This window comes from Nocardiopsis sp. SBT366, assembly GCF_001083815.1.
GTDB classification, from domain to species: Bacteria; Actinomycetota; Actinomycetes; order Streptosporangiales; family Streptosporangiaceae; genus Nocardiopsis; species Nocardiopsis prasina.
The window spans coordinates 1-42,833 of sequence record NZ_LAVM01000052.1 but is presented as its reverse complement, the minus strand read 5'-3'; the positions used below and the strand labels follow the sequence as shown (position 1 = coordinate 42,833).

The window sequence follows — 42,833 nt, the reverse complement described above, 5'->3', positions numbered from 1 at the left end:
CGTCCTCCTGGACGTCGTCTACAACCACCTCGGTCCCTCCGGCGCCTACGTGCCGCGCTTTGGCCCCTACTTCTCCGGGAAGAACGCCTGGGGTCCCGCCCTCAACCTGGACGGCCCCGACTCCGACCCGGTCCGGCGGCTGATCGTCGACGGCGCTCTGGACTGGCTTCGCCACTACCACCTGGACGGGCTCCGTCTGGACGCCGTGCACGCGCTGCGCGACGACCGCGCCGTCCCCCTGCTCGCCGAACTCTCCAGCGAGGTCGATGCCCTGGCCGCCGGTCTGGGCCGCCCGCTGTCCCTGATCGCCGAGTCCGACCGCAACGACCCGCGCACGGTCCTGGCCCGGGAGGCCGGCGGCCTCGGCATGACGGCGCAGTGGTCGGATGACCTCCACCACGCGCTGCACGTCGCCCTCACGGGTGAGAACCACGGCTACTACGCCGACTTCGAGGGGCCGGAGGTGCTCGCCCGGACGCTCCGCCGTGTCTTCTGGCATGACGGGACCCACTCCACGTTCCGAGGGCGCGACCACGGGGCCAGGGTCGACACCGTACGCGTCCCCGGCAGCAGGTTCCTCGGCTACCTCAGCACCCACGACCAGATCGGCAACCGGGCCCGGGGTGACCGGATGGGCGAGCACGTCCCACCGGACCTGCTCGCCTGCGGCGCCGCCATCGTCCTCTGCTCCCCCTACACGCCGATGATCTTCATGGGGGAGGAGTGGGGGGCCACAACCCCCTGGCCGTTCTTCGCCTCCTTCACCGACCCCGCCCTGGCGGAGGGGGTGCGCAGGGGGCGGCGGCGCGAGTTCGCCGACCTCGGCTGGGCGGAGGAGGACGTGCCCGACCCGATGGATCCCGCCACCCGGGACAGCGCCGTGCTGGACTGGTCCGAGGCCGAACACGGGCCACACGCGCGCGTCCTGGAGACCTATCGGGCCCTGATCTCCCTGCGCCGGGCCGAACCCGAACTCGCCGATCCGCGTCTGGACCGGTTCGGCGTCGACGCGAGCGAGGACGGCCGCACGCTGACCCTGACCCGGGGTTCGCTGCGACTGGTCTGCAACCTCGGAGCCGAGGAGACCAAGGTGGAGCTGACGGTGGAGCCCCGGGATGTGCTGCTGGAGCAGGGACGGCCGAGGGTCAGCGGGAGCACGGTCGCCCTCCCGGGCGCGTCCTTCGCGGTGCTGCGCGTCTGAACCGGATCGGCTCACGGGCGCGGCGGCGGTGCTCAGCAGCCGCCGCCCCCGCCGTCACCGCCGCCTCCACCACCCCCGCCACCACCGTCACTGACGCCGCCTCCACCGAAGTCACCGCCCGAGGCGGAGTGGCCTCCCGCACCGCTGCGGTGCTCTCCCCGCTGACCACCTCTGTCGGACGGCGCGATCAGGAAGGTGACGAAGAGGAAGAGGAGCGTCGAGCCGAGGACGAGGAGGAGGGCGATGGTCTGGCCGGGAGTCTCTCCCAGGGAGCTGGTCACGGGGGAGGACGAACCGAGGTACGCGACGAAGGTGTCCATGCTCGTCGGACACCTTCGATCCCCGGTCGGGTTGCCAAGGAGCGTGGCCGTATGCGGCCACGCTCCTTGACCGAGCGCACCGCTCACCCCACGGGACCACGGAAGTCCGCCTCGTCCTCCCCGTTCACCACCGAGATCAGCACGGAGGACGGGGAGTCCGGCGCCTCGCACTCCATGTCCACCGCGTGAGTCCCGGTCTCCAGCTCCCCGAGCATCGCCTCGGAGGTGGCGGGCCCCTCCAGTTCCTCGTAGGAACACCGCACGTCCAGCAGGCCCGTGCCGAAGACGCGGCCCAGCTCCGGAACCTCCACCGTCAGCGTGAACCCCACCCGCCCGGACGGGGCGAGGACGACGTCGTCCACCGTGTAGACAACGTCCTCCTCGACGCCCTCCTGGAACTCCTCCTCGTAGGCGCCGACCGGGTGGGGGAGGACCGCGCCCTCACCGAAGCGGTACTCCGATCCGTCCCCGTGGCTCCCGACGGGGGCGTCGCCTCCCTCCTCGGGCTCCTCCGTCTCGTTGGTCGGGTCCTCGGGCACGGATTCGTCGTCGGTGGCGGTCTCCGTCACGGTCGACGGGTCCGGTGACACCTCCTGTTCGGGGGTGCCGCAACCGGTGAGCAGGAGGATCGGAAGAGTCAGGACACAGGGGAGGAATCGTCGCATGCCTCCACGCTAAGTGAGGGGCTCTCACCCTCGCCTGTCGCGCCGAGGCCCCGGCCGACCGGGACCGCGCAGCGCGCGGAAGACCTCCAGCCACTGGTCGGGGCGCACGAGCCCCACCGGTGTGCCCGTGTCCACCCCCGCCGACCGCAGCGCGTCTCCCACGCGCCCGGCCGGAAACTCCCGGGACAGGGACGCCGACAACGAACCGCCCACGCCGCTGAAACCGAGTTCGACCATGCGCCGGTACTGTGCCCGGCGCCCCACGGGCACCAGGGGTTCGGTGCGCCTGCCCAGCACCAGCACTCCGGCGTCCACCCGGGGCGCGGGACGGAAGCGGTTCCGGTCGATCCGCCCCGCCAGCCGCCACGACCACCACGGCCAACTGAGCACGGTGACCAGGCTCCATCTTCCGTAGGCCCCGGTGCGTTTGCGGGCGTACTCCAGCTGGGTGACGAGTACGGCCGAGGTCAGCATCGGCGCCTCCAGGCACCATCGGACGATGTCGGAGGTTCGGGAGTAGGGGATGTTGCCCACCACCGAGAACGGTTCGCGCGGTGGCCGCGACCGTGTGAAGTCGCCGTGCACCACCCGCACCCCCTTGTCGGGGTCCCGGTAGCGGTCGGCCAGCCGCTCGGCCAGCCGGGGGTCGAGTTCGTGGGCGATCACCCGACGGGCGGTCGGTGCCAGGAACCGGGTGATGGCTCCCTCGCCGGGACCGACCTCGACCACCAGGTCGTCGGCGCTCACCCCGGAGAGCCGCACGAACCAGCGCGCGGTGTCGGGGTCGGCGAGGAAGTTCTGTGAGAGGCACCGCCGGTTGTTCGGTCGGCCCCCGTCCCGGCCCGGATCGCGCTCGCGGTGGGTGGGGTCACGGTGGGCGGGGGTTCCGCGGGAGTGGCGTGCCACGTGTGGTCCGTTCTGCCGCCTTGGAGGCGGGCTGACGTGGACGGGCAGCACGAGGGAACGCCTCACCCCGCAAGGGGGTGGGCGCGCGCAGAAGGAACCGGAGAGGTCCGCGGCTGCCCGTCCGAAGGAAGGAGGACGTCGGCGGGGCCTGGACCGATACGTGGCTGAGCGAACACCCGTCACGGCGAAGGCACGTCACAGGCAGGACGTGCCCGAGCGTGAACGCGATCCCCCCTGGCACCGCCGACGTCGCCCCCGGGGAAAACGGGGCGCGGAAACGGCGGTGCGCTCGGAGGGGGTTCGGCTACCGGTCCAGAGGAACGGACCGGAGACGGGTGAGGGCGTGGGCGACCACGGGCCAGGCGTGCTGGCCGCGGAAGATCGCGTGGAAGGCTGCCATGGACAGCACGGTAGGGGAGCGGATGAGGACGCCGCAACGGGTTTTTCGGCGAGGAGTTCCGTCCACGCCACCCGGGCAGCCCGGACCACCGAGCGGTGAGCTCAGGCCCCGCGAAACTCACTCGCGCTGACGGCTCCGGCCGAGCCATACTCGGCCCCATGCCCGACTTCTCCGACTTCGACACCCGCCACTACCGGACGGTCGACGTGGCCACCGGCTACGACGGGTGGTCCAGCACCTACGAGGACTCCGTGCTCGACGCCATGGACCTGGCGCTGCTGGACGGGCTCACCGCACCCGACTGGTCACGTGTCCGACGCGCCGCCGACCTCGGCTGCGGCACCGGCCGCACCGGAGCCTGGCTGCGCCGCAGGGACGTGGCACACGTGGACGGGGTGGACCTCAGCGCCGGCATGCTCGGCCTGGCGCGGAGCCGGGGCGCCCACGACACCCTCACCCAGGGCGACGTCCGGGCGAGCGGTCTGCCGGGCGCCACCTACGACCTCGTCATCGCCTCGCTCATCGACGAACACCTGCCCGACCTCGCACCCCTCTACGCCGAGGCGTGGCGGCTGAGCAGGCCGGGTGGGCACTGCGTGCTGGTCGCCTACCACCCGCAGTTCATCATGGCCTCGGGCATGCCCACGCACTTCACGGACGCCTCCGGGGAGGAGGTCGCCATCACCACCCACGTGCACCTGCTCGGCGACCACGTGAGCGCCGCCCTGGCCAGTGGCTGGCGTCTGGAGGAGCTGAACGAGGCTGTCGTGGACGACGGTTGGGTGGCGGCCAAACCCAGGTGGGAGAGGTTCCGGGGCTTGCCGATCTCGGCCGCGTTCGTGTGGGTCCGGCCGGACTGACCGGACCCGGGGCCCCGCGCGCACCCTGCCCCTGCGGGGCGGGGCTCACGGTTCGGTCAACGCCTCGATCCAACGCTCCTGGTGCCGTTCGACGTAGTCGGCGGCCGGACCCCAGTGGTCGGCGTGCCCCTCGGCGTGCAGGCGAGCCCAGGGCTGCTGACCGGTCCGCGAGCCCTCCTCAAGGACGTGGAACATCCCGCGCACCCGCCGCAGCGCGGCGCCGGGCAGGGCACGGCGCTGCTCGGTGTCACAGCCGTAGCCGTCCGCCAGGGCCCGCAGCCTGACGCCGTCGGCCCCGGGGTCGCCCCCGGCGTGCAGGGGGACGAACCCGTGCGCGGCGTAGCCGAGGTCACCCATGCGGCTGGCCGGACCGGCGCCGTCCCAGTCGATGAGGCACCAGGACCCGGCCCGTGGGCCGCCTCCGTCGAACGCCTCCTGGATGCCCTCCGGATTCCGGACCAGGTTCCACGGAGCGAGGTCGTTGTGGCAGATCACCTCGGGTTCCTCGGGTGGGAAGAGGTGGTCCCACTCCGCGCCCTCGGGAGGTCGAAAGTCAGCGGTGAGGTCGTGCAGCCGCCGGGCCATCGCGCCCAGTTCGCGGAGTTCACCCGTGGTCAGGGGCGGCATCCGGTCGGCCAGGGTGCCGGGGACGTACACCAGCCGCTGGTAGCCCTCGGGGACTTCGCCGTGGCTGACCGGGGCGCCGGTGAACCCGTGCCGGTGGAGGTGGTGCAGCAGGGCGGTCACGGCCGGGGAGGAACGAAGCCAGGGCTTGCGCACGGTCGCGCCGATCCGCAGGACCTGGTCCGAGACGTTGCCGCCCTCCAGGATCTCGACGTCGTCGGAGTCGTCCGCGGGGAGAGGGACGGGGCCGGAGGGGTGGTCGCTTGTCACAGTGCCATCCTCACCGCGGGCACGGACGGTGTCCACCGGGTTTCGCCGTGCCGTGGAACCGCTCCGGGACCCGCCCCCTGGCCCCGTTCCTCAGACCGTGCCGCGTTCTTCGACCGCGCTCTCCCCGGCGGCCAGGGTCGCCTCGTCCATGCGCGCCAAGGGGACCAACAGGGTGAGCATGAGTACCCCCATGCTCAGGAAGACCGCCCTGAGCCCGAGGAACTCGGCGATCAGACCGCCGGCCACCGCGCCCAACGGCATGGTGCCCCAGGCCAGCAGACGGTAGACGCTGTTGACCCGACCCATCAGCGCCGCAGGGGTCACACGCTGGCGCAGGGACACGGTGATGACGTTCCACACAGTGATCCCGACCCCGCCGAGGAGGAAGCCTGCCCCCACCAACCAGGCGCTGGAGGTCAGACCGGGTACCAGGACCAGCAGGGCGAACAGGGGCACGCACAGCCACAGCGAACGGGCCCGGCCCAACGACCGCTCGCACCCCTCCGCCACGAACGAACCCAGGAGGCTGCCCACGGCGGTGGCCGTCAGCAGCACGCCGAAGGCGGGTTCGGACAGGCCCATGGGGGAGTCCGGGCCCACCGCGTACAGCACCATGATCGCGAACGCGGCACTGGTCGCGAAGTTTGAGACGCCGACCATCACGGCGAACGAACGCAGGAGGCGGTGGGACCACAGGAACCGCAGCCCCTCGGCGATGTCGGCGCGCATGCCGGTGGGCGGACCGGTACGGTCCACCCGGAACCGGCCGCGGACCAGGAGCAGGACGCCCACGGCGGCCACCCACAGCGCGGCCGGGGTCACGAAGGCCAGGGCCACGCTCACCGCCACCAGCGCGCCGCCCAGGGGCGGGCCGACGAACTGATTGGTGGTCAGCTCCACGGCGTACAGCCGCCCGTTGGCACGGGAGAGCCGGTCCCGGTGGACCATCTGCGGCAGGATCGACTGCGCCGAGGTGTCGTAGAGGGTCTCGGTCGTCCCGATCAGGAACGCGGCCGCGTACAGCAGCCAGATCGAGCCCACGTCCAGAGCCAGACCCAGGGCCACTACGAGCACCAGGGCACCGCGCACGACGTTGGCCCCGACCATCGCCCACCGCCGGTCGACGCGGTCGGCCAGGGCCCCCGCGGGCAGGGCGCACAGGAGCCAGGGCAGGCCCAGGGCCACGGCGACCCCGGCGACGAGTACGGGGGAGTCGGTGAAGCGCAGGGCCGCCAGGGGCAGGGCGACCTTCAGTACACCGTCGGCCAGGTTGGAGAGGCCGGAGGAGACCCACACCCGCCAGAAGGCGTGGCCCAGGGAGTCGGGCACGCTCGCGGAGTCGGACGCGTCCACGGTGCCGGGCGGGGGTTCGGGTGTGGCGGAGTCGGGGGGATCGATGGGCGTCGGCCCTTGGGGATCGGACATGCACGGAGCCTGCCATGTCGATTGAGAAAACTCAATCGATTGGGGTTGTTCAATCAATCGACTAGGCTGCACCCATGGCAGAACCGGACCCCGAACAGCCCACCCGGCGCCGACGGCGCCCGGCCACAGCTCGTGAGGCCAAGGCGCTCGGGCACCCGTTGCGCCTGCGCATCCTGCGTCTGTGCCTGATCAGGGACCGCACCAACCGGGAGCTCGCCGACCGGCTCGACACCAACCCGGGCACGGTGCTCCACCACGTGCGCACCCTGGTGGACGTCGGATTCCTCGTCGCGGGTCCTGCACGCAAGGGCGCCGCCGGAGCGTTGGAGAAGCCCTACCGGGCCACCGGGGAGACCTGGTGGCTGGATGACCCCCTCGGTGACACGCCGCCCGCCGAGCGCTCCTCACCGCTCACCGCGTTCACCACCGAACTCGACGAAGCGGGACCTGACTCAGTACAGATCGTCGGGCGGTTCGCCCTGCACCTCAACGACGAGGAGCTCTCGGAGTTCAACCGGCGGCTCCTCGACGTCGTGGACGAGTACGTCACCACCGACCACGAGCGCCGCGACCGCCCCCTGCGCGGCGGCGCCCTCCTCTGGCACGACATCCCCGAGGACTGACCGGCTGGCGGCGATCCTGCTCCGCGGCACCCGTGATCAGGTCAGAAGGACTGCCACGGACCCCTGGGCGGCCGCTGTCCCTCGCCCGGCCGCGACCAGTCACAGACTCCGTCCGCGAACACCTCCCGGGCGCGTTCGGCCTGTTCCTCGTCGAACTCCGCCGGGTGCGCGGCCTCGTCGAACTCGGTGAGCCGGCACTTGACGACGTCGGAGGCGAGCGGACCGCCCGCACCGATCCTGGGTGATCCGTAGGTGGGGAAGGCGTCGGCGCAGCGGTCTCCGCGGCCCTCCGGCAGCGGCCGCTGCGGGGCGACCACGCGTTCCCCATCGATCCAGCAGGAGTCCGTCAGCCACTCCGGACGGGACCGTCGCAGGTGGTCGACGGGCGTCCCCCCGGGGTCGGCCAGGGCCAGCTCGGCGGCGCCGGTCACCCACGCGTCGAGTTCGGTCAGCGCCCGACCGGCCACCGGCTGGTCGGCGGAGAACACGCCGCCGCGGTGCGCCTCCACCAGCATCACGTGGTTGTCGGCGGTGCCGTTGGCGGCCAACAGGCGTTCCCGGGTGCTGAACGAGTGGTAGCGCATGTGGATGTCGCCGTCCGGGGCGTGGTCCTGGTGGGGGCGGTGGTCCACCACCGGGACGTCGGCGAGACCGCCGCCTCCGTGGAGCAGACGACCGCTGTCGTGGGCGGCCCGGACCGCCACCGGATCTCCCACGGTGCGTTCGGGCACCACGGCGCCGTCCTCGTCGAGACCGCCCACGTGCTCGTTCAGGTGCAGGAACCGGTCGACGTCGATGTCGCCGTCGAGCAGGGCGGACAGCCCGTACTGCACCCCCACGTTGTCCAGCGGGCGGCGCGGCAGGCCGGTGCCGGGGTCGGTTCCGTAGACGTTGCGGGCGTGGGAGAACACGTCGCAGCGGGCGCCGTCCGGGTTGTCGTCCGGGTGGTAGCGCTCCTCGGGCGCAAGCGCGGACGGACACACGCCCCGGGGGTCGAGCCGGGCGGCGGCGTCCGCCATCGCGCCGATCCCCTCCCAGGTGCCGAACCCGGACACCGCGCGCAGCTGCTCCCTGGTCAGGGCGTCCGGATGCGTCTCGCCGTAGGAGCGCAGCAGGAGGGCGTCGGAGACGGCCGGAACGGTCGAGAAGCCGACGTCTGGGTAGCTCTGGGAGACCACGATCCCGTCGAGCAGCCCGGGATAGTTGTCGGAGATCTGGTGCGCCTGGTAGGCGCCGCCGGAGGAACCCCAACCCAGCGTGTGGTCGGGGACGCCGTGGGAGAGGGCGAATCGCTCCTTGACGGCGCTCGTGGTCTCGGCCGCCAGCAGGTCGTCGCAGTTGTGCCCGAACACGTTCAGAGAGGCGGAGGCCACCGCGTACCCCTGTGAGAGCATCCCGTGGTCCACCACCCCGGCGGTCCGATCCCCCTGCACGAACCAGCCCCCGGGGCAGCCTCCGCCGAACTTGTACACCAGGCGGCGGTTCCAGCCCTCCGGAGCGGTCCACGGGTCGGGTTCGGGGTCGCGGGGGTCGTGCAGGACGGCCGTCTCGTACACGGCCCGGTTGGCCGTACCGGTCTCCACCCGGACCGTGTAGGGAACCTCCTCCCCGGTGGAGGTGGTCGTGCGGGCGACGTCGGAGGGCAGGGAGCGGCCCTCCGGCAGCGGGGCGAAGCTGCCGTCCGTGGTGCGGTACACGTATCCCACCACGGTCTCGACCGAACAGTCGGCGTCCATGGGGGCACCCAGGTCACCGCCCCAGGCGAGGGCGAAGTCCTCCGTCTGGCAGACGAACGGGTCCTGGTGCGGCCCGGCGAACACCGGCCCCGCGACGGGGTGGTTGGTGACCACGACACGTCCCTCGGCGGGGGAGTCGGGGGACAGCGCCGCCTCCGCCTCCCCGGCCAGCGCCGCCACCAGGGTGGTCGTCCCCTCGGGAAGGTCCGTGACCAGACCCTCCAGCGCGTGCCCGCCCTCGGGCAGGTGAACCGGGCGCAGGGCGTCGGTGACGTCGGTCCCGTCCGCCTCCAGGCGCACCTCGTGCGGCTGGACCGTCGGCGGCGGTTCCACGCGCACCAGTGCCGTCCCTCCCGTGACCGTGTCGGGACGGGAGGACAGCACACGCAGCCTCAGCCTCTCGGAGTCGCCGTCCGTGGTCGGTGTGGCCGGTGCGGACGAGGAGGGCAGCGTCAGCGCCGTGGCCTGCTGGAGCAGCAACGGAGTACCGGAGACGGTGAAGAGGGTGGCGGTGACGGCCGCGCCCGCACCCAGGGCGACCCGCCCCCACAGGGGCCTCAACGGACACCCTCCCGGCGGGTGGACGTGTTCGTCGCCGCTCCGGAGCCGGAACCGTGATGGCAGTGATGACCGCTGACGCACGAGGTGATCGTCTCCGTGCGGCGCGCGGTGGGGTCAGGGACACACCGGGGGTGAAACGGGCTTTGCGCTCCCATGTCGCCACCGATACCCCGATTGGTGCCAAACACACCAGACGTCCGGCGTCCGCGCTCACCCCGTCATGATCCCGGTGTCCCGTTCTCAGGTGTGGTGGACCTCGCGCCCGGTCACCCGGCCCGGGGTGATCTTCAGGACCTGGTCGCGCGGCCCCTCGGCCCAGGGCTGGGGGAGCCGCCCCTGGGGGATCCGCTCCAGTTCGGCGGGGTCACGCACCCAGCGGCAGCGACCGGAGGCCAGCACACTCCATCCCTCGCGCCGATCCTCGTCGAAGTGGTCGATCTGGAACGCCGCGTATCCCCGCGCGTGACGCATGATCGTCCCGGCCAGCGTGGACCGGAGGACGATGGTGTCGTCGACCATCGCGTAGTTGACCGGTAGCACCGTCGGCGCGGCGTCCCCCTCGATGGTGAAGGCGACCCGTCCGAGGTCCCGTGTGGCCAGGAGGTTGAAACAGGTCTGGCGTTCCAGGACCGTGAAGGCCGAGTGCTGGTCGTCGGCCAGGTCGGCCCCGGTCGTCAACTGATTCGTCCCGGAGAGCCGCTCGGTGCCCTCCTCGGCGCTGCGCTGTTCCGGGGGTGAGGCCTGTCCGGCCACCCAGCTCCGTTCCTGAGCGGACGCGTCCGTATCGCCTGTTCCAGTCATCACGACTCCCCGATGTGCGATGCCCTCTGTACCGGCCTCCGCCATCGTCGCCCGTCGTCCCCCGAAGCGGCAGGGGCACGAGCCCCCCGAGCGACGGCGAAGGTCCTCACCTGCGGACTACCCGTCAGGACAGTCGCCCCAAACAGAAAAGGACGTTCGACTCATATGTCACCAATCTGAACTGTCTAGGCTGGTAGGCGCACCGTGACGTCGCACGCCCGAGGGCACGCGCCCTCGCCCCCGTTCACCCGTGCACCGCCACGGGACCGCAACGGTGCGACCACGACCCCGTGCGACCACGACCCGAGACGGCGACGCCGTCCCCGGTCACCGCATCCAGCGCTGAGGAGATGTGCCCCGATGGCCGGCGACGCAACGATCCGGGTGTTCCTGGTGGACGACCACGAGATCGTCCGACGAGGGGTCGGAGCACTCCTTGACGATGAGGACGGCATCCAGGTGGTCGGCGAGGCCGGAACCGCCGCCCAGGCCCTGGCCCGGGTCCCCGCCCTCGAACCCGACGTGGTCGTGCTCGACGTCCGCCTGCCGGACGGCGACGGTGTCACGGTCTGCCGCGACATCCGCTCGACGCTCCCCGACACCCGCATCCTCATGCTCACGTCCTACTCCGACGACGAGGCCCTCTACGGAGCCGTCATGGCGGGAGCCTCGGGCTACATCCTCAAGCAGATCCACGGCACCGACCTGGTCGGCGCGGTCCGCACGGTCGCCGAGGGACGCTCACTCCTCGACCCCGAGTCCACCACCCGCATGCTGGAACGGCTTCGCGCGGAGGCCGTACGCAAGGACCCGCTGAGCGAACTCACCGAGCAGGAACGGCGCGTGCTGGAACTCATCGGGGAGGGGCTGACCAACCGGGAGATCGGCACCAGGATGTACCTGGCCGAGAAGACCGTGAAGAACTACGTCTCCCGGGTGCTGGCCAAGCTCGGCATGGCCCGCCGCACCCAGGCGGCCGCCTACGCCGTGCGGCTGTCGATGAACCAGACCGCCTGACCCACCGGAACCGGGGCCGGGCCCCGGTGGGGGCCGGACGCCCTAGACGGTCCTCTCCTCGGCCCCGTGCCGGGCCGGAACCGACCACTCCACCTGGGTGCCCTGCTCCGGACCGGAGACCACCGACACCGCCCCGCCCAGCTCCTGCGCGCGCGAGGCGATGTTGCGCAGACCGCTGCGGTGGCCGCCCTCCCGAATCCCCCGACCGTCGTCGGACACCCGCAGCACCAACGCGTCGTCACCGACGGACACCTGGACGTCCACCGAGGCGGCCTCGGAGTGACGCGCGGCGTTGGACAACAACTCCCGCAGTACGGCGACCAGGTGTTCGCCGGTCCGATCGTCCACCCCGTTGTCCACGGGGCCCTGGGTGAGCAGGCGGGGAGCGAACCCCAGGGACTCCGTGGCCGAGTTGACCACGGCCAGCACCTGGGAACGCAGGGACGCGGAGTCGTCACCGCCGGAGCTCTGGAGAGCGAAGATCGTGGACCTGATCTGCCTGATCGTGTCGTCGAGATCGTCGACCGCCGCCTGGACACGACCGGCCGACGTGGAGTCGTCGATCCGCCGCACCGTACCCATCAGGGTGAGAGCGGTCGCGTAGAGGCGTTGGATGACCGTGTCGTGCAGGTCCCGGGCGATCCGGTCCCGGTCCTCCAACACACTCAGCCGCTCGGAGTCCAATCGGGCCTCGGCCAGCTCCAGGGCCACCGCCGCCTGGTTGGCGAACGACGACAACATGCTCAACCAACTGCTCTGGAAGGGCTCCCGGTCCTGGTCACGGGCCAGCACCAGGACACCCCTGGCACCGTCCGGCGGGCCGAAGGGCAGCACCAGCACCGGACCCATCCCCATCCGGCTCAGGAAACCCACCCCGAGGTGGTCGAACTCGGCGACGTCGGTCCGCACCGGCTTCCCGCTCAGGTAGACCCGGCCCAGCAGGGTGTCGGCCTCACGGGTGAGGGTGGCGCCCCGCGCACCGGCGGCCGGGGGCGCGCAAGGGTCGTCCGGGCCGTCCCACACCCGCACGGTGAGCGTCTCGGGCTCCTCACCGGGCATGGCGATCACCGCGAGGTCGGCGTGGGCCATCACCCGTGCCCTGCGGGCCACCAGCCGCAGGACCTCCTCCGGGGCGGCGCCGGACAGCAGCCGGGTGGTGATCTGCCCGGAGGCGTCCAGCCAGGTCTCCCGGCTCTGCGTCTGGGCGAAGAGCTGCGCGTTTTCGATCGCCGTGCCCGCAGCCGTGGCCAGCGCGCGCAGCAGCAGCTCGTCGTCGCCGGTGAACTCGGCGCCGCCGAGCTTGTCGGTCATGTAGAGGTTGCCGAAGACCTGGTCCCGGATCCGGATCGGTACCCCGAGGAAGGTGTGCATGGGCGGGTGACCGGCGGGAAAGCCGCGTGACTCGGGGTGTTCGCGCACGTTCCGCAGCCGTAGGGGTCTGGGCTCTTTGATGAGCAACCCGAGGATGCCCTCGCCCTTGGGCCAGTGCTCGATCTGGTCGATCTCGTCGGGATCGAGCCCCACGGGGATGAACCGGCTCATGTCCCCTTCCGGGCCGATCACCCCGAGTGCTCCGTACCGGGCCTCCACGAGACTGGTCGCGGTCTCGGTGATCCGCAGCAGGAGGGGTTCGAGCTCCAGGCCCTCACCGATGGAGACGACGGCCTCCAGGAGCGTGCGGATGCGTTCCTGCGTCCGGGAGATCTCGGTCATCCGCGACCGGACCTCGTCGAGCAGGTCGTCCAGGCGCACCTCCGGAAGCGACAGCCGGTCCTCGCCGAGGTGGCGGTGGGCATCGCCGTCTGTCGCGCGCATGGGGGACTCTTTCCGGCAGCTGTCCTGGGGCGCCCCCGAGTCTAGGTGTGCGTCCCCGGGGCTCGTCGCTGCCTCCGCGCCATCTCGGTGTTCCAAATCACCCGCGCTGACCAGGCACTTCTCCCAACTGCGACGATCAGGGACACAAGGGCCAAAGGGCCCACTCAGAGATGACCTTGGACCCACGCGGCTGGGTCTCACACGATCGAGGACTTGGCTTCAGGGAAGGTGGTACGGGGCGTCCCGCACTACACGGGAACCCTCCCCGAGGAGTTTCGCACCGGTCACCTTAAGTGACCAGAACGCGGGAAGCTCCACCGTGAGATCCGTCAGTCCTGCCAAGGGAGTCAGATCCACAGGGCCACGACCGTGCATGCGTGGGTGCGCAGATGAGGAAGATCGCGAACCCACGCGGGTGCCGCAATGGAAATCCCGTCGACAGAGTCGTGGTCCAGAGCGATTTTGCGCACTGAGGGTAGTTCAATGACAGCCCTTATAAAGTCCTTCTCTCTTGTGTGGTGAAGCCCGAAGTCGATTTACTCGAGGTGGGAAGTTCCCCGTGTGTTGGATGCGGGCAGAAATTGCGGGTCGGTGGTGGTGAGGTCGAGTCTGGTCAAAAACTCCCTCTGGCTCGGCAGGTGTCCCATGTCGAGGGGGCCTCGGCAGTCGGTCGGAGTGATGCTGTGCAGGGAGTTCTCCGCGAAGGTCAGGTGCTCCAAACAATCTGGTTTCTTCCGAAATCGGAGTGTGAGGGCGAATCTTCTGCCTGCTGTCGCGGAAGAAAATCGGGTGAGATGCGACATCGTGGAGAGCGGTGTGATTCCGCAGCCCTCCCTCCCTCCAACCATGACGACACGTGCCCCAGGGACGTTGCGAACCAGGAGAGGGGACCAATTCCACACTAGAACGCGAAGGGCCGGTTCGGGCGCTTTCCACAACCCGAACCGGCCCCTGTCCGAAGACGGTCTCCCGTTCTCCGTACTACGCCTGCCCTACAGGCCCTCGGTGGTGAACTCGACCGGCTCCTCGTCGAAGCCGTCGGGTCCTCCCCGGAACAGCACGTACCCCGCGTCGCCCTCCGGCATGGACGGTCGCACGGTGCTCAGCAGCAGGTCCGGGTGCCCGTCACCGTCGTAGTCGGCCAGCGCGTGGTGGTGGTAGGAGCCGAGGTCGCCGCGCTCCGGGACCGTCAGGGCGGCCGCCCGCTCACCGGTCAGGCCCTCGGGGCCGCCGAACAGCAGGGTGGCGGTCTCGTGGGAGTGGAACGGTCCGGTCATGGCCACCGCGTCGTCGTACCCGTCGCCGTCGACGTCACCCACCAGGAGGCCGTTGCCGAACCCGTCCCCGTCCTCGGCTTCGCCGGGAACGCCCTCGCTGTCGAGGGTGAGGCGGCTCGGTTCGGCGTCCAGGAAGCCGTCCCCGCCCGCGTAGGCGTCCACGTACCCCGGGTGCAGTTCGTCCTCGTACCCCGGCTCGTTGTTGGGAATGCCGCTGACCCCGATGAGCAGGTCGGGGTGGGCGTCGCCGTCGAAGTCGCCGTTCGCGTACGCGTGGCTCAGCCCGGTGTCGCCGACGACCTCCTGGGCGGGGCCGTCCGGTCCGGAACGGAGTACCAGGTGGGGTGCGGGGGACTCGTCGCGGTTGCGTACCAGCAGCAGGTCCAGCGCCGCGTCGCCGTCGGCGTCGATCACGTCGAGCTCGGCGTCCGCGGCGTCGTCGGGCAGGGTCACCTCGCGGCTCTCGGCGGCGGAGCCGTCCCGCTCGAAGGGGCCCCGGTGGAAGGTGGTCTCGAACTCGTCCATCGGGGAGCCCTGGAGGTGGTCGAGGACGGTGACGTCGGTGTTCCCGTCACCGTCGAAGTCCCCGACGACCAGGGACACCGCGTACATGCCCCTCGGGTCGTCCATCTCCAGCCAGGGCAGGGGCTGGGCCTCTCCGGAGGGGCCCTCGGGTCCGCCCCACACCACGTAGCCGCTTCCGGCGTCCACGAGCAGGTCGGTGTGGCCGTCACCGTCGAGGTCACCGGTGTCCAGGACGGTGAGGAGCTCGCCGTCGTCGGCCAGACCCAGGTCCTCACGGGTCAGGGTGACGGAGCGGTCGGGGGACAGCCCGTCCGATCCGCCGAGCAGTACGCCCACGTAGGGCTGGCCGGTCTCCGGGTCTCCGGTGCGTCCGCTGATCGGCAGGTCCGTGTAGCCGTCGCCGTTGACGTCGTCCGCGGTCGGGGTGGTGCTGCTGGTGTTCTGTGCATCGTCGAGGTCTGTGCTCGGGGCGCCGCAGGCGGCCGTGGCCAGGAGTACGAGCGCCGCGCTCAGGGGGACGGTGGTTCGGTGAAGGATGGGGCCTCCCAGGTGAGGAGGACGGGGAGTCCGTCCGGTGGGTGGGCGGCACGGGGGCCGCGGGGGTTCACCGGTTCAGGGGCGTGGTCCCGGGTCGCTCCGGGCCGCTTGGTACACCCTTCCGTGTACCTCCCAATGGATAAGTGCGCCGTGAAGGCGGGAGGAACACGAGGTGACGGCCGTGCGGACCGGGTGCCCGTGACAGACGGATGGGCCGGTGCGGCTCTGCCGCACCGGCCCATCCGGTGTTCCTTGGGAGGGATCCCCCCTCACCCGGTCACTTGGTCACCTTGGCGGAGATGGTGTCCAGGTCGTCGTGCCGGGTCTCGCGGCTGACGATCAGCGCGCCCAGGGTGATGGTGCCGACCAGGATCAGGTAACCGCCGACCCAGGCCAGGCCGAAGGTCCCCGCGAGCCAGGTCGCGATGTAGGGCGCGAACGAGGCTCCCAGCAGGCTCGCCAGGTTGTAGGCGGCCGAGGCGCCCGTGTAACGGACCTTGGTCGGGAACAGCTCGGGCAGGACCGCCGCCATGGGGCCGAAGGTCAGTCCCATCAGGGACAGGCCGATGATCAGGAAGGCCATCACGCCGACGGTCCCGCCGCTGCCCATGAGCGGGCCCATGGCGAAGCCGAACACGATGATCGCGGAGGTGACCGTGATCAGGACGGGCCTGCGGCCGAACCGGTCCGCGAGCAGCCCGGAGATCGGCGTGAACAGCGCGAAGAACAGGACGCCGATGAGCAGGAAGACCAGGAAGTCGGTGCGCTCGTAGCCCAGGCCGGTCTCCGCGTCGGTGCCAAAGCCCAGGGAGAAGACCGTCATGAGGTAGAAGAGCACGTAGGTGGCCAGCATGATGAGCGTGCCGATGACCACGGCGGGCCAGTTGTGGCGGAAGACCTCGACGATGGGGGTCTTGACCCGTTCACCGGAGGCGATGACCTTGGCGAAGGCGGGCGTCTCGTGCAGGGTGAGCCGCACCCACAGGCCGACGATGATCAGCACGGTGGACAGCAGGAACGGGATGCGCCAGCCGTAGGCCAGGAAGGCCTCGTCGGTCATGGTCTGGCTGAGGATCAGGAAGACGCCGTTGGCGAGGAAGAAGCCGATGGGCGCGCCCATCTGCGGGAAGGTCCCGTAGAAGCCGCGCTTGCCGGGGGGAGCGTTCTCGGTGGCCAGCAGTGCCGCACCACCCCACTCGCCGCCCAGGCCCAGACCCTGGCCGAACCGGCACAGCGCCAGCAGCAGCGGCGCCGCGACTCCGATCTGCGCGTAGGTCGGGAGCAGGCCGATCGCGATGGTCGCGACGCCCATGGTCAACAGGGACGCCACCAGTGTCGCCTTGCGGCCGATCCGGTCGCCGAAGTGGCCGAACACCCAGGAGCCGATGGGGCGTGCCACGAAGGCGATGGCGAAGGTCGCCAGCGACTGGAGGCGGGCCGCCATCAGGTCGCCCTCGGGGAAGAACAGGTAGGGGAAGACCAGGACCGCTGCGGTCGCGTAGATGTAGAAGTCGTAGAACTCGATGGACGTGCCCACAAGGCTCGCCGTGAGGACCTTCCGCTTCGGGTTGGTCGGTGGCGCGGCCGTCTCGGCTTGTGGCCGTTCCGGCGCCGGGTTGTCTTCGGCGACGTCCTTCATGAGTGAGTTCTTTCCAGGTCAGTGCGGGTTGTTGGAGGGATGCTAGCCGCGGTGGACGCTATATGGAACTTTTGTCTCAACATGTGGACACTTGGGGTGAGGGTGGGCGTCCCCGTGTGAGAGCGGAAGAAACGGGATCAACTGCCCTGCCGGTCCTCCCGCCTCCACGGTGATCCCTCTCACCGGCCCCGTGTCACGTTTCAGGACACCCGTCCCGTCATGTGGTTCGACACCGCTCGAAGTATCGAGGAGGACCCATGACACACCAGATCCTGGTGCTCGGCGCGGGCTACGCCGGGCTCGCCGCGGCCGGACGGGCCGCGCACACCATCCGGGGGAACGGGCTCGACGCCCGCGTCACCCTGGTCAACGCCGCCCCGGACTTCGTCGAACGCGTTCGCCTCCACCAGGTCGCCGCGGGACAGAGCGTCGGAGTCCACCCCCTGACGACCTCCCTGGACGGCACCGGGATCGACCTGGTCGTCGGGCTGGTCGAGCAGGTGGACACCGAACGGCGTACGGTCCGGGTCCGCACGGGTCGGGAGGACGGCACTGCGCCGCTTGAGCGCGAACTCGGCTACGACACCCTCGTCCACGCCCTCGGCAGTCACGAGGGCGACGCCGGGGTCCCCGGCGTCGCCGAACACACCCACCACGTGGCCACCCTGTCCGGAGCCCGGGCCCTGGAACGACGGATCCGCGAGGAGCGGCCCCGCGCCCTGGCCGTGGTCGGTGGCGGATTCACCGGCCTGGAGGTCGCCGCCGAACTCGCCGAGAGCCACCCGGACGTGCGGATCGAACTGGTCACCCGAGGCCGCGTCGCCGCCGACGCCAGCCCGCGCGGGCGCTCCCATGTCCGCCGGGTCCTGCGCCGCTTGGGCGTGGCCGTCCGCGAACACGCCTCCGTGTGCGAGGTCGACGCCGCCGGACTCCGCCTGGCCGACGGTTCCCGCGTGCGCGCCGACCTCGTGGTCTGGAACGCGGGCTTCGGGATCGCGGGGCCCGCCGCTGGGACCGGGATCGAGGTCGACGCCGACGGGCGCGCCGTGGTCGACGGGGCCCAGCGCTCGGTCTCCCACCCCGACGTCCTCGTGGTGGGGGACGCCGCGCACGCTCCGGGCCCGCGCGGAGGTGCCCTGCGGATGTCCTGCGCCATGGGGCTGCCCATGGGGTGGATCGCGGCGGACACGGCCACGGCGCGTGTGGCCGGGACCGAGCCCGGCCACACGTCGTACGGCTACCTGTTCCAGTGCGTCAGCCTGGGCCGCCGCGACGGGCTGATCCAGTTCGTGCGCCCGGACGACTCACCGGTCGGCTTCGTGCTCACCGGCCGCCTGGCCGCACTGTACAAGGAGTACGTGGTCTCCTCCGCCTACGGCGGTCTGAGGGGCGGGCAGGGCCGGGCCGACCAGTACCTGGCGCTGGTCCGCTGGTCCGCGCGCCGCCTCTCCCGTCGAGCGGACGCCCTCACCCGAAGGCGGGGTCTCCGGGAGCGGGCATCGTCAGCTCCGTCTCCCCGATCCCCTCGTTGAACCCGACGAAGGTGTGCGTGTGGGTGAACTCGCCGCTGGTGAACTCCAGCCGCACTGGGACCCCCTCCCCGTCCAGCCACACGGTGAACGGGGAGTCTGGGTACTCGGTCAGCTCGAGCGCGACGGGGGACGAACCGGGGGCGAACTCCGACACCGTGGATGCGAAGGTGCCGCCGTAACCGTGGCCCGCGACGGTCTCCCGGACCTCCTCGTAACCGTCCTCTCGGCTGCCCGTGGTGTACTCCACGGTGATCTCCTCCTCGCCCACGTGGGCGAGGTCCGTGGAGGTGTCCAGGATCTGGGACAGACTGGCGGCCGCGACCGCGGGGTCCGCGTGGAACTCGTCGGCGGGGGAGGGGTCACTGACCGCCGCGTAGTAGTCGTCCCCTGACACACGCAGGCTGTGCCCGGCGTCGGTGTAGTAGGTCACGTGCGCGGACTCCGCGCTCAGCCACGAGTGCAGGATCTCCTCGGGGGCGTTCGTGTACCGGTGTCCCGCGTTGCGGTCACGGAAGGGGTCGCCGCTCTCGTGGGACTGGCGGACCTGGACCTCGTAGTCGTCGGCCGTCTCCACGCGCTCGACGGCCGTTCGGAGGCTGGCCTCGGCGTCGGTCAGGTCGTGGGCGGCCCCGTCCGTCTGGCCGGGGCCCTCCCGGGGCTGTTCCGGACCTTCGCCCGCCGTGCCGCCGAGGCTCTCGGGCAGGTGGGAACATCCGGTCAGGGTCAGTACCAGGGCGGTCGCTCCCAGGACCAGCGGGAGCCGTCCGGGGGCGGTCGGAGACAGCAAGTGCCGGGTGCGGTGCGGGGGGCTCTGCATCTCTCTCCTCGAGGGGGTCGTGGAGCGCTGTCGGATCGCACGAACAAACACCGTGTTGTTTATGGCCAACTGGTGGTTCACCAGTGTGGACGCTCGCCCGGGGCCAACGGTTCGCTCCTCGCGCGGACAGGGGGAGGGGTCTCAGCGCGCGGAGTAGCGGTCCCGTGAACCGAGCCTGGGAACCCCGCTCACCCGCACGACCCGGGTGCAGTGGTCCCGCAGCCCCTTCACCAGCTCGCCGTTGGGTCGGTCGCTGCGCTCGACCCACTCCTGGGCGGCGCTCACGCTCGCGCCACCGGCCATCTGACGGCGACGCAGCCGACGCTCACGCACGCGGTCCTCCGCCTCCACGTACCAGAGCTCGGCGAACAGCCCGCGCACCCCGGTCCATGGCTCCTCGTCGCTGGCGAGGTAGTTGCCCTCGGTCACGACCAGCCGCGTGCTGGGTCCGATCGCGTGCTGGGCGGCGATGGGTTCGTGCAGCCTGCGGTCGTAGTCGGGGACGTACACCGGGCTGTCGGTCTCGGCCAGGAGCCGGCGCACCATCGCCAGGTAGCCGTGGGCGTCGAAGGTGTCGGGCGCCCCCTTGCGATCGCGTCGGCCCAGCCGCTCCAGCTGCGCGTTGGACAGGTGGAATCCGTCCATGGGCAGGTACCCGGCGGTGCCCGCGCCCGCTCGCTTGTCGACCGCGTGCACCAGGTAGCGCGCCAGGGTGGACTTGCCAGCGGCAGGGGCGCCGGTCAGGCCGAGAATCACGCGTGCGGGACCCTCGGGCGGGTCCTCGGGTACCAGGGAGAGCGCGTCGGCGACGAGGGATTCGAGCATGGCCTCCAGCCTAGACCCACTCCCCGTAGGAGATTCGGAGTCACGTCGGCGATCGTCGCCGAACCCGGGCCCCGAGTCCGTCGCGGACACGGGGCCCAGAGCGAGCGAGGGGCCGTCAGGAGGGGCCGACCGTGGCGGGAACCGCCACGGCCGGATCGGTCACGGGGCGTGTCCCACGTAGGCGAGAGCCTGGCGGACCAGCACGCCCTGCCCGCCGGGCATGTCCGCTCGCACCTGCGGGCTGGTGGCCTCCTCGGGGGTGAACCACACCAGGTCCAGGGCGTCCTGGCGGGGCTGGCAGTCACCGCTCACCGGCACCACGTAGGCCATGGCCACCGCGTGCTGGCGCGTGTCGTGGAACGGGGTGACCCCGGGGGTGGGGAAGTACTCGGCGACGGTGAACGGCTGAGGTGAGCTGGGGATGCGCGGCAGGGCGACCGGACCCAGGTCCTTCTCCAGGTGGCGCAGGAGCGCGTCGCGTACGCGCTCGTGGTAGAGCACCCGCCCGGAGACCACGGAACGGTTGAAGCTGCCGTCGGGGTCGGCGCGCATCAGCAACCCCACGTGGGTCACCGACCCCGACTCGTCCACCCGCACGGGCACCGCCTGGACGTAGAGCACGGGCATGCTGGCGCGGACGCTGTCCAGCTCCTCGGAGGAGAACCAGCCGGGCTGGGTGTCAGCGGTTTCGGTCATTGGGGTCGCGGTCGACGGTCTGCTCGGGGCAGCCGCGTACCGCTCCCTCCCTTCGCTCTCTTCGTGTCCATGAGGGCCGTCGGTGCCCCTCCCGCAGGGGGAACGGTGCCACCGGCCGACACACGGGTGTCCAAGTACCGCTTTTACCGCACGAACGCGCGGAAAGCACGGTGCGGGGGCCGGATCGGGAGTGTCCGAGAGAAAGGAGTGGGGGTCCTGTGGACGCGGGGCCCCACGACGACTCGGCCAAACACGGGAGATGGTGACACCCCGGTGAGGGTCGGGTCATATCGGCGAGATTCCGGCGGATTTTCTCATGGAAACCCTCCCGGAAGCTCACTGGAGAGGTTACGATCTCGTACGCGGTTGCGTAGTGGAAAGGTTACGTCCGGTGAGAGGTGGCCCGAGTGGCGAAGGATGGCCCGTTCTCGGCCCAGGAACGTTTTCCCTGCACGGGAGTGACGGTGGTGCGCGTCCACGGTGAGGTGGACCTGGCCACCGCAGACCGACTTCGGGAGCGACTGCTCCAGGCCGCGCAGGCCTCGCGGTGCGACTGTCTGGTCGTGGACATGTCGCGGATCGGCTTCTTCGACGCCAGCGGAGTGCGCGCCCTGGTCGCGGTCTACCAGGTACTGACCGGGCAGGGCAGGCACGTGGTCCTGGCCGAACCGGCGCCCATCGCCGAGCGGGTGCTGGAGGCGCTCGGGATGCGGCGGCTGTTCGAGGTCTATCCCATGGTGGAGATGGCGCTCACCCACACCAGCGGTCTGCGCGTGGACGGCGAACCCATCTTCGACAATCCCGTGCCCTGACCCGTCGAACCTCGGGCGCGACCGTGCCCTGAGACGACGCGTGTCCCGGCGCCCCGGGGAAGTGGGGCGCCGGGACACGGTTCCGGACGAGTGCGGTCGGGGGTCGACCCCCGACCGCTAGGGCAGCACGGAGGTCCCGGACTCCGAGCGCTCGCCGTCGCCGCCCGTACGCACCAGGAACGGCGCCAGGAGATCGGGAACGGCCTCGTCCGCCCAGCCCAGGCCCTGCCCCAGCCCGACGTCCAGGGCCGTGTACATCCCCTCGCCGGAAGCCGTGGTGGCCGCCACGTCGGCCAGTCCGAGCCGGCGCTGGAACGGCGACCGCGTGATCCGCCAACCGATCACCGCCGCCCGCTCCAGTGTCACGGTGTCGCGGGAGGCCATCCCCTTGCGCACCACCAGGTACCTGGGGTGCAGGCCGTGGCCCAGACCCCGGTAGGAGCCGAGCGCGAACCAGAACGCCGCCACGGCGAACAACAGCGCCACCGCGAACCAGCCCCAGCCCGGGGTGGCCTCGACGGTCGGAGTGGCCAACGGGAACGGCATGAACTGTTCCTCCGCCGACCGCAGGGCGTCCCACCAGGCCTGGGTGGCCACCTGGTGGAGCCAGGCGAGCCCACCGGCCAGGGCCACCCCCACGAGCGAGCAGACCGCCGCCCGGGTGAACCGGCGGCGCAGGGCCGCCCTCGGGTGGCGGGCCAGCGGCACGTCCAGCGCCGAGGTCGGCTCGTTCATCAGGTCGGCGCCCAGTTCACGGGCCCGCTTCCCGGGCATGGCGGGTGACAGGCGGCTCTTGGCCTCGGTCTTCTCCGCGTCACCGGCGGACAGACCCGTGGCCACCGCGCGCACGGATGCTCCGCCGACCGACCTCAGCACGAAGGGTTCGTGGAGCACCACACCGTTGAGGCGGCGGCCCTCCACCGACAGCGACACGCTCGTCAGCAGACCCCGCCGCAGCCGCACGGTGCCGTCGGGCTCACGGACGAGCCGGTAGTCCCACCAGGTCTCCACGGCGACCAGGAGCAGGACGGCCACGCCCGACACCAGCAGTGCCAGCAGCAGGCCCGGGACGACCAACAGCAGCTGTCCCATCACGAACCCGGACATCTCCTCGGCGCTGGGCAGGTTGGCCTGCTCGGAGATCCACCTCCAGCCGTGGCCGCCGCTCTGGGCGTTGATGCCGACCAACGCGGCGATCACACCGAGTCCGATACCGAAGGTCGCCGAGGTGGCGGGCGCGTAGGCGAACCAGCGCGGGTTCAGCCGGGCGAGCTCGGTCTCCTCGTCGTCGGGGACCTCCTCCGAGCCGTTGTCGGAGCCCCCGGCGCCCACGGAGCCCGTGGACGGGGCGGTGCGGCGCAGGAGTTCCCGGCGCAGACGCTCACCCTGCTCCGCGGTCACGTACTCCAGCTTGAGCTGGTCCCCGCCGCCGGAACCGGCCGACTCACCGGTGCCCACGGTCACCGAGCACAGGCCGAAGATCCTCGTGTGGAGGGGGGCGGCCACGTCCACGGTGCGCACGCGTTCGCGGGGGATGGACCGGTAGGCCTTGGCGATCACTCCCGAGCGCATCTCCATGCGCTCGGCGGTGACCTGGTAGCGCACCGCACGAAGGCGCACCATGTCCAGGTACGTCATCACGCCGACGAAGGCCAGGGTCGCCGGGAGGGGTGCCAGCGCCCACCAGGAGAGCCCCACGACGACCAGGACGATGGTGCCCACGACGGCCGCCGGGACCAGGAAGAGGGACGCGATGACCGCGCTGGCCCACACGCTGAGCGGGCTCAGCCCCTCCCAACCCTCCTCGGCGCCCTCCACGGGGGGTACGGGGTGTTGCGGGGCGGCCGCGCCGTGGACGGGCTCCACGGGAGGGCCCTCCTCGGCGCGGTGGTCGTCGTGGGAGGTCATGTCGCGTCCCCCGGAATCGCCTCGGTGCTGTCGGTGAGCTGGTCGGCCACCTCGGTCGCCAGCTGGTGGTCCAGGCCGCTGATCTCGATCGGCCCGGCGGCCGAGGCGGTCGTCACGGTCACGCTCGACAGCCCGAAGGCTCTCTGGAGCGGTCCCCGTTCGGTGTCCACGGTCTGGATCCGGGACATCGGGGCGACCCGCCACTCCTGCCAGATCCACCCGCTGGAGGTGTAGACGGCGGTGTCGGTGACCTCCCAGCGGTGCACCCGGAACCGCCACTGCGGCATCACGACGGTGATCAGGAGCCCGATCCCGCCGACGACCCCGGCGGAGACCAGGAACCAGAAGCGCACCGGTTCCCAGATCAGCGCGGGAACGACCGGGATGACGGTGAGGACGACCGTCACAGCGAGGGCCCGCGTCGTCCACCACCAGATCGCGCGCCGGTCCACACGGTGGTTGGGCGGTCGCAGGCGCAGAGCGTCGGTGCTCATCGCGTCCACGTCTCCTCTCAGTCAGGGCCCCGGGGGGAGGCCGTTCATTAAAAGTGATATCACAATGCTATGCTCAAGTCATCACCGAAGACTTGAGCCCCGATGGAAGGAAGGCCGACAGATGAGTGAGACGCCGAGTGTCGTCAGGCCAGCGCCGCAGTACAGGGAACGTGAGGCCTTCGGGTCCGGCGGCATCCCCATGTTCGTCGTGTCCCTCGTACTGTTCCTGGGCGGAGCCGCGATCGCGGCCCTTCCCCTGATCGGCCTGCACTGGTCCCTGGTCGTCGTCGGCGTCGTGATCGCGGTCGTGGGCGTCGTGCTGGCCGTCGGGCTCACGATGGTCGCGCCCAACGAGGCCCAGGTCGTCCAGTTCTTCGGCCGTTACGTCGGAACCATCCGCACCGACGGTCTGCGCTGGGTCAACCCGCTCACCGTGCGCAACGCGATCTCCACACGCATCCGCAACCACGAGACCTCCGTCATGAAGGTCAACGACGCCTCCGGCAGCCCCATCGAGATCGCCGCCGTCGTCGTCTGGCAGGTGGAGGACACCGCGCGCGCCTCCTTCGAGGTGGACGACTTCATCCAGTTCGTCTCCACCCAGACCGAGGCCGCCGTCCGTCACATCGCGGGCAAGTACCCCTACGACTCCTACGGCGACGACGCCGTGCCCTCACTGCGTGACAGCGCCGACGCCATCACCGAGCAGCTGTCCAAGGAGGTCGCCGAGCGGGTCGACGCGGCGGGCGTGAAGATCGTGGAGTCCCGGTTCACCCACCTGGCCTACGCCCCGGAGATCGCCCAGGCCATGCTCCAGCGCCAGCAGGCCAGTGCGATGATCGCCGCCCGCGCGGAGATCGTCGAGGGCGCCGTCACGCTGGTCGACCGCGCTCTGGAGCGCCTCTCGGACGAGGACGTCGTGGAGCTCGACGAGGAGCGCAAGGCGGCCATGGTCAGCAACCTGCTCGTGGTGCTGTGCTCGGACCGTCCCGCCAGTCCCGTCGTCAACACGGGGACTCTCTACCAGTAGATCCGGGTGAGGTGCCGTGCCCGAGCGCAAGAAGGTGCTGCTGCGGCTCGACCCCGCCGTCCACGACGCGCTCGCGCGGTGGGCCGGTAACGAGCTTCGCAGCACCAACGCCCAGATCGAGTTCCTCCTGCGCCGCGCCCTCGACGAGGCGGGCCGCATGCCGAAGGAGGCCAAGGACATCCCCCGCAGGGGGCGCCCCCGCAAGGACGATCCCGAGGGCCCGGAGGCTCCGCGGGACCGGGGAACGGGGCCGGAGCAGGAATGACGGAGCCGGGTGTCCGACGGGCACCCGGCTCCCCCCGCCGAGGGGAGGAATGGACGCCGTCCCCCGGCTCCGGTCTCCTGCTCCGTGCGCGTCCGGCTGGAAACGGACGGGGTGGAAGCGGCCCCCGCTCCCCGTCCCCCGCCTAGCCCAGGGCGGCCGCTGCGGCCCTGCCGGCGGTACGGCCGGAGAAGATGCAGCCGCCCAGGAAGGTGCCCTCCAGGGACCGGTATCCGTGGACGCCGCCACCGCCGAACCCGGCCACCTCACCGGCCGCGTACACCCCCGGCAGCGGTGTCCCGTCGGTCCTCAGCACGCGGGCGTCCAGGTCGGTGTGCAGGCCCCCGAGGGTCTTGCGCGTGAGGATGTGCAGGCGCACCGCGATCAGCGGACCGGCCTTGGGGTCGAGGATCTGGTGCGGCCTGGCCACCCGGGCCAGCTTGTCGCCCCGGTAGTTGCGTGCCCCGTGGATCGCCATGACCTGGAGGTCCTTGGTGAAGGTGTTCACCATCTCCCGGTCGCGCGCCACCACCTCGCGAGTCACGGTGTCGGCGTCGAGCACGTCGTCGCCCGCGACCTCCCTCATCTTCCGGATCAGCTCGGGCAGCCGGTCCGCGACCACGAAGTCGGCCCCGTTCTGCTTGAAGGCCTCCACCGGGCCCGGGGCGCCGGGCAGCACCCGCTGGAGGACCAGCCTGACGTCCTTGCCGGTCAGGTCCGGGTTCTGCTCCGAGCCCGAGAGCCCGAACTCCTTCTCGATGATCTTCTGTGACAGCACGAACCACGTGTACTCGTGGCCGCTGCTCATGATGTGGTCCAGCGTGCCCAGCGTGTCGAACCCCGGGAAGTACGGGGCCGGAAGCCGCTTGCCGGTCGCGTCCAGCCACAGCGACGACGGGCCGGGCAGGATGCGGATGCCGTGTCTGTCCCAGATCGGATCCCAGTTCTGGATGCCCTCGGTGTAGTGCCACATCCGGTCCCGGTTGATGATCTCGCCGCCAGCCTCCTCGGTGATGCCGAGCATGCGCCCGTCCACATGGGCGGGCACCCCCGACAGCATGTGCCGGGGCGCGGTTCCCAGTCGCTTCGGCCAGTTCCGGCGGACCAGGTCGTGGTTGGCGCCGATCCCCCCTGCGGTCACGACGACCGCCTGCGCACCGACCTCGAACTCGCCCACGGCGTCCCGGTTGCTGGCCCGGCCCCGCTCCACGTCGCTGGGGGCCAGCACCGTGCCCCGCACCCCGGTGACCGTCCCGTTGGTCACGACCAGCTCGTCCACCCGGTGACGGAAGCGCAGCGAGACCAGGCCGCGCTCGACGGCCGCGCGGACCCGGCGCTCGAAGGGTTCGACCACGCCCGGGCCCGTGCCCCACGTGATGTGGAAGCGCGGCACCGAGTTGCCGTGTCCGTCCGCGAGGTAGCCGCCGCGCTCGGCCCAGCCCACCAGGGGGAAGATCCTGAGCCCCTGCTGGCGCAGCCAGGAGTACTTCTCCCCGGCGGCGAAGTCCACGTAGGCCTCGGCCCACCGACGCGGCCACGCGTCCTCGGGGCGGTCGAAGGCGGCCGTGCCCATCCAGTCCTGGAGAGCCAGGTCCCTGGAGTCCCGGATGCCCATCCGCCGCTGTTCGGGGGAGTCGACGAAGAACAGTCCGCCGAACGACCAGAAGGCCTGGCCGCCCAGGGACTGCTCGGGCTCCTGGTCCAGCAGGATCACCCGCTTGCCCGCGTCGGCCAGTTCGGCCGTGGCGGCCAGCCCGGCCAGCCCCGCACCCACGACGACGACGTCGGCCTGGTCGGCTCCGGTACTCATGAGGATCTCCTAGGGGGTCGTCCGCGCCCCGGCGGGCGCGGCGTGCTCGATGGTCCCGACTGTGCACCCGTGTGGTTCGCGCGGCAAGGCGGGTGTGTGTCCCCCGCCACATCCTTTGTCAGGGGGTGACAAACCGGTCGAGCGCGCTCAGGCGCCGAAGCGGACCAGGGACCGCCCGCCCCGTCCCCGGCGCATGCGCTCGAAGGCGTCGGGGACTCCCTCCAGCGGGATCTCGTCGGTGACCATGGCCGCCAGTCGAAGGTCGCCCGAGCGGACCGCTCCGGCGAGCAGAGGGATGTCCCGGGCCGGGTCGGAGGATCCGTACACGCAGCCCTGGAGTGTGCGGGCCTGGTGGAACAGCTCCAGGGCGTTGAAGGACACCTCGTCCCGGTGCGACCCCACGCCCACCACCGTCACCGTTCCGCCCCGGCGCGCGGAGTTCCACGCGGTGCGCACCACCTCGGCCCGACCCACCACCTCGAAGGCGTGGTCGACCCCGCGTCCGCCGGTGAGTCCCCGCACGGACCGGTGGGTGTTCGGATCGGCGACCAGGTAGTCGGTGGCGCCCAGTGAGCGGGCCAGGTCCTCCTTGTCCGGGGACACGTCCACCGCGATCAGCGGGTCGGCACCGGCGATCCGCGCCGCCTGGAGGAGCGACAGCCCCACACCGCCCAACCCCAGTACGAGGGCGGACTGGCCGGGGCGCAGCTTCGCGGCGTTGTTCACCGCGCCCCAACCGGTGAGCGCCGCGCAGCCCAGCACCGCCGCGACCGCCGGGTCGACACCGTCCGGCAACGGCACCAGGGCGGTGGCCGGAACGACGGTGGCCTCGGCGAACGCCCCCGTGTTCAGCCCCGGGTAGACGGGCGTGCCGTCGGTGAGCGCCGCGTAGGGGGAGAGGGTGCCGTCCAGGGCGTGCTCGCACAGGTGGGGTTCGCCCTGTTCGCAGAACCAGCAGGCCCGACAGGGCGGCGCCCAGTTCAGGATCACCTGCTGCCCCGGCACGACCCCGCTCACCCCGGGGCCGACCGCCTCCACGGTGCCCGCGCCCTCATGGCCGAGCACGGCGGGCCAGGTCTGCGCGAGGGTGCCGTCGGACAGCGAGAGGTCGGAGTGGCACACGCCCGCCGCGACCATCCGCACCCGCACCTGGCCGGGCCCCGGATCCGGCAGGACGACGTCGCGGATCTCGGGGGGTGCTCCGGTGGCGAGGAAGACGGCTGCCCTGACGGTGGTACTCATGGTGAGCTCTCCAATCGCGGAAGTCCCGCGACCCTAGCAAACCGGCTGGTCGGTCTCCTGCTCGGGTGCCGCCTCGCAGGGCCTGCCCCGGCCCTCTCACCGGAGTCCGTCCAGTTTGTGGAAAGCCTGTGTTGGCGGGGCTTCGGGGCGGGTATCTCCCCTCTGTCCGCCGGAGGACGCGGTCCGGTCACCGCCCGGACCGGCGCGCACCGTCCGGTCTCCGGCACGCCTCGACGGGGAGGTTCCATGGTTCGACCCGACGGCCCCACGGCCGCGCCCTCACGACGGCACTACCTGATGTGCCGACCCACCTACTTCGCGGTGGACTACGCCATCAACCCCTGGATGGACCCGGCGGTCGGGGTGGACCGCCCCCGGGCCATCCGGCAGTGGGAGGGGCTGCGGGACCTCTACCGCTCCCTCGGACACCGGGTCAGCGAGATCGCGCCGATCGAGGGGCTGCCCGACATGGTCTTCGCGGCCAACGGCGCGCTGGTCGTGAACGGGCGCGTCTACGGCGCCAGGTTCGCCAGCGCCGAGCGCACCCCGGAGGGCCCCGCCTTCCTGGACTGGTTCCGCCAGGAGGGGTACACCGAGACCCTGGAGCCCAAGTACGTCAACGAGGGCGAGGGGGACTTCATCACGCTCGACGACGTGGTCCTGGCCGCCACCGGGTTCCGCACCGAGGCCGCCGCCCACCAGGAGGCCGAACGCCTCCTGGGTCGCCCGGTCGTCACCCTGCAACTGGTCGACCCGCGCTTCTACCACCTGGACACCGCGTTGTTCGCCCTGGGGGGAGACCGGATCGTCTACTACCCGGGCGCCTTCTCCGAGGGCAGCCGCAGGGTGCTGCGCTCGCTCTTCCCCGACGCCCTCGTCGCCACGAAGGAGGACGCGTCGGTGCTCGGACTCAACGCGGTCTGCGACGGCCGGAACGTGGTCATCGCGGCCGAGGCCACCGCGCTCGCCGACCGCCTGCGGGGGCTCGGCCTCACGGTCCACCCGGTGGAACTGGACGAGCTGCGCAAGGCCGGCGGCGGGGCCAAGTGCTGCACGCTCGAACTGCGGGACGCGCCCACGGAGTGACCCATCCGGTTGACCGGCCACGGGCGGACTCCGCGCACCCGCGCGGGCGTCCGCCCCCGGGCCCCGGCCGCTGTGGGATGCGCCACGTGCCCGATCCGCCCCGGTGGTGGCCGCACAGGTCACGCCCACGCCGGTCCGGCGCCTCGGATCCGTCCCGGCGACCCCGGACCCACGACCCACGGCCGCCGTCACCGGCCCCCTTAGGCTCGGTTCACGTGACGACCAAACAACGCAGACTTCCGCGCGCGGTCAGGGAACAGCAGCTGATCGACGCCGCCGTCTCCGTGTTCTCCCGCGGCGACTACCGCACGGTCAGCGTCGACGAGATCGCGGCGGCCGCCGGGACCTCCAAACCGACGGTGTACCACTACCTGGGTTCCAAAGAAGGAATCTTCGTCGCCTGCGTGCGCCGGGAGATGGAGCGGTTGGTCGAGGCGGTCCGAACCGCCGTCCACGACCCCGGCGCCCCCGAGGACGACGATCCGCTGCGCCGGGGGATGCAGGCCTTCTTCACCTTTGTCGTGGACAACCGCGAGAGCTGGACCGTCCTCTACCGGCGCGCCGCCGTCCAGGGCGAACCCTTCGCGGGCGAGACCACCCGGCTGCGCGACCGCGTCACCGCGGAGGTGGCCGAGCTCATCACCTCCTGCACCCGGGACGGCTACGGCTCCCTCGAACCCCGCGACGCCCAGCTGCTGGCGCGCGTGGCGGTGAGCACGGCCGACGCCTTCGCCGACTGGCTGCTGGACCACCCGGACGAGACCCCCGACACCATGGCCGGGCACGTCACCGCGCTCACCTGGTCGCACCTTCGCGATCGCCAGACGTCCGGCACCTGACGGCGGGGGCCGCCCGGCCAGCTGTCCTCGGTCACGGGGCGAGCCGGGGCCAGGCGCCCGGCGGGGGTCGAACGAGCGTCGGCATGGGTGGTGTGGGGCATCGAGGGCTTCGGGCGGATCGGTGTGGACGTGGTGATCCACACCGATACCGAAGGCCCTCTTCGTGTGTGGCGGGCGTGGTGGGTGCCACCGCCCTCCATGGTCAGTACACCTGGCCCTCGGACCTCCTCTGGTGGTTCAGGGCCAGCAGGCTGACCAGGTCGTAGGCCACGTGCGAGGCGGCCGTCGAGGTGATCTGGGCGTGGTCGTAGGCAGGGGCGACCTCGACCACGTCCGCGCCCACCAGGTTGAGGTCGGCCAGCCCGCGCAGGATCTCCAGGAGCTCTCGACTGGTCAGACCACCGGCCTCGGGGGTTCCGGTGCCGGGGGCGTGCGCCGGGTCGAGGACGTCGATGTCCACGGACACGTACAGCGGCCGGTTCCCGATGCGCTGGCGCAGGGCGTCGGCGACCTCGTCCACGCCCTTGCGCATGACGTCGGCCGAGGTGACGATCCCGAACCCGAAGCGGCGGTCCTCCTCCAGGTCGCGCTTGCCGTACAGCGGACCCCGCGTCCCCACGTGCGCGATCGCCTCGGTGTCGAGGATGCCCTCCTCCACCGCGCGACGGAACGGCGTGCCGTGGGTGTAGGGCTCGCCGAAGTAGGTGTCCCAGGTGTCCAGGTGGGCGTCGAAGTGCAGCAGGGCGATCGGACCGTGCCTGCGGTACAGCGATCGCAGCAGCGGCAGCGCGATGGTGTGGTCGCCGCCCAGAGTGACCAGCCTGGTCCCCGCCTCGACGAAGGCCGAGGCACCCTGGTCCAGGGTCTCCACGGCGTCACCGATCGAGAACGGGTTCACCGCGATGTCGCCGCCGTCCACCACCTGGAGGCGTTCGAAGGGCGCCACGTCCAGTCCCGGGTTGTACGGGCGCAGCAGGCGGCTGGCCTCACGAATCGCGGACGGACCGAAGCGGGCCCCGGGCCGGTAGGACACCCCGGTGTCGAAGGGGACGCCCACGACGGCCACGTCGGCGCGTTCGACCTGGTCGATGCGGGGCAGCCGGGCGAAGGTCGCCGGGCCCGCGAAGCGTGGGACGAGGCTGGAGTCGGTGGGGCCGATCGGGCTGTTCATCAGGTCCGTTCCTGTCGAGGGTGCGGTCCCGGCCAGCGTAGGGAGCGGCTAGGCTCCGCTCCAGTAGCCGAACCGTACGGGTCGGCTCCGTCCTTTGGACGAACCATCCAAAGCGTGCGTGGCGGGCGCGGACAGGGAGACATGGGCGAAGCAGTGAGTGGCCCCGACAGCCACGACGTGCCCCTGAGCGTGGTCACGGGCCGTCGCGACCTCGCCCTGACCACCGTGGTCCACGCGGGGGACCCCGCCATCACCTGGGCCGTGGCCAGCGAGATGGTCGAACCCGCCGCCTACCTGCGCGGCGGCGAACTCCTGCTCACCGCAGGGGTCAACCTGCCCGACACCCGCGACGGGGTGCTCGCCTACGTGGGCTCCCTGGTCCGCGCGCGGGTCGGCGCCCTCGGCTTCGGGGTGGCCCCGGTCCACGCGACCGTGCCCCCTCTCCTGGTCGAGCAGTGCCGCGCCCAGGGGCTGCCGCTGTTGGAGGTGCCAGGCCCCACCCCCTTCGCCGCGGTGAGCCGCGCGGTCGGCGAGGAGCTGGCGGAACGCCACCTGCGCGACGTGCGCCGCCTCGGCGAGGCCCACCAGGCTCTGGCCCGAGCGGTCGCCGCCCCCGCCCCCGTGGAGCGGGTCCTCACCGTGCTCGCCGAATCCCTGGGCGGCTGGGCGGTCCTGGAGCCCTCCGACCCGGCCGCGCCCGCCCACCGAACGCCCGGTGCTCCCCGCGTCGAGGACCCCGCCCTGCGCCCCCTCCTGGACCGCCTCACCGATCCGGCGGGACCACGGAGCGCCAAGGCTCTCAGCGGAACCGACGAGGTCTTCCTGCACACCGTCGGCTCCCCGCCCGAGGAGTCGGGAGTGGTCCTGGTGGGCCGCCGCACGCCCCTGGGCATCACCGACCGCGCCCTCCTGCGCACCGCCACCGCCCTGCTCGACCTGCTCTCCCGCACGGCGGACGACACCTCCGCGCTCCCGGGGAGGCTGCTCATCGGCCTCCTCCTGGACGGTGACCTCGACGAGGAGAGCCTGCCCCTGCTCACCGAACTCACCGGTCCGCGCGGCAGGGGAGACCGGTCCGGGCTCCACCGTGTGCTGCGTGCCCGGGCCCCGGGTGCGGGGGATCGCGCCGAGTCGGCGGACCCGCCGCTGGGCACGCGCCTGGTGGACCGGGTGCGGGCGGACGGGGACGGCGCCGCGACGGGGGACACCGTGCGCGCCGTGCTCGCGGACCGGGGAGAGGACGCCCACCGCGCCCACCTTGACCTGCTGCGGTCGTACGGGTGGACCGCCGCGCTCAGCTCGCCCGTGCCCCCGGGCGAGCTGCCCCGGGCCGACCGCCAGGCGGCCGCCCTGCTGGTCCGCGCGCGTGCCCTGGGGGCCCCGCTGCTCTGGGGCGACGACACCGACCCCTTCGACACGCTCCTGGACCCGGCCGACGCCGACGACCTCAGCCGGGCGCTCCTGGGGCCGCTGGCGGGGGAGACCAGGGCGGCCCGCACCCTGCGGGAGACCCTGCGCACCTGGTTGGCCCGCCACGGCAACTGGGATCGAGCGGGACCTGGGCGTGGACCTGACCGACGCCGAACAGCGCATGCGCCTGTGGTTCGCCCTCACCCGCCACACCGAGGGCGACCGGGGACCGACGGTCCGCAGGCGCGGGTAGCAGAGGCGTCCCGTCCCGTGGGGTGGTTGGCCGCTTCCGGTCACGGCCGCTCCCGCACCGGCGGTTCCGCGGACTCGGGCGGCGAAGCTCCTCTCAGCAGGGTGACCATGGTGAACAGCGAGGCGCGAGGGGCGGCGGTCCCTGCAGGAATCGGAAGGTTCTGTCCGAAACACCCTCCGAATAGAACGTGTCTCCCGGTTCCGTTGGCCCTGCCCGACCCGAACCAGGAAACTGGGGGTCTCCTTGACGAACCTGAGGACCTGGGGGCCACATGAACGCCTTTGCGCAGCGGATCGGCTCCCGGGCCACGGGCGGGTGGGGATCGGCCGGACACGGGGCCCCACCCGACGCGCGGAGTCGTGTCGCCCGGGGCCTGCTCCGTGGCGGAACCACACTGCGCCGGAGTCCACTGTGAACGGGCGGGGCCAGCCCCTGGGCCGTGGCCAGGGCGTGCGCCTCCCCTCGCTGGACACCGCGCTCCCCTTTGGGGCGAACGCGCGCGAACACGCGGTCCTGCTCCGGCGCGCCCACGACGCGCGGCTCACCGGACGTCCCACACCGGCGCCGCTGCGCCCCGTGATCGAGGACTCCTGGGGGCGCATGCGCCAGTTCGGCATCGATCCGGACAGCGCGCCGCCGCCCAAGGTGGCCCGGCTGGACGAACTCCAGCGCTTCCGGGACGCCTCACCGATCTCCGAGGTGCTCCCGCTGATCCGCCGCTCCCTGGTTTCGGTGGCCGACGAGGCCGAGCACATCATGCTGGTGACGGACGCCGCCGGGCAGGTGCTGTGGAGGGAGGGCTCCAACCGGATGCGCGCGATCAGCGACAGGGTCGGGCTGGTGGAGGGCTCCTACTGGAACGAGGGGAGCGTGGGCACCAACGCCATCGGCACCGCGCTCGTGGTGGGACGGCCTCTCCAGGTCTACTCCGCCGAGCACTACGTGCGCAGCCTGCACGCGCTCACCTGTGCCTGCGCCCCCGTACACGACCCCCGTGACGGGCGCCTGCTCGGAGCCATCGACGTGACCGGACCCGTCTCCACCGTCCACCCCTCCACCCTGGCCCTGGTCAGCGCGGTCGCCCAGTTGGCGGAGGCGCACCTGCAGGGCCTGCACCACGGTCACCTCGAGCGGCTGCGCTCGGTGGCGGCGCCGCTGCTGGCCGGCCTCACCCGCCCGGCGCTGGTGGTGGACGACACCGGGTGGACGGCGGCCGCCGTCCACATGGAGCCGGTCCGGCGGGTGCTGCTGCCCAAGCACTGCGAGACCGGGACCGCCTGGCTTCCGGCGCTGGGGGAGTGCGCCCTGGAGCCACTGCCCGGGGGCTGGCTGATCCGGCCGAGCCCGGGGGAGCGGGCCGTGCCCTCCACCGTGACCCTGGACCTGTCCCGTCCCGCCGCCACCGTGTCGGTGGCCGGAGACAGCGGCGAGTGGTCCCAGCGGCTGTCACCGCGCCACACCGAACTCCTCCTGCTGCTGGCCGTGCACCGTGACGGACGCTCCGGGGTACAGCTGTCGCACGACGTGTTCGGCTCCGACCGGCACGTGGTGACCGTGCGGGCCGAGCTCTCCCGGGTGCGGCGCAACCTGGGCGGGGTGATAGAGAGCCGCCCCTACCGCTTCTCCGACGACGTGCGGGTCCGCGTGCTCACTCCGGAGCCGCCGGTGGACCTGCTGCCCGGATCGTCCGCCCCGGGAGTGCGGGAACTGCGGGAGCGCGTGCGCAGGGAGGACCTGTTCGATCGCTCTGGGCGATGACGTCGCAACCTGTTGCAACCGTTGCCGACGACGCCTGGATGGGGTCAACTGTTTCCGCGCGGCCCGCTCACCGGTGGGCGGCCTCCGGGCAAGAGAGGGCACGGCGGGCTGTCCACCGGTGCGGGACGCGTCCGCGTCCTTCGCGCCTTGAGGGGGGTGACGAGGGCTGACAGCGGACGCGCGGACGGGCTGGTGCCCCGTGAGTATCGGGGGAGACTCCGGGGCCACCGCGCACACGACGGTACGGCCCAGGGATGTGTGCATCCCTGGGCCGTACCTTCACACAGGTGCCGGGTTCGTGCGGGTCACTCCTCCTCGGTGGGCGGCTCGGCCCCCTCGGGCGGCCCGGAGGCCGCGGCGTCCTTCTCCGGCGGCTTCGCGTTGGCGGGCGAGCACTGGAAGCAGTCCATCGTGAAGACCTCCTCCTCACCGACCAGACCGGTGAAGGCCCCTTGCAGGCTGTCGTCGCCGACCTCTCGTTCGGCGAGCGCCTCGATCAGCAGACGGCCCTCGAAGCTGATCTGTTCCCCGTCCCGGCTCTGGCCGGTGCACCGCACCTCCAGTCGGCCCCCGCGCGCCCCCTGATCCGGCGCGCCCTCGGCGCTCGGGGAAGCGGAGGTCTCCGCGCCGCCCGCCGTGACCGCGTCCTCGGCCAGGTCCTCGGAGGGTTCGGCGGACGGGCCGCCCTCGGGTACGGCGGTGCAGTCCAGGGGCGCGGCCACGGGATGGCCCTTGCGGGCGAAGGCGCGCTCGGCTCCGGGGCGCAGGACCGACACGGACAGGGCGTCGGCTGCTCGTTCCAGTTCCAGCAGGGCGGCGTCGGGGCTCTGCTCCGGTGCCTCGTCGGCGGTGCACGAGGTGAGCGGCGCGCACAGCAGCAGTGCCAGTGAAGCGGTGACGGTGGTCGAGCGGACTCCCATGACTTCCCCCTGGGGTCGTGGCGCCGTGTCCGGCGCACTGGTCCACCGAACCAATGTCGCTGAATGCGGAGTAAGTGGCCTATGTCCCACTCGGGCGACAAGGGTGAAAAGTGCGTCATGTTCGAGTCATCCCTGTGTGAGTCGGAACACGCGAGTGGGTACCGTGCCGGGGAGACAACGGAACAGCCCGGCGGAGCGAGTGCGTGAAAGGGGAGGCCACACCCGGTCGAACCCGCAGTCACCGCCGCTGGGCTAGACTCGCAACATTTCCCGAACCGTGTTCCACCACGGTTCACTCCAGCCGAACGCCGCACCGTCACGCACCCCACGGCCCCGAGGCCACCGGGGACCAACGGTGAACCAACGGGTCGTCCCCGGCGTCGAACCAGGGATCAACGACGATCCCCGGATCGTCCCGCACCGACGGCCCACAGACCGTCCTTCCTTCGGAGGTGGATCGTGTCCGCTGACCACCGAGAGCAGCAGCCCAGCCAACAGGGTTCGCGTATCGACCCGCACGTCGGCCGCTACGCACACCGAGCACAGGGCATGGTCGCATCGGAGGTCAGGGCACTCTTCGCGGTCGCCTCGCGGCCGGAGATCGTCTCCCTCGCGGGCGGCATGCCCAACGTGGCCGCCCTGCCCCTCGAACAGCTCGGCGACCTCGTCAAGGACGTCGTCTCCGAGGAGGGCGCCACCGCGCTCCAGTACGGCTCCGCCCAGGGCGACCCCGTCCTGCGCGAACAGATCTGCGAGTACATGACGCTGGAGGGCGTCCAGGCCAGCCCCGACGACGTCATCGTCACCGTCGGCTCCCAGCAGGCCCTGGACCTGATTACCCGGGTCTTCGTCGACCCCGGCGACGTGGTCCTCACCGAGGCCCCCACCTACGTCACCGCGATCAACACCTTCGCCGCCTTCCAGGCCGACATCCGCCACGTGGGCATGGACGACCAGGGCGTCATCCCCGAGGAGCTGGAGGAGGCGCTGGTCCGCGCCGAGCTGGACGGGCGGCCGGTGAAGTTCTTCTACACGGTCCCCAACTTCCAGAACCCCGCCGGGATCACCATGAGCGCCGAGCGCCGCGCCCGGGTCATGGAGACCTGCGAGCGCCACGACGTGCTCGTGGTCGAGGACAACCCGTACGGCCTGCTCCGCTACGACGGCGAGCCCGAGCCCACCCTGTACTCCCAGGGCAGCGGCAACGTTATCTACCTCGGCTCGCTCTCCAAGACCCTCTCCCCGGGCCTGCGCATCGGCTGGGCCCTGGCCCCGGCCGCCGTGCGCGCCAAACTGGTCCTGGCCGCCGAGTCCGCGATGCTCAGCCACTCCACGTTCAACCAGCTCGTGGTGCGCCGCTACCTGAGGACCTTCCCCTGGAAGGAACAGATCAAGGCGTTCAACTCCATGTACAGCGAGCGCCGCGACGCGATGCTCGGCTCCCTGGAGGCGATGATGCCCGCCGGTTGTACGTGGACCCGCCCCGAAGGCGGGTTCTTCGTGTGGGCCACCCTGCCCGAGGGCATCGACGCCAAGGCCATGCTGCCGCGCGCGGTCAACGAGCGCGTGGCCTACGTGCCCGGCACCGGCTTCTTCGCCGACGGACGCGGCCGGGACAGCATGCGCCTGAGCTTCTGCTACCCCACCCCCGAACAGATCCGCGAGGGCGTACGCCGCCTCGTGACCGCGATCGAGGGTGAGATCGACCTGCGCGACACCTTCGGTCCCGCGATCGCCACGCCCACCGAAGGCAGCCAGGCACCCACCCCTGACCTGCCCTGACATCCTCTCGTAAGGGCACAGCACCATGACAGCACAGAAGGAGGTCCGCGCCGTGGCCGATCTTGACCGGGTCCTCGTCCTCGCCGGAGGCCTGTCCCCCGAACACGAGGTGAGCGTCCACTCCGGCCGCAGCGTCGCCGAGGCCCTGCGCCGACTCGACGTCGAGGTCCAGGTCGCCGACGTCGACTCCGGACTGTTGGACCGGCTCGCCGCCGACCCGCCCCGGGTGGTCTTCCCCGTCCTGCACGGAGCCGCCGGCGAGGACGGCGCGATCCGCGAGGTCCTGGAACTGGTCGGCGTTCCCTACGTGGGCGCCCGGCCCGACGCCTGCCGCCTGGCCTACACCAAGCCCGCGGCCAAGGCCCTGCTCGCCGAGAAGGGCGTGCGGGTCCCGCGCGGCGCCACCCTGCCCAAGTCGGCCTTCCACGACCTGGGTGCCCCGGCGCTGCTCGACCGCCTGGCCCACCGGCTCGGACTGCCGCTGTTCGTCAAGCCGGACCGCGGCGGATCGGCCTTCGGCGCGACCCCCGTCACCTCGGTCAGCGAGCTGTCGACCGCCCTGGTGTCCTGCTTCGCCTACAGCGACTCCGCGCTCGTGGAGGAGCAGGTCCAGGGCACCGAGCTGGCCATCGGCGTCCTCGACACCGGTGACGGCCCCGTGGCCCTGCCCCCGGTGGAGATCGTCCCGGACGGCGGGGTCTACGACTACGCCGCGCGCTACACCGCCGGTCGTACCGAGTTCTTCTGCCCGGCACGGTTGGACGAGGACGTGGTCGCCGCCGCCACCGAGGTGGCCCTGACCGCCCACCGCACCCTGGGGCTGCGCGACTTCTCCCGGACCGACCTCATCGTGGACGCCAATGGTGAGGCGACCTTCCTGGAGACCAACGTCGCCCCCGGGCTGACCGAGACCTCCACGTTCCCGATGGCGGCGGCCGCCGCCGGGCTGGACTTCGCGGTGGTGTGCCGCGAGCTGGCCCACCAGGCGCTCGTGCGCGGCTGACGCGGGCCGGACACAGACCGGACATCGGCCCCGAGGGCCCGCCGTGTCGGCGGGCCCTCGGCGCGTGCCGGGGTCGGTCTGGTGAGGTCGACGCGGCGTCCCACACGGCTCACGTGCGGGATTCACAGGACTCCGCCGCGGATCTCCTCGGCCAGGCGCGTCGGGTCGTCGACCAGCGACCGCTTCACGTGGGCGCTCCATTCGTCGGCGAGCACCTCGACGGAACCACGTGTCAGGACGAACTCATCCTCCCCGCCGCCGACCACTCGGGTTGACCTGGGGCGGGTGGGCCGCCACGTCGCGGCTGCCCACCCGGACCCGGACCCACTCTGCCGATCACGTGCTCCGTGCCCGTGTCACCGGCGGGGTGACTCCAGGGCGTCTTCGAGGACGTCCCGTACGGTGTCCCGGAGCAGGTGGACCTTGTAGCCGGTGGCGGGCAGCGGGGAACAGAGATCCGCTATTCCCTCCAGAGCCCGCTCCACCCCCTCATCCAGGGCCTCACCGGGTACCGAACCCACCAGGGCCCGCTCCAGCCCGGGCAGCCGCAACGGGGTGCGGGCCACCCCTCCCACGGCCACCGACGCGCGGGTCACCGGCCCCCGCCCCTCCTCGGCGCACTCCAGCCGGGCCACCACCTCGACCAGCGGCCACTCCGACCTGGAACGCCCCGCCATCCGCAGGTGGGCCGCGCGCTCACCCGGCACCGGGCGGGGCAGGGCCACCGCGACCAGCAGGTCGCCTGGGGCGAGCACGTGGTCACGCGTGGGGTCGGAGCCGTCGTACAGCTCGGCCAGGCCCCGTTCGGCCTCGTCCCCGGCCCCCGGCCCGGCCACCACGACCGCGGACGCGTCGTACGCCAGCAGCGCCACCGCCAGCGACGACGGGTGCGGGGCCACGCACGGGCCCTGGTCCACCACCACGCCGCGCAGGTGGTCACCGGTTCGGGCCGGGCACGAGTCACCCCCGGTCTGGAAACAGTCGAAGGCCGGGTTGCGCAGGTAGGTGCAGCGGTTGCGCTGGAGCAGGTTGCCGCCCACCGTCGCCGTGCCCCGGATCTGCGGGGTGGCCAGCGCCCGTGCGGTGGCGGTCAGCCCCGGAAAGGCCCCGGCCAGGAGCGGGTCGGCGCCCAGTTCGGCGACGGTGGTCATCGCGCCGATCCGTGCCGAGCCGTCGTCCGCCCATCGGACCCCGCGCAGTTCGGGTACGTCCAACAGGTCCACCAGGGGGCCGGGCGCGGTCACCCCGACCTCCACACAGGCGGCGATGTCGGTGCCCCCGGCGCGCGGGCGCGCGCCGCCGTCGACCAGGTTCCGGGCGGCCCCGGCCACACTCGTGGGGCGGGTGACGGTCGGGATGACGGGCCCTCGCGTGGTGCTCAACGCAGTCCTCCGATCAGTCGGTCCGGTCGCAGCGGAAGTTCGTGCGGGCGCCAGCCGGTGGCGTCGTGCACGGCGTTGCCCAGGGCCGCCGCCACACCCACCACCGAGACCTCGCCCAGACCGATCCCACCGCCCACCACGTGTTCGAACCCCTCCTCGTGGAAGTACACCTCGGTCTCCGGCACGTCCCCCATCCCGGGCAGGCGGTAGTCCTCCAGGTCGTCGGAGAGCACCACCCCCGTGGCGGGGTCGTCGCGCCGCTCCTCGTAGAGCGCGTAGCCCACGCCCTGGACCACCGCCCCCTCACACTGGTTGCGGGCCAGTCGTTCCTCGTAGACCCGTCCGGCGGCGATCCCCGCCCAACAACGCGTGGGTCTCACCCGGCCGAGCCGGGTGTCCACCTCCACCTCCATCACGTGGACGGCGCCGCTCATCCCGCGCCCGACCGCGAGGTCGCCCATGTTCGGGGTCAGCTGACCCCAGCGGTCCCGGCGGCGCCCACCGACCACGCTCACGCCCTCGGCGGCGGCCAGCGCCTCCTTGAACACGTGCTCGGGGACGGGACCCTCGGCGGGCACGTCGGGAGAGCGCTCGCGCAGGGCCTCCCGGAGCCGGTCGGCGGCGTCGACGGCGGCCGGACCCATGGAGGTGGTGGTCCGGCTGCCGAAGGAACCGGTGCCGTGCACCGACGAACTCCGACCGATCTCCACCCGCAGGTTCGCCGCGTCCACACCGAGCCGCTCGGCGACCACACCACCGAGCACGGCGCGGATGCCCGTACCGATGTCCTGGGTAGCCGAGCGCACCACCAGGGAACCGCCGTCCACCACCAGCTCCACACGGGCGTCGGGGGCGAGCAGGTACGGCCAGCCAGCGGCGGCCAGCCCCACTCCGCGCCGGAACCGGCCGGTGCGGGCACCGCGCGGCCGGTCCCGCCACAGCGGAAGGTCGGCGACCCTTTCGTACAGTGCCCGGCGCTTGGGGTTGCCGTCCCAGCGGCGGCGCAGGGCCAGGGGGTCCTCGTCCAGCCGGTGAGCCATGGTGTCCACGGCCTGTTCCAGTGCCCAGGCCATCGGTGGTCCACCCGGCCCCCGCATGGGCTCTCCCGGCGGCCGGTTGGTCACCACGTCGTAGTCACGCATCCGGCGGGGTGAGCGCCCGTACATGAGCGCGGCCAGGGCGGCGGTGCTGGAGCCCACCGAGACCCCGCCGTCGCCGTAGGAGTCCACGCTCAGCGCCCGCAGGGAACCATCGCCTCCGGCCAGCAGGGCCACCCGGGTCCGGGTCCCGGGCCGGTGCCCGGCGTCGGTCAGCTCCTCGGAGCGGTCCAGGCTCACCCGCACCGGGTGGCCGGTCACTCGGGCCAGCTCCACGGCGGACACCACGTCCGGGGAGAGCGAGTTCTTGGCCCCGAACCCGCCGCCCACGTACTCGGCCACCAGGTGCACCCGCTCCCGGGGAAGGCCCCATCGGCTGGCCGCCTTGTCGGCGATCCTGCTCACCGCCTGCGTGGAGACGTGCAGGTACAGGTCCCCGTCCACCCAGGAGGCCACGCTCACGTGCGGCTCCAGCGGGCTGTGCACCTGGGCGGCGGTGGTGTACTCCTCGGCCACCAGCAGCGGGTCCCGGCGGCGTCCGGCGGCGCGCAGCCGTGCCACGGCGGTGGGTCCGCGCCAGCTGATCACCCCTGGTCCCCGGAGGTTCCCGTTCCAGGGCGCCGGGGGTGTGGGGGCCTCACCGTAGGCGGGCGCGGCGGCGCGCTCCTCCTTGGTGCGGTAGAGCACGGGTGCGTCGGGGGCGGTCGCGGTCCGGGGGTCGGTCACCGAGGGCAGGGGATCGAGGTCCACTCGCACCGCCTCGGCGCGTTCCCGCGCCAGCGCCCGGGTGGGAGCGGCGACCGCCGCGATCGCCTGGCCGACGTAGCGCACCACGCGCTCCTCGCCGAGCAGGTCCACCAGGGGCGGAGGGGATCCGTCGGGGCCGGGGTCGGCGCTCACCTTGTTCACCCGCGCGTGCGCAACCTTGGAGCGCACGATCACGCCCTCCCAGGTGCCGGGCGGGGCGTGGTCCGCGCTGAAGCGGGCGCGTCCGGTCACCTTGTCGGGTGCGTCGGAGCGCGGTGGGGCCTGGTCGGGTTCGGTGTCGAACTCCCCGGCGCAGGCGGCGGCCACCGCCGCGAAGATCCCTTCGTAGGCGCCGCAGCGGCACAGGTGCCCGGCCAGCGCGTCGGCGACGGCGGCGCGGTCGGGGCGGGTGTCCCCGTGTTCGGCGCGCCAGGTGTCCACGAACACCGAGGCCTCCACGGCGAAACCGGGTGTGCAGTAGCCGCACTGGAGTCCGTCGTGGGCGGCGAGGGCGCGCTGGGCGGGGTGGACGCCGTCCAGGCCCTCCACGGTGGTGGTGGACCGGCCGGTGAGGTGGTCGGCGGGGAGCAGGCAGGAGGCGGTGGGTGCTCCGTCGACCAGGATCGTGCAGGCCCCGCACACGCCGGAGCCGCAGGCGATCTTGGTGCCGGTCAGACCGAGTCGGTCGCGCAGGTGGTCGGCGGCGCTGAGGCCGCACGTGAGCGTGGCCTCCTGGGTGGACGGGGACCTGTACC

The 42,833-nt window shown here is 71.9% G+C and carries 36 protein-coding genes; 14 read left to right on the top strand and 22 right to left on the bottom strand.

Annotated elements, in window-relative coordinates; all coding sequences use genetic code 11:
* On the top strand, window positions 1-1,201 hold a 1,201-nt coding region (locus ADX84_RS16730; protein ID WP_049575279.1), incomplete at its 5' end, for a DUF3459 domain-containing protein.
* 32 nt (window positions 1,202-1,233) lie between these two features.
* Here the strand turns inward: ADX84_RS16730 and ADX84_RS16725 are convergent.
* The 3 genes from ADX84_RS16725 to erm all read right to left on the bottom strand — a co-directional run bounded on the left by ADX84_RS16725 (window position 1,234) and on the right by erm (window position 3,092).
* Window positions 1,234-1,521 carry a hypothetical protein gene (locus tag ADX84_RS16725; RefSeq protein ID WP_049575274.1) on the bottom strand — a complete coding sequence of 96 codons (288 nt, stop codon included), beginning with the start codon at window positions 1,519-1,521 and terminating at the stop codon, window positions 1,234-1,236.
* A gap of 83 nt (window positions 1,522-1,604) precedes the next feature.
* A complete protein-coding gene (locus ADX84_RS16720; protein WP_049575271.1) occupies window positions 1,605-2,186 on the bottom strand; it encodes a hypothetical protein in 582 nt (193 codons plus the stop codon).
* Window positions 2,187-2,210: 24 nt separating this feature from the next.
* A complete protein-coding gene (gene erm, locus ADX84_RS16715) occupies window positions 2,211-3,092 on the bottom strand; it encodes an ErmE/ErmH/ErmO/ErmR family 23S rRNA (adenine(2058)-N(6))-methyltransferase (protein WP_049575267.1) in 882 nt (293 codons plus the stop codon).
* Between the two features lie 558 nt (window positions 3,093-3,650).
* Between erm and ADX84_RS16710 the strand changes: the two genes are divergently transcribed.
* Entirely contained in the window at window positions 3,651-4,352 is a 702-nt protein-coding gene (locus ADX84_RS16710) for a class I SAM-dependent methyltransferase (protein WP_049575263.1), read from the top strand.
* 45 nt (window positions 4,353-4,397) lie between these two features.
* Here ADX84_RS16710 and ADX84_RS16705 read toward each other — a convergent pair whose 3' ends face one another.
* Both ADX84_RS16705 and ADX84_RS16700 read right to left on the bottom strand, forming a co-directional pair.
* Entirely contained in the window at window positions 4,398-5,246 is an 849-nt protein-coding gene (locus tag ADX84_RS16705) for a phosphotransferase enzyme family protein (RefSeq protein WP_049575298.1), read from the bottom strand.
* A gap of 90 nt (window positions 5,247-5,336) precedes the next feature.
* Window positions 5,337-6,671, bottom strand: coding sequence for an MFS transporter (locus tag ADX84_RS16700; RefSeq protein ID WP_369801097.1), 1,335 nt, complete (start codon window positions 6,669-6,671; stop codon window positions 5,337-5,339).
* 74 nt (window positions 6,672-6,745) lie between these two features.
* Here ADX84_RS16700 and ADX84_RS16695 point away from each other — a divergent pair, with 74 nt between their 5' ends.
* Window positions 6,746-7,294, top strand: coding sequence for a winged helix-turn-helix domain-containing protein (locus ADX84_RS16695; protein ID WP_049575259.1), 549 nt, complete (start codon window positions 6,746-6,748; stop codon window positions 7,292-7,294).
* Window positions 7,295-7,335: 41 nt separating this feature from the next.
* Here the strand turns inward: ADX84_RS16695 and ADX84_RS16690 are convergent, their stop codons facing one another.
* Window positions 7,336-9,591 carry a DUF6351 family protein gene (locus ADX84_RS16690; protein WP_049575254.1) on the bottom strand — a complete coding sequence of 752 codons (2,256 nt, stop codon included), beginning with the start codon at window positions 9,589-9,591 and terminating at the stop codon, window positions 7,336-7,338.
* 240 nt (window positions 9,592-9,831) lie between these two features.
* Window positions 9,832-10,392 (bottom strand): pyridoxamine 5'-phosphate oxidase family protein, encoded by a 561-nt coding sequence (locus ADX84_RS16685; RefSeq protein ID WP_049575251.1) that lies wholly within the window; start codon window positions 10,390-10,392, stop codon window positions 9,832-9,834.
* 360 nt (window positions 10,393-10,752) lie between these two features.
* Here ADX84_RS16685 and ADX84_RS16680 point away from each other — a divergent pair, with 360 nt between their 5' ends.
* Window positions 10,753-11,409 carry a response regulator transcription factor gene (locus ADX84_RS16680; RefSeq protein ID WP_049575248.1) on the top strand — a complete coding sequence of 219 codons (657 nt, stop codon included), beginning with the start codon at window positions 10,753-10,755 and terminating at the stop codon, window positions 11,407-11,409.
* Window positions 11,410-11,451: 42 nt separating this feature from the next.
* Here the strand turns inward: ADX84_RS16680 and ADX84_RS16675 are convergent, their stop codons facing one another.
* From ADX84_RS16675 to ADX84_RS16660, 3 genes are all read right to left on the bottom strand, one after another.
* Window positions 11,452-13,224 (bottom strand): GAF domain-containing sensor histidine kinase, encoded by a 1,773-nt coding sequence (locus tag ADX84_RS16675; protein ID WP_049575245.1) that lies wholly within the window; start codon window positions 13,222-13,224, stop codon window positions 11,452-11,454.
* Window positions 13,225-14,216: 992 nt separating this feature from the next.
* Complete coding sequence (locus tag ADX84_RS16665; protein WP_234004031.1) at window positions 14,217-15,362, bottom strand: VCBS repeat-containing protein; 1,146 nt, start codon at window positions 15,360-15,362, stop codon at window positions 14,217-14,219.
* Between the two features lie 478 nt (window positions 15,363-15,840).
* Window positions 15,841-17,202: an MFS transporter gene (locus ADX84_RS16660; protein WP_199776621.1), complete on the bottom strand. Its 1,362-nt coding sequence runs from the start codon at window positions 17,200-17,202 to the stop codon at window positions 15,841-15,843.
* Between the two features lie 257 nt (window positions 17,203-17,459).
* Between ADX84_RS16660 and ADX84_RS16655 the strand changes: the two genes are divergently transcribed.
* A complete protein-coding gene (locus ADX84_RS16655; RefSeq protein WP_049575236.1) occupies window positions 17,460-18,734 on the top strand; it encodes an NAD(P)/FAD-dependent oxidoreductase in 1,275 nt (424 codons plus the stop codon).
* On the opposite strand, the gene ADX84_RS16650 is transcribed toward ADX84_RS16655, so the two are convergent.
* From ADX84_RS16650 to ADX84_RS16640, 3 genes are all read right to left on the bottom strand, one after another.
* Window positions 18,670-19,551 (bottom strand): hypothetical protein, encoded by an 882-nt coding sequence (locus tag ADX84_RS16650; protein ID WP_049575233.1) that lies wholly within the window; start codon window positions 19,549-19,551, stop codon window positions 18,670-18,672. The genes ADX84_RS16655 and ADX84_RS16650 overlap by 65 nt on opposite strands.
* 141 nt (window positions 19,552-19,692) lie before the next feature.
* Window positions 19,693-20,376 (bottom strand): nucleoside/nucleotide kinase family protein, encoded by a 684-nt coding sequence (locus ADX84_RS16645; protein WP_049575230.1) that lies wholly within the window; start codon window positions 20,374-20,376, stop codon window positions 19,693-19,695.
* A gap of 159 nt (window positions 20,377-20,535) precedes the next feature.
* Window positions 20,536-21,072: an NUDIX hydrolase family protein gene (locus tag ADX84_RS16640; RefSeq protein WP_049575226.1), complete on the bottom strand. Its 537-nt coding sequence runs from the start codon at window positions 21,070-21,072 to the stop codon at window positions 20,536-20,538.
* A 458-nt stretch (window positions 21,073-21,530) separates the two neighbouring features.
* Between ADX84_RS16640 and ADX84_RS16635 the strand changes: the two genes are divergently transcribed.
* A complete protein-coding gene (locus tag ADX84_RS16635) occupies window positions 21,531-21,884 on the top strand; it encodes an STAS domain-containing protein (protein ID WP_049575223.1) in 354 nt (117 codons plus the stop codon).
* Between the two features lie 117 nt (window positions 21,885-22,001).
* On the opposite strand, the gene ADX84_RS16630 is transcribed toward ADX84_RS16635, so the two are convergent.
* Window positions 22,002-23,792 carry a PH domain-containing protein gene (locus ADX84_RS16630; protein WP_049575220.1) on the bottom strand — a complete coding sequence of 597 codons (1,791 nt, stop codon included), beginning with the start codon at window positions 23,790-23,792 and terminating at the stop codon, window positions 22,002-22,004.
* Window positions 23,789-24,286, bottom strand: a complete 498-nt coding sequence (locus tag ADX84_RS16625) for a PH domain-containing protein (RefSeq protein WP_049575216.1) — start codon at window positions 24,284-24,286, stop codon at window positions 23,789-23,791. The genes ADX84_RS16630 and ADX84_RS16625 overlap by 4 nt, the downstream gene beginning before the upstream one ends.
* Before the next feature lie 121 nt (window positions 24,287-24,407).
* On the opposite strand from ADX84_RS16625, the gene ADX84_RS16620 reads away from it, so the two are divergent.
* Window positions 24,408-25,316, top strand: a complete 909-nt coding sequence (locus tag ADX84_RS16620; protein ID WP_049575212.1) for an SPFH domain-containing protein — start codon at window positions 24,408-24,410, stop codon at window positions 25,314-25,316.
* A gap of 16 nt (window positions 25,317-25,332) precedes the next feature.
* Complete coding sequence (locus tag ADX84_RS16615; RefSeq protein ID WP_049575207.1) at window positions 25,333-25,581, top strand: hypothetical protein; 249 nt, start codon at window positions 25,333-25,335, stop codon at window positions 25,579-25,581.
* A 142-nt stretch (window positions 25,582-25,723) separates the two neighbouring features.
* Here the strand turns inward: ADX84_RS16615 and ADX84_RS16610 are convergent, their stop codons facing one another.
* Together ADX84_RS16610 and ADX84_RS16605 are read right to left on the bottom strand one after the other, a co-directional pair.
* Window positions 25,724-27,388 carry an FAD-binding dehydrogenase gene (locus tag ADX84_RS16610; protein ID WP_049575203.1) on the bottom strand — a complete coding sequence of 555 codons (1,665 nt, stop codon included), beginning with the start codon at window positions 27,386-27,388 and terminating at the stop codon, window positions 25,724-25,726.
* A gap of 147 nt (window positions 27,389-27,535) precedes the next feature.
* Window positions 27,536-28,630, bottom strand: coding sequence for an alcohol dehydrogenase catalytic domain-containing protein (locus ADX84_RS16605; RefSeq protein ID WP_049575199.1), 1,095 nt, complete (start codon window positions 28,628-28,630; stop codon window positions 27,536-27,538).
* A 246-nt stretch (window positions 28,631-28,876) separates the two neighbouring features.
* On the opposite strand from ADX84_RS16605, the gene ddaH reads away from it, so the two are divergent.
* Together ddaH and ADX84_RS16595 are read left to right on the top strand one after the other, a co-directional pair.
* Complete coding sequence (gene ddaH, locus ADX84_RS16600; RefSeq protein ID WP_049575196.1) at window positions 28,877-29,716, top strand: dimethylargininase; 840 nt, start codon at window positions 28,877-28,879, stop codon at window positions 29,714-29,716.
* 215 nt (window positions 29,717-29,931) lie between these two features.
* On the top strand, window positions 29,932-30,555 hold the full coding sequence (locus ADX84_RS16595; RefSeq protein ID WP_049575192.1) for a TetR/AcrR family transcriptional regulator: 624 nt from the start codon (window positions 29,932-29,934) through the stop codon (window positions 30,553-30,555).
* A gap of 202 nt (window positions 30,556-30,757) precedes the next feature.
* Here ADX84_RS16595 and speB read toward each other — a convergent pair whose 3' ends face one another.
* Entirely contained in the window at window positions 30,758-31,726 is a 969-nt protein-coding gene (gene speB / locus ADX84_RS16590; protein ID WP_049575188.1) for an agmatinase, read from the bottom strand.
* Window positions 31,727-31,867: 141 nt separating this feature from the next.
* On the opposite strand from speB, the gene ADX84_RS16585 reads away from it, so the two are divergent.
* The gene (locus ADX84_RS16585) at window positions 31,868-33,664 is read left to right on the top strand and encodes a PucR family transcriptional regulator ligand-binding domain-containing protein (RefSeq protein ID WP_369801096.1); all 1,797 of its coding nucleotides are present in this window, start codon (window positions 31,868-31,870) and stop codon (window positions 33,662-33,664) included.
* Window positions 33,665-33,800: 136 nt separating this feature from the next.
* On the top strand, window positions 33,801-35,147 hold the full coding sequence (locus ADX84_RS16580) for a GAF domain-containing protein (RefSeq protein WP_234004029.1): 1,347 nt from the start codon (window positions 33,801-33,803) through the stop codon (window positions 35,145-35,147).
* Between the two features lie 305 nt (window positions 35,148-35,452).
* On the opposite strand, the gene ADX84_RS16575 is transcribed toward ADX84_RS16580, so the two are convergent.
* Window positions 35,453-36,067, bottom strand: coding sequence for a hypothetical protein (locus tag ADX84_RS16575; RefSeq protein WP_049575185.1), 615 nt, complete (start codon window positions 36,065-36,067; stop codon window positions 35,453-35,455).
* 549 nt (window positions 36,068-36,616) lie between these two features.
* Here ADX84_RS16575 and ADX84_RS16570 point away from each other — a divergent pair.
* On the top strand, window positions 36,617-37,849 hold the full coding sequence (locus tag ADX84_RS16570; protein ID WP_082206552.1) for a PLP-dependent aminotransferase family protein: 1,233 nt from the start codon (window positions 36,617-36,619) through the stop codon (window positions 37,847-37,849).
* A gap of 52 nt (window positions 37,850-37,901) precedes the next feature.
* On the top strand, window positions 37,902-38,852 hold the full coding sequence (locus tag ADX84_RS16565) for a D-alanine--D-alanine ligase (RefSeq protein WP_049575177.1): 951 nt from the start codon (window positions 37,902-37,904) through the stop codon (window positions 38,850-38,852).
* A gap of 122 nt (window positions 38,853-38,974) precedes the next feature.
* Here ADX84_RS16565 and ADX84_RS26075 read toward each other — a convergent pair whose 3' ends face one another.
* From ADX84_RS26075 to ADX84_RS16555, 3 genes are all read right to left on the bottom strand, one after another.
* Window positions 38,975-39,118: a hypothetical protein gene (locus tag ADX84_RS26075; protein ID WP_156208113.1), complete on the bottom strand. Its 144-nt coding sequence runs from the start codon at window positions 39,116-39,118 to the stop codon at window positions 38,975-38,977.
* A 90-nt stretch (window positions 39,119-39,208) separates the two neighbouring features.
* Window positions 39,209-40,234, bottom strand: a complete 1,026-nt coding sequence (locus ADX84_RS16560) for an FAD binding domain-containing protein (protein ID WP_082206551.1) — start codon at window positions 40,232-40,234, stop codon at window positions 39,209-39,211.
* Window positions 40,231-42,833 (bottom strand): molybdopterin cofactor-binding domain-containing protein (locus tag ADX84_RS16555; protein WP_049575175.1); only part of this gene is annotated, 2,603 nt, incomplete at its 5' end. The genes ADX84_RS16560 and ADX84_RS16555, both read right to left, overlap by 4 nt.

What these genes read in the sequence shown, in the direction of transcription:
- ADX84_RS16680 (WP_049575248.1), top strand. Translation starts at nt 10,753, where the DNA reads ATGGCCGGCGACGCAACGATCCGGGTGTTCCTGGTGGACGACCACGAG.
- ADX84_RS16720 (WP_049575271.1), bottom strand. Translation starts at nt 2,186, where the DNA reads ATGCGACGATTCCTCCCCTGTGTCCTGACTCTTCCGATCCTCCTGCTC.
- ADX84_RS16610 (WP_049575203.1), bottom strand. Translation starts at nt 27,388, where the DNA reads ATGAGTACCGGAGCCGACCAGGCCGACGTCGTCGTCGTGGGTGCGGGG.
- ADX84_RS16655 (WP_049575236.1), top strand. Translation starts at nt 17,460, where the DNA reads ATGACACACCAGATCCTGGTGCTCGGCGCGGGCTACGCCGGGCTCGCC.
- ADX84_RS16640 (WP_049575226.1), bottom strand. Translation starts at nt 21,072, where the DNA reads ATGACCGAAACCGCTGACACCCAGCCCGGCTGGTTCTCCTCCGAGGAG.
- ADX84_RS16645 (WP_049575230.1), bottom strand. Translation starts at nt 20,376, where the DNA reads ATGCTCGAATCCCTCGTCGCCGACGCGCTCTCCCTGGTACCCGAGGAC.
- ADX84_RS16675 (WP_049575245.1), bottom strand. Translation starts at nt 13,224, where the DNA reads ATGCGCGCGACAGACGGCGATGCCCACCGCCACCTCGGCGAGGACCGG.
- ADX84_RS16625 (WP_049575216.1), bottom strand. Translation starts at nt 24,286, where the DNA reads ATGAGCACCGACGCTCTGCGCCTGCGACCGCCCAACCACCGTGTGGAC.
- ddaH (WP_049575196.1), top strand. Translation starts at nt 28,877, where the DNA reads ATGGTTCGACCCGACGGCCCCACGGCCGCGCCCTCACGACGGCACTAC.
- ADX84_RS16570 (WP_082206552.1), top strand. Translation starts at nt 36,617, where the DNA reads ATGGTCGCATCGGAGGTCAGGGCACTCTTCGCGGTCGCCTCGCGGCCG.
- ADX84_RS16620 (WP_049575212.1), top strand. Translation starts at nt 24,408, where the DNA reads ATGAGTGAGACGCCGAGTGTCGTCAGGCCAGCGCCGCAGTACAGGGAA.
- ADX84_RS16685 (WP_049575251.1), bottom strand. Translation starts at nt 10,392, where the DNA reads ATGACTGGAACAGGCGATACGGACGCGTCCGCTCAGGAACGGAGCTGG.
- ADX84_RS16660 (WP_199776621.1), bottom strand. Translation starts at nt 17,202, where the DNA reads ATGAAGGACGTCGCCGAAGACAACCCGGCGCCGGAACGGCCACAAGCC.
- ADX84_RS16725 (WP_049575274.1), bottom strand. Translation starts at nt 1,521, where the DNA reads ATGGACACCTTCGTCGCGTACCTCGGTTCGTCCTCCCCCGTGACCAGC.
- ADX84_RS16650 (WP_049575233.1), bottom strand. Translation starts at nt 19,551, where the DNA reads ATGCAGAGCCCCCCGCACCGCACCCGGCACTTGCTGTCTCCGACCGCC.
- ADX84_RS16585 (WP_369801096.1), top strand. Translation starts at nt 31,868, where the DNA reads ATGGGCGAAGCAGTGAGTGGCCCCGACAGCCACGACGTGCCCCTGAGC.
- speB (WP_049575188.1), bottom strand. Translation starts at nt 31,726, where the DNA reads ATGAACAGCCCGATCGGCCCCACCGACTCCAGCCTCGTCCCACGCTTC.
- ADX84_RS16695 (WP_049575259.1), top strand. Translation starts at nt 6,746, where the DNA reads ATGGCAGAACCGGACCCCGAACAGCCCACCCGGCGCCGACGGCGCCCG.
- ADX84_RS16575 (WP_049575185.1), bottom strand. Translation starts at nt 36,067, where the DNA reads ATGGGAGTCCGCTCGACCACCGTCACCGCTTCACTGGCACTGCTGCTG.
- ADX84_RS16710 (WP_049575263.1), top strand. Translation starts at nt 3,651, where the DNA reads ATGCCCGACTTCTCCGACTTCGACACCCGCCACTACCGGACGGTCGAC.
- ADX84_RS16700 (WP_369801097.1), bottom strand. Translation starts at nt 6,671, where the DNA reads ATGTCCGATCCCCAAGGGCCGACGCCCATCGATCCCCCCGACTCCGCC.
- ADX84_RS16605 (WP_049575199.1), bottom strand. Translation starts at nt 28,630, where the DNA reads ATGAGTACCACCGTCAGGGCAGCCGTCTTCCTCGCCACCGGAGCACCC.
- ADX84_RS16630 (WP_049575220.1), bottom strand. Translation starts at nt 23,792, where the DNA reads ATGACCTCCCACGACGACCACCGCGCCGAGGAGGGCCCTCCCGTGGAG.